This window comes from Anoxybacillus mongoliensis, assembly GCF_014201515.1.
GTDB lineage: Bacteria > Bacillota > Bacilli > Bacillales > Anoxybacillaceae > Anoxybacillus > Anoxybacillus mongoliensis.
Map to the genome: position 1 here is coordinate 1 of NZ_JACHEQ010000019.1, position 47762 is coordinate 47762.

A 47762-nucleotide genomic window follows, 5' to 3' on the forward strand; every position below is an offset into this window, starting at 1 on the left:
TTATTTTCGTCGGTTCATCAAGGGAAACAAATATCAGAATGGAATAAAATGGTTGAAAGACAACTGTCTTTCAACCATTTTGTCAACAGTCTGAGAGGCGCGTTATTATAACGCAGCCTCTTCATTCATGTTCGCCACCACATCTACTGGCGATGGACGACGTGTCACTTCAATTTTTTTCACATGGTGACCGTCCAATTGCACGACTTTAAAGACGTAATCACCAAATTCAATTTGCTCTCCAGGACGAATGTTATAACGCTCCGTTAACATCCATCCTCCAATCGTATCAACGTCTGTATCATCAATTTCTAAACCGAATAAATCGTTAATTTCACTAATGAGCACTTTTCCATCAACGATTGCACGGTTGTCATCGATCATTTGAATGAGCGGAGCTTCATCTATGTCGAATTCATCTCGAATTTCTCCAACAATTTCTTCTAAAATATCTTCGACTGTCACTAAACCAGACGTTCCGCCATATTCATCAACTAAAATGGCCATATGAATGCGTTCTTTTTGCATTTTTACAAGCAAATCTTGAATAGGGATCGTTTCAATCACTTGAATAATTGGACGAATATAGTCGCGCAACTGTTTTCGCTCTTGGCAGTTCACAACAAGATCGGTAAATAACTCTTTTACATTCACTAATCCAAGAATGTGATCTTTATCACCATCAATGACAGGATAACGTGTATACTTTTCTTCACGAATTATTTGTAACACGTGATCCATGGAATCGTTGACATCTAACGCAATAATTTCTTTGCGCGGAACCATAATTTCTTTTGCCACACGATCGTCAAAGCGAAAAATGTTATTCACATATTTATATTCTGCATGGTTAATCTCTCCATTTTTATAACTGGCTGATAAAAGAAGACGCAATTCCTCCTCAGAATGAGCCAGCTCCTGTTCGTTAGATAGCTCAAAACCAAACAAACGAACCGCCAAACGCGCAGATTGGTTTAATAACCAAATAAACGGGTACATGACACGATAAAATAGCATGAGCGGACGCGCTGTCCATAGCGTAATCGCTTCCGCTTTTTGAATCGCAATCGTCTTCGGAGCCAATTCACCAATAACAACATGAATGAACGTAATCGTTGCAAATGCGACAATAAATGAAGCCCCGTGCGCGAATGATGGAGATACATGAAACTGCTCAAAAAGTGGACGAAGCGCTCGCTCCACTGTCGGCTCCCCAAGCCAACCAAGCCCGAGTGATGTCATCGTTATCCCCAATTGATTTGCAGATAAATACTCATCTAAATGAGTGATGACATGTTTTGCCGCTACTGCTTTTTTGTTCCCTTCCTCGATTAATTGATCAATGCGCGAGGAGCGCACTTTTACAATCGCAAATTCTGAAGCAACAAAAAAACCAGTTAACGCAATAAGAAAAACAATCATCCATAAACTAAATATGTCCAACGAACGTCCGCACGCATGAATGCGTGCGGATGCCACCTCCTATTTATTAATCTTCATTGTTTCCTTGTACAAAAATAAGCACATACTTAATCAATTCTAACACCGAAATAAGTGCTGCAGCAACATATGTTAATGCCGCGGCATTTAACACTTTATTTACTCCACGTTCTTCCTCATTGCGAATGATGCCTTCTGCGATCATAAAATCTTTGGCACGTGAACTAGCATTAAACTCAACCGGCAATGTAATAACTTGGAATGCAACAGCAAACGAGAATAAAATAATCCCTAAACCAATTAAAGAAAACTGTTGTAATAAAAAGCCGCCAAGAAGAAGGAACGGCGCAATACCAGATGTAAAATTCACGAGCGGAAACATACGATGTCGCAAAACGAGCGCACCATACGCTTGTTGATGTTGCACCGCGTGACCGACTTCATGAGCCGCCACCGATACCGCAGCAATGGAACGACCATAGTACACAGGCTCCGATAAACGAACCGCACGTGCAATCGGATCGTAATGATCTGTCAATGTACCCGGAACAAGCTCAACTGGCACATCGTATAGCCCGTTGCGATCTAAAATGAGACGCGCCACTTCCGCTCCTGTTAAACCAGATGAAGCGGGAACATCTGACCATTTGCTGAAGTTTCCTTTTACTTTAAATTGCGCCCAAATCGATACCACGAAGGCAATCAAAATAAGAAAATCCATTGGATGAAAAAACATACAATCATCCCTCCGTTACTTTATATTTTAATGGAAAATGACTGAAAATAAAAGAGAATGTCTTCACATACATTATATACGACTATTGTGTCCAAAAAGTTTCACAAAATCGAAAAAACCTCGCAAATTGCGAGGTTGAATAAAATTCCTTTTTTAGTGTGTATGGTGAACTGCACAACGGTTCGGACCGATTTCAAGTTCTTGTTGTTGTTCTGGTGTAGCATCTTTTACACCGCGGTTAATAGCGATAATGTCTTCAAAGTTTGGCGGTGTTTCAGAAGATGCAGATTGCGCCACATGCTCAACAAACTCTTCTTCTGTTTTTCCCTGCATAATTTCATTCATTTGACGAATGTTTCCTAACGTATTTCCAATATATCCTTGCTCGTTCACTTCTTGATCGAAGTTTGCATAGTGTGCAGGAAGCACAATAACATCGTCCGCAATTTGTGCAACTTTGTTATACACTGTGTCGTATAAATCTTTTGCCCATTCACGCGCTTTTCCACCAAGGTCTGGTCGACCGAGACCGCTGACAAAAATCGTATCGCCAGAGAACAACAATTTGTTGTTTACGAAAAATGATACACTACCTGGTGTATGACCTGGTGTTTTAATCGCCAATACTTCTAAACTTACTTTTTCAAACTCAATGCGATCATAGTTTTCTAGCGGTTCAAACTCAAATACGGCACCTTCACTCTTCATCAAGTAATACGTCGCACCTGTTTGTTTCGCTAATTCATATCCACCAGAAATATGGTCAGCATGCAAATGTGAATCAACGATATGTGTAATCGCTACGTTTTCTTTTTGAGCGACTTCTTTATACACATCAATAAATCGAGATGGGTCGACGATTAACGCTTCTTTTCCTGATACGACCATGTAAGAAAGACATCCTTTACCGACGCGAATAAATTGATATACTTTTATATCGTTATCTTGATATACAACAACAGGGTATAAATACTCGCTCCACGCTTTCATGCCACCTTTTAAATAAAACACTTCTAATCCTTTTTCGGCAAGCATGTCAGCGACCATCATCGAAGACCCTTCTTTTGCACAAACGACAACAATTTTTTTGTCTTTTGGCAAACGCTCTAACACAGATTCAACGCCATCGATTAATTCAAAATAAGGAATGTTTAAATATTCAATGTGTTCTCCTTCAATTTTCCAATCAGCAAAATCAGATTCGTTACGAACATCAAATAAGAAAAACGGTTCTTTATTGACAATCATCTCATTGATTTGTTGTGCTGTTAACGCATATACTGCCATTTCGCATCCACCTCTCCTTTATACCTTATAGGGTATTTTTATAGATAAAAAAATTATTGTTGTAACAATTGCATAATGCGTTGCGGATCAAACCCAATCACCCAACGCCCATTAATTTCTGTTTGTGGCACACCCATTTGTCCTGTTGAGCGAACAACGTATTCAACAGCCTCAGGATGTTGGTGTAAATTCACTTCTTTAAATGGGATGCCACGTTCAGCTAAAAAGTTTTTTAATAATGTGCAATATGGACATGTTGTCGTCGTATATACGGTTACTTGTTTCATCGGTTCATTCCTCCTTTATGTTCCTGTGTTTATATACCCCTATAAGTATTATAACATAAAGGATGAACTTTTCAACAGTTTTTACAAAATATCCAACCAAATTTTTATCGCTGTTGCTACAATTAGTGCGGCTAATATAAACTGTAATACTTTTGTATTTACCTTTTTACCAACATTCGCTCCAATAGGAGAAGCAATTAAGCTTGCAACAACCATAATAAACGCGGTCCAAAAATCAAATTGACCTGTTGTAATTTTCCCTATAGTTGCCCCAATGGATGAAATAAACGTAATCGCTAATGATGTAGCGATCGTCATACGCGTTGGGATTTTTAATACAACAAGCATAATTGGTACAAGAATAAATGCCCCTGCGGCACCAACAATACCAGCACTCACTCCGACAACGAATGCTAACGCTGCTGCAAGCCATTTATTAAATGTGACTTGATCGAGTGGAATGTCATCAATTCCTTTTTTAGGAACAAACATCATGATCGCAGCAATCGTCGCTAGCACCGCATAAACGATGTTAATGCCACCTTCGCTCATTAATTTTGAACCATAACCACCAATGAAACTACCGATTAAAATGCTCGTTCCCATGTAAATAATTAACGTTTTATTTAAATATCCACCTTTACGGTACGCCCAAACGCCTCCGATTGTCGCAAACAATACTTGAATAGCGCTAATCCCTGATACTTCATGGGCGCTAAACGCAGCGTAACCAAGCAATGGTGGGATATAAAGCAACATCGGATATTTAATAATCGATCCGCCAATTCCAACCATTCCAGAAATAAACGAACCGATAAATCCAATTAAAAAAATTGTAATAATAAAACCGATGGCCATGCTCATTCACTCCTTATATGAAGCATCGGGACATATGCCCGATGCTTGTTACGCTTTACGAATCCAAAATTTTAGTACGTCTCCTTCTTCAACCATATCGATCATTTCATGACCAGCTGATTTTGCCCATGCAGATAAGTCGTTTTTAGCTCCTTTATCAGTTACATGAACTTCTAAAACTTGACCAGATTGTAATGTATCCATTCCCTTTTTCGTACGAACGATTGGCAATGGACATGCAAGTCCCTTTGCATCAACAAGAAGATCTGCTTTCATGTTCTTCCTCCTTAGAATGTTAACGTGATGTCGGCATCTTTTGCGAAATCGAGGAATGTCACTGCTCCACCAACATCAATACCATCGACAAAATGTTCTTTTGTTAATCCCATAACATCCATTGTCATTTGACAAGCGATAAACTTCACACCCATTTCTTGCGCCATGCTTACAAGTTCAGGGATGGATGGGACGTTTGCTTGGGCAAATCCTTGTTGAATTTGCTCTTTTCCTTCTGGAAGTGGCAATTGTTGATATGCTTCTTTATGAATTAAATTTAATCCTTCGAATGTAAAGAAAATCGCTACCTCTGCTTCTGTTGCTGCTGCTGCTGTTGCAATGTTAAATACCTTATATGCGTCAAATAAACCACCATTTGCTGCAATAATAGCTACACGTTTTTTCATTGTTCATTTCCTCCTTTAGTAATTGTTCCTTGCCATTGTGTCATACCTGGAATGACGTTAAATACACGTGTAAATCCTTTTTCAGCGAGTTGTTGCGCAGCTAAATCGCTGCGATTACCTGTTCGGCAAATGACATAAATTGTTTCATCTTTATTTAATTCATTTAATCGCTCTTCTAATTGTCCGAGCGGGATATGATATGCTCCTGGAATATGACCAAATACATACTCGGCTTCCTCACGAACGTCTAAAATAAATACTTGTTCATTGTTTTCTACTTTCTTTTGTAACTCCTCTAAAGAAACAACGTGAGGATATTTTGTTTCTTCCTTGACTTCCGTAGGATTTGCTTTACGAAGATAATGTTTGAGTACATCACCTTCCTCAATCGTGCCGATATATTGATGCCCTGTATTTTTTGCCCAACCTTGAATATCAGCAAGTGAACCTTTATCTGTCGCTTGCACTTCAAGCACTTGGCCGGGCTGTAGTTGTTCCATCGCCTTTTTCGTGCGCACGATCGGCATCGGACACGTGAGCCCCTTTGCATCAACAACTAGATCGACGTGAATCGTCATTCCATTCCCCCCTATCGTTCAATTTCGCCTGTCCATTCAAGCATACCGCCTGTCATATTTACAACGCGGTATCCGTAACTTTCTAACAACTGACAAGCCATGCCGCTTCGATTTCCTGAACGGCAAACAAGAATATGTTCTTCGTTTTTATCAATTTCATTCATCCGCTCAAGCAGTTCGCCAAGCGGGATGTGACGAGCACCTGGGATTTTGCCTTGAGCTACTTCCTCATATTCGCGCACATCGATAATGCTTAGTGCACGACCTTCTTTTAATTGTTGCTCCACTTCTTGTGGTAATATTTGTTTCATCTTTCTCACCTCTCTATACTCATAAGGGTATATCAGACTGTAAAAAAATAATTTATTACCATTACCTCTATGAGTATATTACAAAACCCCCACCCGTTTGTCAACTGTTTTTTCTCCAAAAAAAAAACCTTGCATGACACAAGGATTTAAACGAGTGTTTTATGCTCTTCTTTTCGGAAAAAGTTTCTCATCGCCTGTAACACATCTGATTTTTGTTTTAAAATGTAATAGCGAAATTTTTCATCCTTAATATGTTTGTATGCTGACATGAGCGTCGAGTGACGATTGTACTGATACAACTATACACCCTATACACGTTTTTAAGGTGTAGCTCTGTGAAAAAGAGCCACACCATTAGAGTGGATACCAGTCTACATTGCCAGCTTCGATAATAATAATGTTCACTCCATCAGTTACTATTTTGGCTCTTTCAGACGATTGGTTTTTGGAAATAAGAACAACTTCTAATATTTCATCAGCATCAAAATCCTTAACACAATCTGTTTCAAAGCATGTCACATCTTCAAAAACAATGAATCCATCAATCATTTCAGGATCTTTGCTTTCATCATAATCAGATTTCTGCCATTTACATAACTCAGTTTCAAGAAATACTCTTTTTGTAATGGAATCATATTCCACATTATTAATTAAACTCCCATGTAAATTATATCTTTTAAGAAAATCAGATATTCTCATCATTTCTCCGTTACAGAAAACTTATAAGATTTTATAATACTTTATAAAGTCTACGTTTCCTTCCTTGTTCATCGCGCCCGATTTCGCGAAAAGCTACTCTCGTTTCCTTGGCGCTCCGAAGGCTTCACTTCCCCACTAACGTATGAGTACATGTGTCGCTTTACTTGGCATAGTTTTTCAAGTTGATGCTCGCGTTGAGATCACAATCGACTTCTACCTCACAAACTTCACAGTGATACGTCCGTTCCGACAAAGAAAGGTGGTCTTTTTGTTTTCAGGATAGACAGGGAAAGCAAAAACTATTCAGCTTACTTGATTTATGTACTGAATAGTCACCATCACTTTTTCCTATTTTTGGCAAATAAAAATATACCATACAACATCAAAAAACCTATTATCATAAAAACGAATTGCATTACTGAATAATCTCGCTGTTGAGCATAAGAATTAAATTTCCCCATTTTCTCATTTATCTGCTTATTAATCTCTTCTTGGCTTGGCGGTTCTTCAAAATCTTTTCTTATGGTCTCTACCGCCCTATTGATATAAGACTGAATCTCATCCTCTGATGGCTTCTCTCCACTGACATCTGCAAAAATAGGTGCCCTTTTTCCTAATATCGTGTCATTTATATAAATATCGTAGTAAAGACTTTGATCGTTCTCTACGAAGTCTCTTAACTTTTTGTTACTTACGTCTATATTTTCATCTAAATATATTGTCTTTACAAAATGAGGATCAATAATCGGCTCTTTCCCTTTTTGTTGTTGAATTTGGACATAATATACTTTTAGGGATTTACTTGTCTCTTCAATTTTGTAATTTAATAAAATGTGACGAACAATCCAATTTTCTTCGTCATTAGCAAAGACAACTTTGGGTATTAAATTTATTGTTATTATTGAGATAAGTATAGTTAATAAAAAGATAAATCGAATTTCTTTAATACGAATCCCCTCCAAACTATTTCATAGTGCAACTGAAATAAATTTAACTTAAGAAATACAACATTGTAAAGATACAGAACAGAACTCATTAATTAAAATATCGCTTTCGGATTTTTTATATTTTTGATCATAAAATCCACAAATTTCTCAACCCACTTCTCAGCGATTTTACCTGTTGACGCAGCTGCTGCAAATACGGTGGCCATTGAATCATAATACTCTTTCTTAACTTTATAATTTTGTGTTAATTCCATTTTTAATGTTATCTTTAGATTTTCGAATCCTTTTTTAGTTTTCAAACCAAGAAAATCTGAGAAATCAATGTCTTGCATCAATGAATGAGTAGAACTTGACATTAAATAATAACCATCAGGTTGAAGTGAATTCGGTTTCAAAGCATCTAACAGCACAAAGTATTTTGATTCAAATCCTGTATTCCCATATTGTATAGTATCTGCATAATTCCTTTCATACAATGCGGTATTATTGAGTTTTGCTTTAAGTAAATTACTTACATCCAACTGTAGTGTATCCCCTGAGGGGGTTGTGAACTTAATAGTTTTTCCATTTTGTGTAACCCTCATTGACTGATCGAATTTAATTTCCATCTTAAGATCAAGGAACTGTTCAAGTTTAGCATTCAAAGGACCTAATGTGATATAATGTACGGCATCAGCAACATTCTTTATATCTATTTCCTGGTTGATAATTTGCAACCTAGGATTTTTATAGGTGTTCTTTTGAGATTTTATAAGTTCCACCTTGTTGTTCAAAGCATTGTAAGTATTTTTCCCAGCAATCCCATCTGCCTGAAGACCTACTGATTTTTGAAAGTCCTTAACATATTTCTCGGTCTCAAAACCATATACACCATCAACACTAACACTATAGCCTACATATTTCAACATTAACTGCAAATCTTTTACAGCTTGTCCATAACTTCCTTCTCTAAGTGTCTGACCTGTCCACTGGTCATTGGTGTTCGATGAGTTTGATTGTGATGCTGTTGTTTCTGTTCTAACATACTTTTGTAGTGCTTGATACGTTTCCTTTCCTGCAATCCCGTCTGCCGTAATTCCCGCTTTCTTCTGAAATTCCTTCACAGCTTTTTCTGTATTGGCTCCGTATACCCCGTCAATTCCCCCAGGATTGAAACCTACTTTATAAAGCCATGACTGCAATGTTTTCACATAATCGTTCTTGTCCCCTCTTTTTAACGTTTGTCCGCTCCATAGATTATTTGTGAAGTTAGATGGATAAGTGACTCTACCAACACTATCTACAGCGTACATTTTTGAGCCTCCTCGTCATTTTTTGCTTATCATCATATCAAATAACAATCAAAAAAAATGTCGAAACATGTCGCAATAAATAAAAAATCCCCTGCCACTTGGCAGGGGTTAAACGATAGTAGCTGGATAGCCTTTCTTTTTCAGTTCTTCTACAAGCTGTTCCGCGTTTTTTCGGTCGGAAAAAGCCCCGACTTGCACGCGGTAGAGTTTTTCTGGCGTATTTGACGTTGTTGATGGCTGCACCTTCTTTTTTAATCCGAACGCTTTTACTATTCCTTCTACATGACCATATGCGATTTGTTGCAAGAATTTCTCAGATTTCAATTTTGCCGCATCGTTCGCATTGTCAATGAACAGGTTTTCTGTGAGCAATGCCGGCATCTTCGTTTCGCGCAATACGGCGTAGTTAGCGCGCTTTTTACTGCGATCAGTCATGTTACCGATTGCTTTCATGATTTCACTATGAATGACGTTCTGGTATGCTACCGTTGCATTGCTGACGTTTCCATTGAATATATATGATTCAAATCCTGTACCGCCTCCAGAATTGATGTGAACCGATAAAAAGAAATTAGCTCCTGCCCGATTTGCAATTGCTGCACGTTCTGACAACTCAATGAAACGATCATCTGTCCGTGTGTAGATAATTTCTACACCATCGTAGTCCTTAAGTATGTCACCGATCTGTTTGACGATGTTCAGAGTCAAATTTTTTTCAAGTAGATCATTCCCTACAGCCCCACTATCCTTTCCACCATGACCTGCGTCAAGCACGATTTTTACCATCCCATACCCACACCCTTTTCCATATTCAGTCTCCTGTTAACAATATATACATTATACAGAACAAGTGAGACGACCTTTTCACTACTTATCGACATTTTTCTCACCTTTCCCTTTCAGCACCTCAACCGCCTGCGTTAACCGTTCTGGCACTGGCACTCCCATTCTTCCCGCATTCTCAAAAATACTCAACAATTCATTTGCCATATAAAAAACGATAGTCGCATCTCGAAACATGTTTTTCGTTCCAAGCGCGCTATCGACCAAATGGGCGAGTGCCACCATGACAAAAATCATAACTTTTTTAATAATGCCTTTGAATCCAATCTTGCTGGATAGAGTTTTCTCTGTGTATCCAGCTGCTAATCCACTCACATAATCAATGACAACCATCCAAAATAGGGCAAGTAACAACCCGGTTGATTCCCCAAATAAATACCCGACCACAGCCCCAACCGCAGCCGCGCCGGTTTTGTAAATGATATCGAATCGTTCCATGTGCATCCTCCTATACAAACATAAAATCATACGTCACTTTCATCGTGTTCGTACTCGTCTTTGTCACAGGTGTCGGAAGAAGGTTTCGAGCGCCTAATGAGCCAAGTTCAGCCATGTAAAATGAAAATTCATCACGTAAAAAATACTCCCCATCTTTCACAGCTATTCCAGGATATCTGTCTGGGGAGCTAGGCTGTAGGATATTATAAGACACTCTGTTCATTTGTAAATCATAAATAAACATACCATTGGACATACCATTGCTTGTGCGAACCGCAATTTCGTTTTTCGGCTGATTGTATGCCATTCCGTATGCAACGACGCTTGTATCAAAAATATTTTTTGCCTCGATGATATTGAAATTACTGTCGTATTTTGCCCAACGCAAAGGGTTCTGTCCATTAACCTGCGTGGAGGAAGCGCCTAATACATAGAAATGTGCCCCTACTCTCTCTATACCGTATAATTTTCCAAAACCTGAAAGTGTAATCGTACTCCTTGTTCCGTCCGATTTTTTTACTCGATATATCGTATTGTTTGCACCACTATTTCCCATGACATAATAAATAAAATCAGCGTCAGATGTCATATCGTAAGCGACTTCATTCGAATACGAGAAATGTGAGTCCCACACACGACCGAGAGTAAAAGTTGCTGTTTTTCCATTCGTCCCTGGTGTGACTAGTATCTCAGCAATTTTCCTTGCCCCACTTCCAAACGATTCATACGTCCAAAAACTTGTTCCGTCATAACAGAGACCACCTCTATAATCGTTGTTGTTCTGTATTCCGTTATTCCCTTTCAATGCTACGTACCATTCATAGTTTTTTTGGTAAAATCGTTGTGCTGATATCCCCGACGTTCCTACATCTGAATACCACACTACCGACGAGAATGTCCCATTCGCCGCTTGCGATGAAAAATCAAAAACAAAATGTGCAATCCCCCGATCCGTGTAGCTTTCCGCTGCATTAATCGTCCCGCGTTTTGTATCCGTACCAACATACTCATTTTTGAAGGCATAGCCGACGATATCCCCCATCACCACACGCTCATTTTGCGGATTTTCTGGTCTTGAATCTGTCGTGAGGGCGATGGTATCAAATGGTAAAAATCTGCTCGTGATTGGTCGCATATTTGATTCGGAATACGTTTTGCTGCTAGTCGACCATGCTCCAATTTTTGAGTATTCAACCATCAAAATATACTCAAGATAATCTTTCATATTAATCGAAATGAAGTTTTCCGCCGTGATTTCTTCGACTTTTTTCCCGAATCGTTTCTCATCGAAAAGTTCTACTTTTGTAAAACCGCGAATCGGAATGGAACTGACTTTATGTTTCAACATCTCAATAACTTCACCAGTCACGAAATTTTCTTTTCTCGCGAGCGAGTGATATGCTCGTTCGATATCAAATTCCAACGCTTCCACCTCATTTCAATGTAATCTGCACGGTGTCTGACAAAGCTGGAAAAGTTCGGATTTGTTCATGCGTCCGCCATTGTGTAATAGACTCCGTGATATTCGCAGATACAGGAGTAACCACTTGTGTGCTAACGATTTGACCGTTAACAACCGATTGGAAACGGCTGATATGTGGTTGAATGGCTTTTTTCCATTCGATTTCTTCTGTCGCATTGGCACGTGGCAAGCGATCGGAAATACCACCAAGCAAGTTCGCTGCATACACAAACACTTGTAGCCCACGTGGGTCAATAGTCAGTGTTCCGGTGCTCGTTTTCATCTGAACATCCAAAAATGCCGAGCCGGGAGGCATTTGTAATATTAGAAACGGAACGCCGATTGTCACAAATCCAGCTTGGCATGTTTGCTTGATTGTATTAAATGTCGGTTTCCCGCCGTACATAAATGATATTTCAACGGTCATCGTCGTCGATGCTTGTCCGATTAACGATAGACCAACTTGTGCGTTTGCGGAACTAAAGTTCGTAATAACAAGTGAAAGAGCTGTTTGCACAGATGTACCGATAGAAAGAGTCTGTTCATTCGTTCCGACAATGAAAGAAGGCTGGGACAGAGACACATCGGATGAAGTGAGCTGATCTTGTTCTTGCATATGAATGCCTGGGATCATATACGACAATTCCACTTCATTTCGATATGGCTCATCTGGAAAACGCCTCATACGAACAATCCGCGTCTGAACGTTAATTCCAAGCTCATCATCAAAAACATTCACGTAGTCCCCAACAGAAAACTCATATTGTGAATTTCCTGTCAATGCAGATAAGTCGATGACTTTGCACTGATACGAAATAACAGGCTGCGACAATACTTTCAGTTTTTCTTGTGCCGCACGCATGAGGTCTCCAGCAAGCAAGAACCGCTCATCTTCCCACACATACTCTTTGCGATATTTTTGTTTTGCCTCAATCAGTGTGATTCCTAAGCTCGTATACCAAGAGTAGTCCTCGACATACGGTTTATTGTCATTCACACTCTCGATGGACAGCCCGTTCTTTCCATATGGGTACAAGACTGTTGCTTCCGGCGCGCGTATTGTCCGTTTAATCTCTTTCAAATTTTTGCGATACCGAAAGCCATAGCCGCGATTCGTTCCAACCTGTTTGACCAACTTAATTTCTTTTTTTACTGTATCAAATTGAATTTCGTGGCCTGTAATTTTCGCCCATTGCCGAATCGTCCAAAGCGCTGACTTTCGCTTTTCGCTCATCGAGTGTTGCGTTTCTTGTGACGACAACGCCTCTACACGCCCAACTACCCAACCCGTGCGAGCAACGATCTGTTCAAGCCCAGCTTTCGGCGTCTTGCGGTCAATGGTAATCTCAATTAGAAACGTATCGAGCAATTTCACGAAATACGATGGACAGACAACATCAAAAATCGGCTTGCCATTTGCATCGCGTCCATCGTTCATTTCAGAAATAAAAAAGCGCTTGCCCATGTAGATGATTTCCATGTCGTTCATCATCACTCGTGCAAGACGATCATCACGAGGAAGTGAGAACGTGAGTACTTCTGCATCATTCAATGTTTCTTCGTGTTCGATGTTATACGCATTTTTCAGTACACCAAGTGGCTTGCCAGCAAGGTCATATAGCACCATCTGGTGTTCGATTTTTCTTGAAAAACTCAACGCTCTCACCTCCTACAAGAATCGTTCGCGCCATTCTACCGACACGCTTAGCGTATTCTGTGCCTCGACGGTCATTATATTTGTGCCCGGTTGCAAAGACAAAAACGTGCCCGTCGTTTTGTCTAAAATATTCGTATCGTTCAATAAAACGGTCATTTCGTCACAATCAATCGTTAGTACATCGCTTGCTTGGAGGGCATTTGAAATAGTTAGTTTGTCGCCCCCGAGCGTCAAAGACAAGGAACTTGTATTAGCATTCGATATTTTTATTATCGGAAACACGTCATATGTTCCGTTATTGGCGAGAGTGATTTGTTTGTCACTTGAAGTGATTTGCTTAGACACGCTCATCTTATTGACGCTATATGCGAATGGCTCCGCTTGAAACGCCACCTTCACAAGCGATATCCCTTGCAAATGCTCAACGTCCACTTGTCCTGCCACCTTCGCCATATAATACACATCCGGCGACGTGTCAAAAATAAGTTGCTTTCGTTCTCGCGTATAGAGCCATTGTGCCACTTCACGTAGTTTAGCGATTCGTTCAGAGCGCACACAACGAACACCGAGCGTGCATTCGATTCGCTTATCTTCCAACCATCCCGGAAAGAGTATATTCCCATCGCGTCCGGGCACAGACTCGTAGGTATCTTTCATATTTGACACAAGTGGCATTTTTAAATCTGTGACAAGAATGTCCATTTCCCTTGTATGTTTTCCGTTGAAAGAAAACCCCTTGGACATTATCTCATCCCCCTTGCTTTCCGGGATGATTGCGAGAGCGAGTATAACTCGCGCGAAATACTATATATATCCTCGTCGTTTCTAACAACCATGTTTTCGATGATGATTGTCGGTCCTCCGCTCGAAGCGCCTGACATAACGTTACCGACCACATTCGTTTCAACAACATGCTGAATCGCTGCTGGCTTTATGTTCGGTAGCGCGATGTTTCCGATTTGTTGACCGGCTTTTGCTACCCGTTTTGCCATATCAACAACACTGTTTTCGGCTAGTTTTGCATCGTCAGTAATACCAATTGCTAAACCTTGTGACAAATATCCTCCGTACTCTGCGAACAAACGGCTCGGACTGCGAATGCCGAAAAAGTTTTTGATTTTGTCTGTTAGTCCAGAGAGCATAGATCTAACCTTGTCCCATAGCCAATCCGCCATGTTGCTCATACCATTCCAGATGCCGCGAAGCAAGTCTTTCCCAATTTCTACAAAACTACTTGCCCAGCCTCTTGCCGTATTTTTGATTCCTTCCCATATGCTGATTAACGTGTCTCTTATACCGCCAAAGATGTTGAAAATAGCACTTCTTAAACTGTTGAATGTGTTTTGTACAGCAGAAGATAAACTGCTAACGATACTACTAACGCTCGTTTTGACACCATTCCACACATTCGATAAAAATGACGCGATTGCATTAAAAATAGTCGTTGCTGTTGTCTGCAATCCATCCCAAACGGCGATAACAGTTGTCTTAATGGCGTTCCAAACAGTCGTAAAAATCGTCTTGTATATGTTTAGTACAGTCGTAAAATACGCTTTTATCCCCTCAAAAATGGCTGTGGCCGCCGTTTTTAGTCCTTCCCAAACCGTTGTGATTACCGTTTTAATACCTTCCCATACGGTTGTAAAAATCGTTTTGTAAATGTTAAAAACCGTTGTAAAATACGTTTTCAGTCCATCCCAAACAGCCACACCTACTGCTTCTATTCCTTCCCATGTTGCCAACAAAAACTCTTTAATTTCATCCCAATTCTTATATAGCACGACACCGATAGCTACTAATCCAGCAATTGCTCCGATTGCAAGTCCTACTGGACCAGTAATAACAGCTATCGCACTTGAAAAGACTCCTGCCATTCCACCAGCGCTAGCCAGTACGCTTGCCAACGCCCCAAACCCTTGCACGGCGGTTCCTACAATCGACAATACCACACCGATTGTTGCGACAACTCCGAGTAACACAGCTGAAATAGCCGCTCCGATTGCTATGAATTGCTTCATTCCTTCTGGAAGGTTATTAAAAGCATTAAATAAGCCTTGTAATGCCTCTGCAACTACCCGAATAGCTGGCGCTAATGCGTCCCCGATAGAAATTTGTGCCGTTTCGATAGCGCCACCTAATTCCTCAAGCGCACCTTTTAAATTGTTTTTCATTTTTTCCGCCGCTTCTTTCGATGCCCCACTTGAGTTTTGAAGGGATTTCGTTAAGGAGTCTAATTTTTGGGGTCCAGCTTCAATGACCGTGAGCATGCCGCTTGCGGCTTCCGTTCCGAAAATAGTAGAAAGCGCCGCAAGTTTTTGTGCATTACTCATATTTTTTGTTTTCTCAGAAAGCTGTCCAATAATATCGCCGAAAGGTAACATTCTTCCTTGTGAATCCGTCACTTGGATGCCTAATGCAGCTAAAGCTTCTCGTGCCTCCTTTGGCGGATCCGATAATCGAATTAAAGCACCACGCAATGTTGTACCAGCCTGCTCGCCACGGATACCGTTATTGGCCATAATTTCTGTTGCCGCCGCAAGTTCCTCAAGGGAAATTCCTAATGTTTTTGCGATTGGGGCAGCATACTTGAACGTATACTGCATATCTTGCACACCAGCTGCTGAATCATTTGCCGCTTGCGCTAGAACATCCGCTACTCTCGATGCCTCTCCTGCTTCGAGACCAAATGCATTGAGTGCTGATGATACTGTGTCAGCAACAAGCGCCATGTCCTCGCCGGATGCTTCTGCTGCTGCTATGATACCAGGCATAGAAGCGAGAATTTGATTCGTGTTGTACCCCATCGCGCCCATGATTTCCATACCTTGTGCAACCTCAGTCGCTGATTTCGATGTCGATGAACCAAGATCAAGAGCAGCCTGTTTGAGTTTCTCTAATTCATTCGGCGTCGCCCCTGCAATCGCTCCAACTCGAGAAAGCTGTGACTCGAAATCCATCGATTTTTTGACAGAAACACCTAATGCACCACTAATTGCTGCGCTTGCTACACCGAATGAGGCAGCAATTTGCGCTCCCGATGATTGAAGATTATTTCCGACATCTTGCAAGCGTTGACCTGTTTCGTTCAGTTTTGTTTGTAGTTGTCCCCAAGCTGTTGCTTGTTGTTGAATCGTTTGGTTTAGTTGTCGTAGTTGCGCTTCGGTTTCTTTCATTTCCGCTGCCGCTTTGTTGTAGGCAATTAAGAGGCCATTTGTTTCCTTCGCATCTGCTCCTTTTGCCTTTACGCTTTCATCATATAGTCGCTTTAATTCTGATACTTTCGTTTTCTGTAATTCGAGCGTTTGCGCCAAACTATTTGCTTTCGTACGCAATTGTTCAGACGTTGAACCAAAATTTTCGATACCTGCTGTTGCAGCACGAAATTCGGAATCAATCACTTTCAACTGCTGATCAATTTTTTGCAAACTTTGCGTTACCGCTTGCTCCAGCTTGGTAAAGCCGTCCGTTTGCTTTTCAATCTCTTTATTTGTCTGCTGCAACTGCGCCTCGGTCTTTTTCATTTCTGCGACAGCTTTGTTATAGGCAATAAGAAGCTTCTCAGTTTCAGCTGCGTCTTTTCCTTTCGTCTGCGCGCTTTCTTCATATCGACGCTTCAACTCAGCGACTTTCGCCTCGTGTAACTGTAGCTTTTGTGTGAGTGAATCCGCTTTGATTTGCAATCCTTCTAAGCTATTCTCGAAATCCTTTACACCGCCAGTAGCCGCTTTAAATTCAGCATCAACGAGCCTTATTTTACGATTGACTGCTTCAATGCTCGTCGTGAAGTTCGCACTATCCAAACCAAGAGACACTCGCAATGTACCAACTTCCGCCATCGTTTCACCACCTTTACAACAGCTTTTCAATCATCAATCGTTCTTTCCGTGTCTCTTTTTCCTCCGCATAGTCCAAAAGCTCAAAATAAAAACCGATGTCCATCTCATCGACGAGATACATCGGTACGCCGTTCTTAATGTGTGTTAAGTAAAACTCTTTCACCGCGTCATACGGGTCCATTTCAGACCCCGTTACACGTTTGGGTCATTCGTTTTCGCCACTCCAATGACTTTGTTCATACAATCTGAAATCGTTGGAATGAGGCGCTCCGCCGCAATGCCGTCGTAAAATTCATCGACCGTGAATTGTCCGTTAAACAATTCAACAATAAAAGCGATGATAGAGTCCAACGCCTCCACATCAATATTGTTAAAGTCATATTTTTTTCGCAACTCTAACGCTCGGCGAAACATACGTGCTTTGACGAACGGGACAGTGAAAGTTTTTTCTTGACCATCGATTAATAATGTAACCTGCATGTTTATCCCTCCATGTTATGAAATTGAAAAGAAAAAGAGAAAGGGCTTCCCCTTTCTCTTTACGGCGTTGTTGTTTCTTGATAGACAGCACTAAACCAGTTTTGGATGACCGCTGGGTCGACACCTTGGTCTTTCGTATTCACCGATGCTTTCCATGCTTCATCGAATTCTCGTTTTACAAATTTCCCCTTCAACGTTGGCGTCTGAAATTCAACTTTATCGCCTTTTGTTTTGTATTGTTCTTCCGGCAATTCGAATTTCCCTTTATACAACCACACATATTTCTGTCCACCATTCGAAAGAGGAAGAATAAATCCAAGCGCAACATATGGCGCTGTATCGCCACTTTTTTGAATCACAACACCATCATCATTAATCGTTGCGCCTAACAAAAACGCCTGCATCTCTGTTGAAATGTCATCCACTCCGATTTCTACTTCAATTTCACCAAGAGACGATGCAACTTCAGCTGGCCCGTCATCCGCATACAACGTTTCAGTGTTTACCTTCGGGCTTATTTTCGCTTCAATCGCTTTCGCCAATCGCTTTGGCGTATCGTACTGAACGCCGGTGAAATCGTCCTTAATCAACTTGGCGACATACGGATGTTTTAAACCGATTACTGCCATCTTATTCCCTCCTAATCAACCCTAATCAACATAAGAAAATCGAATTGCTTTATGGTACGTTTTTGTTTCTTGCTCGAATAAATCCACTTCTGATGTGCGTCGAAATCCTGCTGCTATCATTCTTTCTTTGACTTGCTGTGCTAGATCCGTGTAGTCCGTTTTGCTCCAAATGTCAATTTGAAAAAAATGTGACGTTTGTTGCTCCTCATCGTCTGCATTTAGCGCGGAAAACTGATTATATTCAAAAAAGGTGATATACGTTTTTTCTTTTCCCTCATATGTTTGGAACGCGACTGGAACACCGAGAGGATTTAGTGTGTCAATGATCATCTTGTTTAGACTCATAACCTCAACTCCCGCCGAATGACATCAACCATTTCATCCTGCACACGATCGATGTTTTCCTCGAAGGCTGGCTGCAAAAAAGGATGAGGGTCTGCTTTCGGGTATTTTCGTCCTTTTTTCTCTCCTGCTTTTCGACCAAATTCGACAAACAACCCGTAAAAACGATCGCGATCCGGTCCGATATCTACTGTTCCATCTTCTTTCATATCAGAAATCACAATGTTTTCGGCAAGTTTCCCCGTATCTCGTGGTGCTTTCTGTGAGGCTGCTTGCTGCACAACTTTAGCTCCTGCCATAAGTGCTTCTTGTTTGACTTGCTCGGCTTCATTCCCCAACGTTTCCAACTTTTTTAGCAACTCCTGCATTCCTTCTAATTTAAAGCCCATCACATCACTTCCTTTGCCACAATTGTCATCGTGACATTGCGCTCATCGTCGTTTATGACAGACACAATTTCAAATGTTCGGTCTTTATATTGAATACGCATATCTGATGTAATCCCTGCTGTGTAGCGCACGACAAAACGAACTGTATTTTCGTTTTGTGTTGTTGCCGCTTCGTGATACTCTCGCCCGCGCAACGTTTTAATCGCTGCCCATAAATGATGCCTGTCTTGCCATTCTTGAGATGAGAATCCATTTTCGTTTTGTTCCCCCACTTGCGCTTGAATTGTTATTCGATGTTTGAATTGGTTAGTCAGTCGCCGCGACATTCGCCATTGCCTCCTGCACAAAAAGTGGCGTCAACGCATTAAAGGCTTTACCCATTTCTTCTTCGCTCACACGATATTCGTAAAAAATAGAAGCGACGATGAGCACTAAATGATCTGCTTCCGTTCCCGTCGCATTTTTTACATACTTTTTGGCTGTTTCTAAATAGAAAGAGAGCATGGCGTCTTCCATGCTCCCATCGATCCGCAAATGTTCTTTTAACATGTCAACAGAGACTGCCATGCCTCTTCACCCGCTTACGCATTTAACTCGAGCTTAAAGACAGACGGCTCAAACGGACCGTATACAAGTTGTCCGTCATTTAAGTGCCAAATTTTAAAACCAACATGGTTTGTATCAGCGTATTTTTCAATTAATTTCGTTACTTCCATTGTGCCGATAACATCTTGAATGTAGAACGTTGAAAAATCACCAAAATACAAACGTTGAATATTCGGTGTACCTGCATCCACGAAATCTGTCACATCGACCGGAAAACCGAGTAAGCGATAGCCGAAGCCACCTTCTAGTCCGATATCTTGGCGCAAAAGTGGGAAGCCATCCGCTGTTTTAATCGTTTCAATTGCCGTCAATGCCGCACGGTTAATCATCCAACGCGCGTTTTTAAGCATGGACGTTGGCAAACTGTTTTTAAGTTGCACAAACTTGTCGTAAATGTCTGTTGCTGTCGGTGTAAAAGCGACCGCTTTGCGAATTAGCGCACCTGGATTGTCTGCACTATTGAAGAAAAACTCCGCTTCTTCACGCACGTAAGCTTTCTTTAATTCGTCCACAACGATTCGTTCCACATTCATCTCGCTCATTGCAAGAAGCTTCTTTGTCACAAGCACAAGCGCATCCGTTTCCGTTGGATTCAAATAGTACTCATCAAATTCAATATCCGTCTCTGGGATTGGTTGGTTCAATGCACGCTCTGTTTTCACACGGTTTGCTTTCGCTTTTTTAATTAAAATCGGAAAGCCTTGTGTCCCTTTTGTTGGTACAACCTTCCCATATTTTCGTAACAAGTTTTCTTCTTGGGCATAGGCAATAATTTCTTTCGCCAACGACTCTGGAACAAGTACATTCCCACCGTGCGTCTGAACCCCCATTGCTCGCGCTTCACTTTCACTAATTTGCCCTACAAGATACCGGCAAAAAGCATTGCGTGTTTTCATTTCATTTGTTTTTACTTGGACACGGGAGGAAAGAGATTGATTAATCATATTTGTTAAACCAGCACGCTGTTCTTGTGTTAAGATGGAGCGCTTTTCTCCTTCGCCCCCGTCTTGTTCTTCATCGTCTTCGTTCTCGTCAGCTTCTTCCCCTTCACCAGCTCCGTTGCCATTATTATCGTCTGTTTCATCAAACTCTGCGAGAGCCTCGTTTACCGCATCTAAATCAGCTGTCAATTCATCGACTTCTGCCTGTACTTCTTCCATTGAACGAGTTTCAGAACCTTTTTCTAATAGCTCTTTAAGCTGCTTTAGTCGTTTTTCCAATTGTGCTTTACGACGTAATAAATACTTTTTCATCGCTTCAACGCCTCCTCAATTTGTTTGATTAGTTTTTGTCTTTCATAATGAAGTTCGCGCTGTTCTGTGAACCGATCGCGGACATATGCTTCTGTATCCTCATAAGCTGGAAGACTGACAATGCTAATTTCATAAAGTTTTACTTCTTGGATGGTTCGTTGGGCTGGGTCTACGTCCCAGTTCCACGAATCACGAACGACTTGGAAGCCAAATGAACATTGATTGATATCACCACGTTGCATAGAAATCATTAAATCTTTTGCCCAACTCGTATCTGGTGGCGTGACAAGAAATTTCAATCCTTTCTCATCTTCTTCAAGCGTAAGCGTACCGCTTTTCGTACGCCCTAAAACATAATCCCAATTATGATTAAAGAGCGCACGGACATCTGCTTTTTCCATTAATGATTTGGCGAATGCTCCTTTCGCAATCGTTTCTTGAAACATATCACCAATCATCGTTGGAGAATCAAAAATGCTCGCATAGCCTTCAATGACTTGCGAGCTTCCTTCGGTACCAGCACGTATTTCAATGTTTGACAGCGTAAAAATTCGCTTCTCTTTCTCGTTCATGGCGTCTCACCTCCTTTAATCACCTTTTTTAGCGTCGCCTCCAGATTATCGAGACCGATTAAATCTTTAGAAATGTATAGTTTTTTCGCTTCATCTTGTTCTAAACGATCGAATCCAAGCATTTCGCGCGCATCGTTCGGTGTCGCAATAGACGTTCGCACTAAGTTGTAAGCAATATCCGTTTTCGTTTTCATTGTCACATAATCTAATGGATTAATCTTGAAGCGAATCCGGCGCCCGCCTTGAGGGAAAAATAACTTTGACAAGTGCTGCTCTAGGTTTTTTATAATCGGACGTAGTACGGTCGTATAAAGCATCATCATGAATTGCTCCATATCCGTCTTTTGCAACTCGAGTAAATGTTCCAAGTCCACACCGAAAAATTTTCCTAAGTCTTTTTTGTATACTGAAAGATATTTAAGGATTTTCTCGTCATCTACCGGGCTTTGTAACGCTTCAATCTCAAAACCTTTGCTAAGTGGGATTAACTGAATTTTATTTCCTTGCCCAGTCTGTTCTAACTTGTCAAGAATGGCCATAATCATTGCATTTTGCGCTTGGTTATTCGGTGCAATATGCGTATCCAATTTCAGCAAATACGCAAGCAAGCCGCCTTTTCGATACTTGTCTGTTAAACTGTTTTCCGCATTCATGACACCTTCAAGCGTTTGACGTGCTAAATCTAACAATCCTACACCGTCTAAATGATTTGTCCCAATATTTTTGACGTGAACAATCATTTCCGCAGGGATTTGAACACCACCAACACTGTAAATTTTGCTTCCGTCCTCTAACAATTCGGAGTAGACACCGTTTAATACGTGCCATTCATTTTCGTTTTTGAAAATGTAGACTTTTCCACGTATTAAAAGCGTGTTGACGATAAGCTTTTTCATTTCAAATTCAGTCAAATATTGATTCGGATTGCGCAAAATTCGCAACGTATATGGGTCATTAACGTCATTTCCTGCCTCGTCCTCAATAAAAAAATCAGTGAGCGCAATTTGGTCACTGATTAGTTTCATCAAATTATAAATATCAGAGGATTGAAGGATGTTTTCGTCGGTCACATAACCGCCGTAGTTCCAGTAAAAGTTGCTGAAAACATTGAACTTAGAACGTTTAAACCACCCAGCAAGCCGCTGCCATACTCCCAATCATCATCACCTCCTTTACCGCTTATAAAGCACTTCGATCATTGCCATATATTCTTCTTCGCTAACGTCCATCATCATATTCATCGTTTCCTTATGGGCTGTCAGCATGGCCACAAAGCCATCAATTTTGTACTGACTTTGCTTTTTCGACGGTGCTTTGAGCCCTTGTGTATTGATAAAAGCAACGACGTTTTCCGTACAATAAATCAATAATGGATTATCGGTTTCGACGCGCCCCTCATACATTAAAATTTCTAAATCATCGAAAGGTGCATTGAGTGTAGAAGGATACTGTCGCACTTCTACACAATCAAACCCTTCCATCTCTAGTTTTTCAACTAACTTGACCGCATGCGCTGGGTCATAGTTAATTTGTTTAATATCATACATTTGCGATTGTTCCTTAATGTACTCAAATACCGTATCGTAATCGATCGTTTTTCCCTCGCACAATGTCACAAAACCACGTTCCACTAAGTGACGATAAGGGATGTTCTCCATCTTTTCCCGAGCTTCTAGCCCTTCAGATGGAATGAAATACATTTGTTTTACTTTCAATTTTGCTTTTCCGCTTTCGTCCACAACAGGGAAGTTTAAACTCACACACGTTAAGTCGGTTGTTTTCGATAAGTCCAAACCGACCACGCACGTCATGCCTGTTAAATCACCTAAGTCGTTGACTAAACATCTTTCAACAATATCTCTTTCAAAATAAGTACCACTGGAACGAACAAAAATGTTTAAATGCTTTGCTAAAAATTCGTCTTTTCGTTCCGCCGACACTTGCGCCTCTTTAAACTGATTCATCAAATAGTCTTTTTTCACCGAAATCCCGTAGTTTGGATTCACCTTCGCCCAAACTGTAGGATCATCCCATCGATCACCCTTATCTGGCTCGTAAATGAGTACAAACCAAGAATCATCGTCAATCTCACCATTCAAAATCTTTTTACAGTAATCATAAATTTGCAATCCAACAGACGTTGTACCTTTGCCAGCTGTCGAAACGATCATCATTAACGGCTGTCGTCTTGCCCCCATACCAGACTTTAAAACATCGTACATATCCGCATTTCCTTGCGCATGTACCTCATCTAAAAGAACAAAATGAGGATTTTTCCCATCAAGTCCTTTCGTTTCCCTAGACAGTGGCTGCAAAGTATTTTTAAACTTCTTGCCATTGACCGTAAAAGAGTAAACGATCGCATTTACGCCGCCTTTTGGTCCCTTGTAAATTTGTGTTCGCTGATTCAAGTCGGGGCTATTTTCAATCGTAATCGCTATTTTTTTCGCAGATATGTTCGCCTGTTCTTTATCTACCGCAGCAGTATAACATTCAGCACCAAACTCACCGTCTGCATATAACGCATAGGTTGCTGCACCGGCTGCAATCGTTGTTTTTTCATTTTTCCGCGGAACTTGAATATAGCTTGTACGAATCACTCGCACATCTTGACCGTTATCGTCTTTCTTTTTCCATCCGTAAATGTTTGTGAACGCAAACCGTTGCCAATCTTTTAACTCATAATGCCGCCCAGCAACTTCCCCTTCTGCATAAATGCAAAACGTTTCCATGAAATCCATTGCCCGATTGGCAGCATCTAAATCAAGCCAAATATCTTTTCGCTTTTTCCAACGTTCATAACGCTCAACAGCTTTCTGAACAGTTTGCGGATACTTCTTTCTGTTTCGTTTCACCTTCTTTGCAAACTGGTCTGCATAATTCAAACCACGCTCAATCATAAAACATCAGTCCCATTTATTCGCAAATGCTTGAAAAGCGTCTGTTGTGGCGTTTGCCACTTCTCCAGTAATCTGTTTTTGTGTTTTTGGTGTCAAACCTAACTGTTCCAACAACTTGCTCATTTTCGTATTCCAATCGGCCGTTTGCTGAGCAAGTGGATGTTTCATTTCATTTGTCGCACCAGCCTTGTTTGTATGCGATTTTGTCGCAGGAAATCCTTCCTCTTGCCACTTTTCATACACTTGCGAATAAACCATATAGGCATCTAAGTACAGCTCTAGCAACGGTTCAAGTGACTTGTTATAGGTACCATTTTCTTTGAGTAAACCAACAATCCGCTCCCGTTCCTTTTTTCGTTTTTTGGTTAGTGACGCTTTTATTTTCTTATCCAAATTTCACACCCCCTTTAAAAATTTCATTTTGGCGTACGTTTACGGCCGGCCGCGGTCTTTTTCCCACAACCTACCAAAAATCATGGGTAGGGGGGCTAAGTGTAATAAATATACATTATATCAACAAAAGAAATACGGTCGTTCTTCCCACTTCCGACTCCCTTCCTCAACTTTCTTATGACACGACTCACAAAGTAAAATGAGATTGTTAGGATCGAGTTTAAGAGAAGGATTTTCACTTATCGGTACAATATGATGAATGTGCGCCTGCCGCCCAAATACAAATCGACCACATTCTTTGCAGCAACCTCCATCACGTTCATAAATGTACTCACGCATTCGCTGCCACTCCGGCGACCGGTAGAACGGTTTGTTTTTCGACTGGTGCTTTCGCTTTGGCTTATGTTCATCGCAATACAAACCACGAACAATGCGACGATTACAGCCGTTATAGTTGCAATACCGCATCATTTATCAGCTACTTTGCTTTTAACCGCTGTTTTTTGTGCCTGTTTCTTCTCTGCCATCTCTTCTTTTCGCTCCATTACGACTCGCTTGCTTTCTGAATCCCACTTTTGAATATGCGTAGCCGTTTCTCGAATGATTTGCATGTGTATCATCTCCTTTCACAAAATAAAAAAGCACCTGTCATGGTGCTTATTCAATAATTAAAATCGTAAGCTGATGTTGGTTTTTCTAATAGTTTTGACAGACATTCCTCAAGGGTTTTACCTTCAACCATCTGTTCTATCTGCGCTCTACAATCTCCCGAAGGTGTTCCAAAGCATGCTCTCCAATTACCAGTAAATTTCATTAACACAAAATGCCCATCGTAAAACATATTTGCATGGTCTTTAACCATTTCTAGTAACTTGATTTCTTTTTCAGTCATGCGCATTCTCCTCCTTCCACCTACTCCGTTCGACAAAAGGAGGCATATTCCTACAACATTCATTCGTCAAATATCGACAAAAAAATAATAATCGCCACCCCAAATGTAGTGGCGTCCCGCTTCAACCAAAGTCTTTCACGTTATCATCATAACACCTCTAAACGAAAACGCTGTGCCATGATTGTGCCAAAATTGTGCCACGATTGTGCCATCACCTTATCACCAATACCGGCTTCCCCGCTTCCTGTTCTTCATAAACATCAGCTTGGCCATTTCGTGCATTTCGTCTTTCGGTTTACCGCGAATGATGTTTGACACATCCACCGTTGTGAGCTTTCGGTTCCCGATTCGGTATCCCTTTTTGTTTAGTTCCTGTACTACCTTCGTGACGCTTTCGAGCTGGACGTACAAATAAACCGCTTCTTCTTGCATCGTCGCCGGCCGATAGCTCTCTATTTTTCTGATGTATTCCTGCAGGTATTTGATTCGTTCTCTTGCTTCATCGACCAACATTCCGATTTCCCCTTTCTCTGTCATGACTTCACTTCAATTTACAGACTGATGCACTCGCCTAATGACGAAATCCCTTGATATTTCTAGCTTCATCCCATTTTTCAAAACGAGTGCACACCACGTTTTTTTATGTTGTGCTTATAGCCAAAAAAAGAAAAATCATATCTTGTATTTCATCATCGCCTTGTCCATAGCGTCTTGGTTGACACCGATATACTTTAAGGTGATATGTGGACTCGAATGGTTAAACAGTTCTTGAAGCATGGCAACGTCTTTCGTTTGTTGGTAAAAGTGATATCCGAACGTCTTTCTAAGCGTATGCGTGCCCACTTCATCCAGCGACACGTACTCAGCTGCCTCACGCAAAATACGATACGCTGTTGAACGATCAATAGGGCGGTTACCGCCTTGCCGACTTCGGAAAGCATATTCGCCATCCTTCAGCGTTTTTGCGTACTCAATCAACTCTTTCCGTATTGCAGGCGGAATACGAATCCGCTTTTCCTTCCTTGTTTTCTTTTCCCGCAACTTCAAATGCGTTTGAAGCAAATCTTCCTTCTTCAGCTGCAATATGTCCGATATACGCAAGCCTGTGTTAATTCCGATAACGAACAAAATATAATTGCGCTTGCTTCTTTGTAACAAATACCTTTTCATCGCCGCGATCTTTTCTGGATCCCTAATCGGTTGAACAAAGTTCATGGCTCGTCCCTCCTTCTTTTTCGATACACTTCTATTTCAAGGGCAAAAGCTAATTTGTAAAATGCTCTGGACTTCAAACGATAATAATTTCTGTGGCTCATCCCTAGCTCGTTGTAAACAGCATAATCAAACACTTCTTCTCCAGTCATGTATCGCTGAATAATGATTGCTCGCTCCCAGTAATCTAAACGGTTCACAGCCTCAACGATGCGCTGAATGTACTCCGCACGCTCCCGCTCGTAATCTGCGTTGCGAATGGCCATTTCTTCGGTTGAGGAGTGGAACTGATTTGTTTTTGCAGGAACGAGCGAGTAATGTTGAGTCACCTTTGGTAGCTGGTCTAGTTTCAATGTCAGCAAGAAAATGCGATATTTTTCGAGCGCCGCTTCAACCGCTTTTTTCGTCGCTTTTCTGTCGATTTCAGGTAGCATAAAGTCCATCTTCTCAACCTCCGAAATAGTGATTATCGTTGGCGAAATGCTCCACCCTTGCTGCGTCTATAAACAGGACGACCAACGCCCATTAGTTCTTTAATATCTCGCTCCGTCAGCCGCTCTTTCCCTCGTTTCTTTTTACGCGCTTTCTTGCGTTTATTTTGGCGTTGCTGAACTTTATTGACTTTCATCCATTTCTTTAATTCTTGCTGGATTGTTCGCATTGTTCCTCTCCCTTTCATTTTTCTAATCAAACAAAAAGGACACCAATCATACAGAAATAGCCTTACTCTGTACAATCGGTGTCCTCACGCTCTCGGTCTTGGACATATTTGGTTTTAATTCCATTATATCAAGCTGGCTGATGATGTAAAAGCTTATCAATGTATGCAATTCCTTTTGCCGTAATATACGTTTGCGGCTTATTAATAACTTGGTCTCCCATTTGAATCGGCTTTTCCTTAACAACAAAGTAACCTCTGTCAATGTACTTTTGATAAGGTGTATTATCGTTCATCAGTAAGCCCATTTGCCGTAGCTTCTTGAAAAAGTTATTGCGGCCATATCCGAGAATTTTCGCAACCTCTCCAACCTTCTGATAATTTTCACCACTAAGAAACCGATCGTGTTGCTCAATTTTCGGTTGTGCCAAAGCAAGTTTTTGTTCCAGCGCTTGCTTTTCTCGTTGCTCTTCAATCCATCGCTCTGCTCGCTTGATTGGATCTTCAATCATATATGACGGCGCATTTAGTACAAGCAACTGTTCTTTCATTCGCTTAAATTCTTGAATGAATTTCACCTTCATCTTCATCGCTTCTGGAGTCACATAGCTCATAGCCACCAAAGCGAATGCATCTTCTGTTAGCAAGTATTTACGATAAAACTGCTTGTTTTGAGGATGCTGGTAATGGGTCTGCGCAAAGTTGCTCAACCCCCATTCTCTCTCGCCAGCTTGATTAAGTTTCTCGATCTGTACTTCGATATCTCGTAAAACGTCTGCATGTCGTTTTCCGAAACAATCCGCTACCGTTAAGCTATCCGTAACAGCGCGACCATTATCAATGAAAACTAATTGATTCATTTCTTGTCACCTCACTCAATCTTCAAAGAAATCGAAACCAACCATATCGTTGAATTCTTGTGTGAATCGCTTTGCGTCCCAAACAGCTTGAATCACTTCTTTTAGCGCATTTTCGTACCTCTCGATCTTTGCTTGTTGTTTTTCAGCGATGTTCATGTATAAAATCAGACCGCCGACAATTTTGTTTGCGATGTCTGGATCAATTTCAGGTGTCGAGTAATATTCGTTGATTAGCACCTTGTCGTAATACTGTCTTAACACTTTTAAATCATGTTCCACTTTGTTTCACCTCATGCTACAAATCTTCTTTTGATGGAGAAATCCATACTCTACTATACTTTTCAGTCAGTTGATATTTCGTCATTTTATGCAATTGAAACGTTCCATCACAATATTCATAAATAATGTTTCCATCGAAGTCTTCCCCATGCACGTACAGAAGTTCCTGCTCTGCTTCATTCTCAAAAAGACAGTTGTATACTTTTCGCAATCTCACTTTTCCCACCCCATTTTTTCTCCACAGTAAGGGCAATGAAGCATTCCAAATCCATTCGCTAATTGTTCCCACACCTCATTAGAAGATACATAAAATAAAATGAATTCTGCATAACATTTACTACACACATTAACAGGAAGTTGAATATTGAAACTAACTTCAACCTTATCTCCATGTTTTCCCATTGTCACCACTCCTAAAACGGCAAGTCATCTTCACGTGGCCATTTGCTGTATGCACCCCAGTTTTGTGGATCGTTGCGCCATCGCTCGGCTTCAATTTCTTCGTATTTGTTGTATAGAAAGCTAAAAAACTGACGCAAAGATTCGCTCTTTGGGGATCCAAATGCACTTTCGGAAAAACTGATGTAATCCTTTAGCTCCAATACATCGTCTTCGGAAATCGATGGCAATGTAAGCAACTTGATCACCCCAAGAACTCATAAATGTTTGTTTGCCCCTCTGGAACGACAAATAATGCCTGTTTCCGTTGTATGTGCAATTCTCCAGACGATACTTCTTGAATCGCCCTGTCCGTCTTACAAATTGGACATTGCACAAGATGTTGTTCTTCAAAGTCTTGCGAAACTGCAAACACCACTTCACAACTCCTGCATTCATACACATGAACTGCTATTTTCACTTAAAACAACTCGCTTTCCTCGAATTTGATTCTCGCGGTTTTTCCCTTCGCTGTTTCAACGATCGTAAAACCGTGCTCGACGGCTTCCGCTACTTTTGCTTTCCCCTGCACGCCGTCAATGACGATCACAAGCACTTTTCCAGGTACGACGGGATGCGAAATGGTCATGTTATCTATATCAATCTGCAATTCTTGTGCTCTTTTACTCACCGGAATCCCTCCATGTTGTATAATGAAGTTAGGCTGTCGGGAGGAATCCCGGCTTTTTTGTTTTATCCAATCACTTTCCATCCGCGTCGAAGTCTGCTTTGTAGCTCATACTTGCGCAACGGTTCATATACATAAACCGCATCGTCATTTTCTTTACGATATAACAAATACCACTTCGCTTTACGCTTACGACGTTTCATTCAGCATTCACGTCCGAATTTAGCTTTTCAACCGCAATTAAGTGCGAATATTTGAATTTCAGCACCTCGCAATATACGATGGCATCGATCATTTCCTGCTGCAAGTGTTCCAGCCAGCCGACCAATGTGTAGTCACTTGGGTTGACGGTTGTTCCGTATTTTTCAATTCCCTTTTCGGTTTGTGTTTCGAGCAATTTTTGTACGTTGCGAAGTATTTGATTCTTGTTTAGTTCTTCCATCCAATGCTTTGCATCCATCTCAATACCCACTTTCCTGGCGGTGATGATTGACTGCGTTTTTACGCATATATGCTTCTTCAACCTCATTCCAAGTGAAGCCGAGCGTTTCCATCAATCCGACGTAGAGATTGAACGTCCATTCCCATTGCTCTTTAATGTTCGCTAGTCTTGCTTGGTCGTATAACGCTAAAAATTGTGCATCGAGCGACGTTTTTGTGATTGGGATAATTTCAACTGACGATTTAACATTAATCTCGTTGCCAATCGACAAGAGAAAATGCAATACATCTGCACCTTCTTCAAGGATTTTCTCTTTCGATGAGGGTCCTTTGTTACTCCAAAACTTAAAGCATCGAGTTTCGTTTGCCAGCTCCCCGATCTCTACAAGTAAGGCGAGCAATTTAGAGTAAATTCTTCTGTCGCCCTGTTGCCGAGGATGTTGTTTTTCGATCCGCTCATCCAGTTTCCGCTGCATCTCAAAAAGCTTGGATAAATCCATTATTTCGCTCCCCTTTTCTTTCTGGTGTGCGGCCAACGCCAGTCGATGATTCGTCGATTGTCTTCGTCGTAATATTTTTTGCGATGACGGTTCCGGTACGCCTCTAACTCTTCTTGTGTTAAGTAACTGACAACAACTGGACCATGTAGCGACTTACGACTCATCGTAAATCCTCCAATCGTTTTTGTATTTCTTTTAGCGCCATTTGTTTATAGCAGGCAGGGCAATCTTCAAAGTGAAGGATGATGAGTAATTGCTTCATCGTTGCTTTTGACCAGTTCATTACATTCACCCTCCGTTCGCTCGTATTCCCGTTGAATTTCTTCTAACGTCAATTTCGATAGCGCTCGCCCATCTGTTGCAACAAAAACGCCCTTTCGCCGTAGACGCTGAATCAATACATGTTTGAGCAAAAGCAACTGCTTCACCTCCGCAAAAAGCGATCAAGTTTTGACGGCGAATATGGCTTGCCGTTGATTTCAAGCGACACAAGTCGTTCTCTAGTAATCTCGTATCGCTCTAATACATCACGTAACGCTGTTTCGGATTGAATACTTCCGGTGAAACCAACGATTCGCCCAACGTCATTTCGATACTCTAAGCGAATCCAAATCGGGTACGGCATGACGATCACCTAGTCATTGCGATATTTTTTCAGTCGTTCTTCTAGCTCACGCCGTTTGCGTTCGAGCGCTTCTTGATCCGTCTCGGCTTTTTGTTCATATTGCGAATAATCGGTGTTAAGCCAGTCTGGAATGATTTCCGTTCGAACAGCTTTTTTCCCATTCGTGCTAGAACCATTACGCTTCTTGGATTGCTGCTCTTTAAATGCTTTTTGCGCTGCATGCACTTGTTCAACGGTTTGATAGCCCTTTTCAAACCAGTCTCGCAAAATGGTTTCAACGTATTTCCACGTCTTGACGCCATTTTCTACTGCAATTTTCATCGCTTCTAAAACTAGCGCTTCGGATGTGTCGTCGATCCATGTTGAGATTTTTTCGCTTATGTAGCTTCCGATTGCACCAAAGCCGTTTTGTTCAAAAAAGGCGAACGGATTCTCTTCGCGCACGCGCGCGTCTTCTTCTACTTCTTCTTTTTTCTCTGTAGTAATCTCTGTAGTATTCTCTGGTATTGGTCTGTTCAAATTGAGCGCTTCGTCTGTCCAATTTGAACATATGGACTGTTCATTTTGACCAGATGGACTGTCGATTTCATCAGTCGTCTGTTCATTTTGAGCAGTCGAGATGTCATTTTGAACAGTCGCACTTACTTCATAAACTGGGTTTTCAAGTTCAGCCAATTTGTCATAATCGATCCGATACCATTTCGTTTTGTCGATCTTGGAGCGATTGAAATTCCCTGCAATGATGAGTCCTTGCTTTTCCAACTTCGTAATAATGCGACGAATCGTGCTTTCTGACCAGAATGGGAATTGTTCTTGCCACTCCTCATATGTGTTGTATACCCACTTATGCCCTTCGTGAATGTGATTGCTACGCTCAAGCCAGTAGTGCAACTGCTGCAAAACAATGCTTTCATTTAAGCCGATCGTAGCCGCTAATGATGGTAAAATCACTAACGGCTCTTCATCCAAAAGAAGTCTTGTTGCCATGTATATCTCCTTCCTCCCTTGATTTTCGTATTATGTTCTGGCATAATGAGCCTAGAAGTCTGAAATAAAAACCTGTATATCACCCTTTCCTAGCTGATCGGCTATTTCAAATGCGATTTGGCGGCACTCGGACACAGTGAGCGCGTGAATGAGTGCCGTATGGATCGTTTCGAAATAGCCGTTCTTCTTTTCTGCGAATTCTACTTCGAATAGCATATTTGCGATCATGAAGCATACAATGTAGTGGTTGCTTCATATCCTCCTTCCTAGCAAAGCACAGCGTTCTTTTTCTCAAGCTGGCGCAACTTCGAATATACGGATACTTCGCTTCGTTCCAAGCGAGCTGCAAGCTCTGAGACATCGAAAATATCTTTATGTTGCCATAAATAAAACTCTTCTTCTTCGGTCCATTTACCTCTTTTTACGCGAGGGCTTTCTTTAGCTAACAACATCGACAGCTGTTGCATTTGCTTGCCGATCGGACAACTTATGATGCATACGCTTTGTGTACCGTGATGCCGTTCTTTGCATCCTGTACACTTGTCTAGCAATTGCAAGATTTGCAAACGAATTTGTTTTTTCTCTTCCCGCGTCATACCATCACCCCAACATCCGCGATACAAAGTCGATTTGAATGCCTCGTTTTTTCATGTCGTCGACAATTTCGAACAGCTGTGCGCGACGTAATTTCTTTTGTTCGATTGCTTGCAGTTCGTCTAATAAAAAACGGAACTCCAACATTTCAATTTTTGCTGTTTCGTAGTCGCGGTTTTGAAGCGATTCTTGTATGTACTCGATGCACCGCGATGCTTTCTGCAATAAATCCGCTTCTTGCAAAAAGAGCGTATCTTGCATAACCTCTTCCTCCTCAAAATGGATTTCTAGACGTCGTGGCGATGACCGTACATGTATTGTGGCGCGGCTCCCCTTCTGGATCTTCGCCCGCTCTCGCTCGGTCTAGTGTGCATACGCACCGATTGAAGTACAAGCATATTCGGGTCGGGGGAGAAACCCGCTTGTACTCCAATCGGCAAGCATGAGCTTGCCCTTCCTTTCGCAAATCGTTTATGCTAGAATATGATTAGATCAAAGGTTGATTATTTATTGAGCGATGGCTAGTGTTGGCGCACTGGCCATTTTTCTTTTGTACCACTCTTGTTTTGCTGTAAGTTCTAACGCTAGTAGCAACGCTGGATCATTACGCAATTCTGCGCATAACTTTTTTACCTCGCTTGCTTTCATTAAACGGCTTGCTGTTAGACAAAAACTCATTGTTCTTCCCTCCTTAAATTAACTCTTTTACAGATGGACATTTATATTGCTCCACGTACTCTGTAACTTGGGCAATCAGAGAGTTTTTTGTATCCTCCTTTTCCGTCTCGCCATTCTTCACGCAACCACTCCAATTCGGCTGCCAAAAACGTTTTTAAGCTATCAATCGCATGATCCAACTTCTTTTCCTCCCCTATTTTCGAATAAATCCTTTCGTCTGCAATTTCGTACGGTGTTTTTGCCACATTTTGAGCCACGAAAATCCGTAATCGACACATATAACTGCAACGTATTGCGTGAGCGCTACAATTGCATCAATCGCTTGTAAAATCGCTTCTTCCAAGTGCTGTTTGTCGTACTCCCTAATCGCTCGAGGATGGTTCGCTACACATACATTTTCGATCGCTTGTAGCGCTTCGGTTAGTTCCTCTTTTGTTTTCATCGCCACGCTTGCTCGATGAAGATCGACCACCTCACCGTCCAGCTTGACTGGCCCCCATCCTGTGTACTCCGCTGCTGCCTCCAACGCTACCCATGGATTGTTGTGCTTTTCAGCAAAGTATTTCGAGATATTTGGTTGCACTCGATACCGCCCATTTTCTTGCTGCGAAACTGCTTCGCGAGATTCATAGATTTCAAACGAAAGTTGTTGTTGTGTCATCCCTGTCGCCTGCCGCGCCGCTTTCACCGCATCGGCCGCTCTACCACGTTTCATGGTTGGTTCTCCCCCTTCTACCATTTATCGCTAAACATTCGTGTTATGTTAGATTTAAGAACTCGATTCTTTCACGTAGCAGTCCATCACCGCTTTTGCGATTTGTTTCAAGACTGGATTGCCTTTTTCCCATTCTTTCTGAAACCATTCTTTTCGTTCGTCAGCACTCATAAGTACTAACGGGGAGTGAATAATAACAGTTGTGTTGCCGTATTTGAATTCCTTCATGCCCGCATTCCCCCTTTGTTCATGTGTATGCGTGGGGAAAGTAGTGCTTGATGACATTTCATTCACCTCCTGTGGATTGATTGTGGATTAGATTGTCAAAGAGCAACAACAAAAGAACACAAATTGTGCTGTTTTAACTAAAAAAAATTGACTCAACAGAAACGCCATAATAACGAGCAATTTTTAATTTGATCTCATCTTTAGGAATTCTTTGTCCGTTTTCATACATTTGCAAAGCACTAACGCTTATACCAAGAGATTTAGCAACTTCTTCTCTGGAGCGATTGCCACGAAGATTTACTAAAGTCTCAGCAATTTTTTCTTTATTCATTGTTGTATCACCTCTAGGAACTGCACATTTTGTGTTCTTACTTAAAATAATAAACAACACATTATGTGTTGTCAACACTTTTTGTGTTCTTTTCATTATTGTGTTTCATTTAACACATTATGTGTTAAAATTTAAGAGTAGGTGAGCATATATGACTTTTGGAAAAAGATTGCGTTTTTTGAGAAAAAGAAGAAACTTAACTCAGAAGGACTTAGCCGATCGTTTTAATGTTGGCGAAAGCACAATAGGTATGTATGAACGTGACGAACGTGAACCATCGTTCGAGTTTGTTAAACAACTCGCCGATTTTTTCAACGTCACCACCGACTACCTACTCGGTCGCACGGATGATCCGAATCCGCCAGGGAGCGACAATGAGGAATTAGGCACGCTGGCGAGAATTAATCAGCTCATCAAAGAATATGGCATCGAGCAAATGGGCTTTTTTGACATCGAGAAATGGAAGCAACTTTCTGAAGAAGAGATCGAGGAAATCGTTAAACATTTTGAATGGGTTGTGCATAAGGCGAGGGAAAAGAACAGAAGCAACCAAGAATAACCACCTAAGACGTTCAATGACGTACTTTAGGTGGTTTTTTATTATTGATTGATTATTGATTAGTCACAGTATTACACAACAAAATGGAAATATTTTGAGAGTCTAGGAGTGAATTTTCATGAGTTTTTTTAAAAAACTGTTAGGTATAACCGATATGACCGAGGAAGAAAAAGCTGCTTTACAAAAGAAACAGCAGGAAAAGGAAAGGAAAATCGCAGAAAAAGAAAGAAGGGCTAATGAAAAAAAACAAAAAGAATTAGCTCTTCAAGAAAAATATATTGGGACAGGTTTTGGTAAAAGCTTCAGTTTTGCTATTTATAAACCGACAATCCAGTACTTTGAAGACTTTGTATTAAGACATGACGAAAACGTATTGCATTCAATCCCTGCTGAATACGACAAAACCAAAAAACGTGAAATCAAAGGGTTATTAATTGCCACTGATCAACGATTAGTATTTGTGAGCAGTGGTGTTGGTTACGGTCAATTTTTTGAGGAATTTGACTATAAAAAAATAAATGGTATTGCACATGCCAACGATGGTTTGTTGGAAAAAGAGATTTATATCGACATGGGAAGAAGTCGAAAAAAATTTGATGATATCACACCAGATGAGCGATTTAAAAATTTTGTTTCAATTGTTATGGATCAAATCCATACAGCTAGGAACACTTCACGTACTATAACAAAGAAAACATCATCTACACATTCTACAGAAAAATACGAGTTGTTAGAAAAAATTTCTAAATTAAAAGAACAAGGGATACTTACTGAAGAAGAATTTCAAAGAGAAAAAGAGAAAATTTTGAACTCTTAAGAAAGGATCAGAGGTCATGAAAAAGTTTATAATTTGGTTTTTACTAATCTTTCTTGTCCTATATTTAATTGTTGCTGTTATTACTACTCCTGTTTCATGGATTGGTTTGCTTTTGACCTTATTTGGTCTTTATCAAGTACGTCAACAGAAAAAAGGAAAATTGACATTTTCCAAGCCAGGACGGATTGTAGGGGCTGGGATAGCTCTAACTTTTATCTTAGTAGTTTTATTTGCTGAACCTGCCGAAAAAACTGACGTTACAGAAAAAGAGGCAAAAGTTACGAATGAAGCTGAAAGTAAAAAACAAATTGAAGGGAAAGAAGCTAAGGAAGAGGCCGAAAAAATTGCAGCAGAACAAAAGGTTAAGGAAGAAACTGCTGCAAGACTTGGTTTGGTCATGGCTACAATTTCAAAAGTTATTGACGGCGATACAGCTGAGCTTTCCGATGGCAGAAAAGTTCGTTTAATAGGCGTAAACACTCCTGAATCAACTACTCGGCACGAGGAGTACGGAAAGGAAGCGAGCAATTATACAAAATCCAAACTGGAAGGAAAAAAAGTTTGGTTACAAAAAGATATTTCTGAAACGGATCGATATGGAAGATTATTAAGAATTGTTTGGCTCCAGATCCCTAATAACGATATGGATGAATCGGAAATAAGAACAAAAATGTTCAATGCTGATCTTGTTTTGAATGGATATGCTGAGCCATATACATACCCACCTGATGTGAAATATAGTGATTATTTCGTCAAATTTGCCAGAGAAGCACGCGAACAAAACAAAGGATTATGGGCATTTGGAGAATACGGTACAACGAAAGGAGATTTAGATCCAAAACAATCTAGCAGTACTGTTTCTTCATCGTCATCAGCCAAAAAAAGCAATTCAAATAGTAGTTCAAACGGCAGTTCAAGCAACAATACACGCAGCAATAGCAGCAGTTCAAATAATAGTAGCTCACCTGCATCCAGTGGAGGAACTGAGTATTTTGCAAACTGTACAGAACTGAGAAAAGCCTATCCAAACGGAGTTCCATCCAATCATCCAGCTTATCAGCCGAAAATGGATAGAGATAAAGATGGTTATGCATGCGAAAGGTAAGAGTTATTCTTCAGCCCTAACATTAGGGCTTTTTTCTTTTTCTTGCCAAAAGAAACATTTGTTCGTATAATCTCCTCTAGGGAGGGGATTTTATGCAATTATGTCATTACTACACAACCGCACTTGAGGACTGGGTAACGAATTTTTATAAAAGACTCGGTATCTTCCATCCTTCACACATTGATATTGAATACATAGCGCGACGGATGAATATTTTCTTGCGTGAGAAGCCGTTTCCGTCCACACATCAAGTTTTTGGGCGATTCCGCTGCATCGTTGTCGATTCCCGATTGCCGGAAGAAGAGAAGCGCGAAGCTTTCTTTCATGAGCTTTGCCATATTCTCCGCCATGTCGGCGTGCAGAGCATGATGCCAGAGGCGTTCCGAGAACTGCAAGAACGTGATGCGAAGCTTTTCACGAAATACGCAGCCATTCCATATCATATGCTTGATTTCATCGACTGGAATGAACGATGCATAATCGAGCAAATGGCTCACATGTTTAAGGTAACACCAAAGTTATGCGAAGAACGTTTAACACAAATTCAAAATCGCATATTCGTGTATCAATAACATTAGGTATTTGTATATGTGTACGGTTGGTTTTACAATAGTGTAGAGGTGATTTTTATGTACAGACCAACCAACCTCGATGTCTTTATTTATCTTCGTAAAAGCCGCAAAGATATTGAGGAAGAGAAAAAGGCAGCCGAATCGGGCGCATCATATGACACACTACAACGCCATCGTGATACGCTGCTTGCCGTGGTGCGAAAAGAAGAACATAACATCATCGACATCTTTGAGGAAGTTGTTTCTGGCGAGTCAATTGCAGAACGTCCGGAAATTCAAAAATTGCTACGGGAAGTCGAATCGGGCGTTGCTGATGCCGTGCTTGTGATGGACATCGACCGTCTTGGCCGCGGGGATATGCTTGACCAAGGCATTTTGGATCGAGCGTTTCGCTATTCCGGCACAAAAATCATTACACCAACAGAGGTGTATGACCCGGAAAGCGAAACGTGGGAACTTGTTTTCGGCATTAAATCTCTTGTCGCACGCGAGGAACTCAAAACAATCACGAAACGTATGCAACATGGTCGCCGTGCTTCCGCAGCTGAAGGAAAATCTATTTCAAAAAAGCCGCCATACGGCTATCTTCGCGACGAAAATCTCAAGCTGTATCCTGATCCAGAAACGGCATGGGTAGTTGTGAAAATATTCGAGATGATGAGAGATGGTCATGGACGGCAGGCAATTGCTGCGGAGTTGGACAAACTTGGTGTGAAGCCACCTGATGAAAAGCGAGCTTTTTGGTCACCATCAAGTATTACGGCAATCGTGAAAAATGAGGTATACATGGGGCACATCATCTGGGGCAAGGTGAAGTACGTCAAACAAAATGGGAAGTATAAACGTAAAAAAATGCCACAAGAGCGCTGGCACGTGAAGGAAAATGCTCATGAGCCGCTCGTATCAAAAGAATTGTGGGAAGCAGCGAATAAAGCCCATACAGCCCGTTGGCGCCCTTCTACCGTGCAAAATAAATCGTTATCCAATCCCCTGGCCGGGCTGCTGAAGTGCGAAATTTGTGGCTATACAATGTGGTATCAGCCACGCAAAGATAGACCTAATGCACTCATTCGTTGTGCAAACCCTAAATGTAAAGGAGTACAGAAAGGCGCTCTTCTTCCTCTTGTAGAAGAACGCATATTGCAATCACTCGCGGAATTCGTTGATCAGTTTGAAGTTCAAGAGCAGATGTTCGAGAAAAAGGAAAGACAATCTGTTATTCCACTCAGACAAAAAGCACTTGAGAAAAAAGAGAAAGAGCTAAAAGAATTGAACATACAGAAGAACAACCTTCACGATTTCTTAGAACGAGGAATATACACAATCGAAGTGTTCCTGGAACGGCAGCAAAATATCGTAGCACGCATGAAACAAACACAAGAGGAGATCGAGCAGTTGAAACAGGAAATTGAAAAAGAACAGCTTAAAGAGAAAAGCATGAATGAATATGTTCCAGCTGTTAAAAAAGTGTTAGAAGCATACCGACAGGCGAATGACGTAGAAAAGAAAAATCGCCTTCTCAAGTCGGTGCTTGAGAAAGCGACTTACTTGCGTAAACCGGAATGGACGAAAAAAGATCAATTCATAATACAAATTTATCCTAAAATCTAGCGCGAGGCAACCGCCTCCTTTTTTTGTGACGAGAAGAAATGCTTCAACGCCTGGAACACATCAGATTTTTGCTTTAAAATATAGTAACTAAAACGTTCGTCTTTAATATTTTGATACGCCCTAATAAGTGTAGAGGGTGTACGGTTGTACTGATTCACTTCCCCGTATCCAAACATATTCGATACTTTCATTAATTCTTGCACAAGTTTCACACACCGAGCGTTATCGGACGTTAAGTTGTCGCCATCGGAAAAATGAAACGGATAAATATTATATTTTGTCGGTGAGTATTTTGTTTCGATCACTTCAAGCGCCTTTCGATACGCAGACGAACATATCGTTCCACCGCTTTCGCCTTTTGTAAAAAATTCTTCCTCTGTTACAATTTTCGCTTCAGTATGATGCGCAATAAAAACAATATCGACCGTTTCGTATTTCGTCCGTAAAAATCGGGTCATCCAAAAGAAGAAGCTTCTAGCCATATATTTTTCCCATACGCCCATTGATCCGCTCGTATCCATCATTGCGATAACAACCGCTTTCGAATCGGGCTTAATCACTTCATTCCATGTTTTAAATTTTAAATCTTCAGGATAAATTGGATAAAAACTTGGATTACCACTTAATGCATTTCGCTTAAACGCAGCCATCATTGTTTTTTTCTTGTCGATGTTCCCCATCAACCCCGTTCGACGAATATCGTTAAATTCGATATGTTGAACAACGTGATCTGCGTGTTGCTTTTTCTTTAAATCTGGAAGCTCCAATTGACTAAAGAGAGCCTCTTCAAGCTCCATTAAAGACACTTCTGCCTCATAATAATCTTGCCCTGCAAGATCACCTGCCCCTTGCCCTTTTCCCGGTCCTTTTTGACCGTCACCAGAACCGTCGCGCGCAATGACATCACCAACTTGACTGTCTCCATCGCCTTGGCCGACATGTTTATTTTTGTCATAATTATAACGAATTTTATATTCATCTAACGAACGAATCGGTATTTTAATGACGTCACGACCGTTGGACATAATGATGCTTTCTTCTGTAATTAAATCACCGAGGTTATTTTTAATTGCTTCCTTTACCTTTTCCTCGTGCCGCTTTTGATCATCTTGGCCTTTTCGATGGAGGGACCAATCTTCCTTTGACACAATGAAGTTTCTACTCATTCTTTCCCCTCCTACAATATAAAATAATGATGCACATTTTCCTTTTTCATCGCATACACTATGTTGGCTTGCAAAAATAATGAATGAATGGTTGGTTACTTTATCCTATGCAACGTCCGAAAAAAATTGACAAATGATTTCGAAAATTGTTCTGACCTTTTTTGCTGGACAAGCCTGTTTTCTACGATGATAAAACAAAGCATGCCAAGTGCGGCATGCTTTATCGGTTTAACAAACTTCCGACATAACGAAGCAATTCATTTGCTGATGTAGAGTTATAACCATGTTCATCAATTAATCGAGCAACCACTTCATTAATTTTCTTCAGTTGTTGTTCATCAGGTGTTTTTGTGGACGTCGTAATTTTGACGATATCTTTTAAATCTGCAAACAATTTTTTCTGGATCGCTTCACGCAACCGTTCGTGCGAATTATAATCAAAACGTTGACCTTTCCGGGCATATGCTGAAATACGAATTAAAATTTCTTCACGAAACGCTTTTTTCGCATTTTCAGAAATGCCAATTTGCTCTTCAATCGAACGCATCAATTTTTCATCTGGATTCATTTCTTCTCCTGTGAGCGGATCACGAATTTTCGCCTTGTTGCAATACGCTTCCACATTATCTAAATAATTATCCATCAACGTTTTCGCTGACTCTTCATACGAGTAAACGAACGCTTTTTGTACTTCGCGCTTGGCGATTTCATCGTATTCTTTCCGTGCAATCGAAATGAAATTTAAATAACGTTCCCGATCTTCTTTAGAAATAGATGGGTGATGCTCTAATCCTTCTTTCAATGCTCGCAATACATCTAACGCATTAATAGACGGCACTTCTTTTCGAATAATACAAGACGAAATGCGATTAATGACATAACGTGGATCAATACCGCTCATTCCTTCGTCTGGATGTTCTTTTTTCAATTCCTCTACATCAACTTCATTAAATCCTTCGACTAGCTCCCCATCATACAAGCGCATTTTTTTCACAAGGTCGATATCGCCACGTTTCGGCTCTTTCAAACGCGTTAAAATCGTAAACATTGCGGCTACCCGTAACGTATGTGGGGCAATATGCACATCTGCTACGTCGCTCTCACGAATCATTTTTTCGTAAATACGCTCTTCTTCTGACACTTTTAAATTGTATGGTATTGGCATGACGATAATTCGCGAATGAAGCGCCTCGTTCTTTTTATTCGCAATAAATGAACGATACTCTGTTTCATTCGTATGAGCAACAATCAACTCATCAGCGCTAATAAGCGCAAAACGTCCTGCCTTAAAGTTTCCTTCTTGCGTCAAAGAGAGCAAATGCCATAAAAACTTTTCATCGCATTTTAACATTTCTTGAAATTCCATAATACCGCGATTCGCTTTGTTTAGCTCTCCATCAAAACGATATGCGCGCGGATCCGATTCGGACCCATATTGAGCAATCGTCGAAAAATCAATGCTGCCTGTTAAATCAGCAATATCTTGCGACTTCGGATCGGATGGGCTGAACGTTCCGATTCCGACACGCTTATCTTCGGAGAAAAAGATGCGTTCGACCATCACATCTTCAATGCGCCCGCCGTATTCTTTTTCAAGTCGCATCATGTTTAATGGGGATAAGTTCCCTTCAATACGAATGCCATACTCTTTATAAAACTCATCGCGCAAATGGTGTGGAATTAAATGAAGCGGATCTTCATGCATGGGACATCCTTTAATTGCATATACCGCACCACGATCGGTATACGAGTACGCTTCAAGTCCTCGTTTTAACATTGTCACAAGCGTTGATTTTCCCCCGCTTACCGGTCCCATTAACAACAAAATACGCTTTCGAACATCTAATCGTTTGGCAGCTGGGTGAAAATATTCTTCTACAAGCCGCTCTAGCGCTTCTTCGAGTCCAAATAACTGACCGCTAAAAAAGTTGTATTTTTTCTTTCCGTCTACTTCTTCTATGCCCGCATCTTTAATCATATTGTAAACGCGAGAGTGAGCGGACTGAGCCACCCATGGCTTTTCTTTTACGATTTCTAAGTACTCCGCAAATGTTCCTTCCCACTTTAATTTTTGCTCTTCTTCTCTATATTTTTGTATTTTTTTTAAAATGTCCATACACGGACCTCCTCCACCTTTGATGTCTAGCGTCATGATTATTACCATATGTATGCAAGGATGTCCGTAATCATTCGTAAAAGTATGACTTTCATATCGCTATACAATTAAGCTATAATGAAAACGTGGTCATTTTCTTGTCACTTCATAAAGGAGGAGATTTTATATGAAAACGCTTCTCGTACTTGGTGTTATTTTCGCCTTCTTAGCTGCCATTTTTACAGCGGGATACAACGATAAGCCGGAAGTAAAAAATTAAGCGACTTTCATTCGAAAGTCGCTTAAAATACATTTGGGAAGTTTTGTTGTCTCAACGCTTCGTACACGAGAATGGCTGCTGTATTCGATAAATTGAGCGAACGAACGTATTCGTTCATCGGAATACGCAAACAACGTTCCATATTGTTTTCGATTAAATCTTTTGGCAATCCGCTCGTTTCACGGCCGAAAACGAAAAAGTAATCTTTCGTTGAATCGCTATAGTCAAACGATGTGTAGTATGTTTGCCCAAACTTCGTAATAAAGAAAAATTCACCTTCTTTATATTTGTCGAAAAGCTCTTGTAATGAATCGTAATAATGTACATCGACGTATTCCCAATAATCTAATCCAGCACGCTTTAACATTTTGTCATCAGTTGAAAATCCGAGTGGACGAATTAAATGTAACGATGTGCCTGTTGCCGCGCAAGTACGCGCAATATTGCCTGTATTCGCTGGAATTTCTGGTTGATATAAAACGACATGTAAAGCCACATTCTTCACTCCTATACACGGTCAATAATATGAAAAAACTTATATTGGATATTTGGTGTATATGCCGTTGAATCCTCATATGACCAATACCGCATACGGCTATTGGACGTATGGGCATTGACAAGCGGCATCCCTTGTTTATCTTTCGCCACGACGATCGTCGTATGATCGAATCGTCCGTCCCCTTGAAAATCATAACAAATGACATCACCAAGAGACAACTGTTCCGGTGATTTTTTTTCAACGGCTTGAATGCCTGTTTTTGACCCGCTTAAATACCAACGTAATGCATTTGCGACCGTCCACGTATAGCTCCAGTCGCTTTTTCTCATCCACCATCCTTTTGTTTTGTTTGGGTAGCCCATCATGGGAATTCCGCCTGCGTGTAAACATTGTGAAATGAAATTTGTACAATCAACAGGGAATTTATGAAACGCTGGATTATAATCGTTCCACCATATTTCAGCATATCGTACTGCGGCTAATCGATCATACGTATAGCGAACACGTTCACCATCATCTCGTTCTTGCTTTTTTTCGACTTGTTCCGTCTCCATGTTAGGCAAAAGCAAGCGATCGCTCACAAGCTCACGTCGCTCAAATATTGCTTCACGCATCTCTTGTTTCTCTTCAACATACATCCAGCCATGTTGCCAAATAAAAAAACGAAAATGAACGATATAACTCACGAACGTTTTTGAAACGATATGTTTCCGCCCAACGATTGTTCCCTTTCCTTCACATTTCACAAGTTTGGCATTTCGCTTAGCTAATAACTGCTTTTTTCGTTCAATTTCTTCATCCGTCACATCGCTTATAAAAAAATGCCGAATACGTTCATCGAGAAGATCGTGTAGTCGCTCTCTCATCCCGTTCACCACTTTTTTCGTTTTTTACTACGTTATGTCACAAACAGTAGAAAAACAACTACACGTTTTCAAGCATCGCTAACGCTTTGTCAATTTCCCGAATGACGTCTCCATCTTGTTCATTCTCTTTGGCTTGTTGTAACATTGGTATCACTTTACGATTTCCGATTTTTCCAAGCGCCCACGCCGCTGTTCCGCGAATGACTGGACGTGAATCTTCTCGAAGTAACATCAATAAATCATCGATGGCACTTTCATCTTTATAGTGAGCTAATGCAATAATCGCATTTCGCTGAATCGGTTTTTTGCCACGCCATGCTCCCGACAAATGCCCAAACGTTTCTTTGAATTGGCGATTCGTCATATGAAGAAGCGGTTTTAATAAAGGTTTCACCACTTCTGGATCAGGCTCCATCTCTAGATGAAGATGAAAGTCCTTTCCTTTATTTTTCGGACAAACAAGCTGACACGTATCACACCCATACAATCGGTTTCCTATTTTATCACGAAACTCATCTGGTATGAACATTTTCGTTTGTGTTAAAAAGGCTATACAACGCTTCGCATTCAACTGTCCCCCTTGCACAAGGGCACCCGTTGGACAAGCATCGATACAGCGCGTGCACGTCCCACATTCGTCTTCAATTGGCGTATCTGGAGGAAATGGGATATTCGTAATCATTTCACCTAAATAAACATACGAACCAAATTCATGTGTAATAATTGAGCAGTTTTTTCCACTCCATCCGATCCCTGCCCTTTCCGCTACCGCCCGATCCGCCAATTCCCCTGTATCAACCATTGATTTCACTTTTGCATCTGGTACGCGTTCTAAAATAAATTGTTCTAATTTTTGCAAACGATCGCGTAAAACAACATGATAATCTTTCCCCCAAGATGCTCGACAAAAAATACCCCGTCGTTCTGTTTTCGTGCTTCGTGGTGCGTTTTTTAATTTTGACGGATATGCAAGGGCGATAGCGATAATAGAACGTGCTTCTGGAAGCAATAAAGATGGGGTCGTCCGCTTGTCAATATCAGGTTCTTCAAATCCCGATTGATACCCGAGTTGTTGCTGCTGACGCAACCTTTCTTTTAACTCAAAAAACGGATCAGCATGAGCAAAACCAATTTTATCAATGCCGATCGTCCGGCTATATTGAATGATTTCTTCCTTTAGTGCTTCAACGTCCATCTCCCCTCCCTCCTTTCTTTCCTTGCTGTTTATGTTACAATGTAAAGAAAAAGGAGTGAACGATATGTTAACCATTTGTGACACAGTAAAACAGCGCGTATCTCATTTTAAAATCGGCGTCCTTACATACGAACAAATCGTTGTCGGTCCATCCCCTAACATGTTGAAAGGGAAGCTTCGCCAATTTCAAGAGCTGCTATATTTTGATATGGAACAAACTCCGCTAGCTGAATGGCCAGAAGTGAAAGAATGGCGATCTGTCTTTAAACAAGTTGGCACCGACCCGAGCCGATATCGTCCTTCGTCCGAAAGTTTACTTCGCCGTGTACAAAAACAAAACTTTATCCCATCCATTCATTCGGCGGCTGATATCAACAACTTTTTTTCCTTATATTATAAACTACCGATCGGCATTTATGATCGTGATCAGCTAACAGGAGATATCATTGTCACGATCGGTACGCAAGCAGATGAGTATGTCGGCATCAATGATCGCACGACAAACTTTGAACGAAAACTCGTCACAAAAGACGCTCAAGGTCCGTTCGGCAGCCCAATCGTTGATTCGAAGCGAACAATGGTTACAGAGCAAACGACTCATGCCGTTCAAGTCATATACTTCTTACCTTCATTTACAGAAACACAATGTGGGCAAATGTTGCAAGCGATGAAAGAGATGTTTATCCAAGTTCATGGCGGTTCGGCACATACACAACTCATCATATAACATATACGGGGCAAGTAAAATAAAAAAACGCAATGCCCCGTTCATCTTCGAAACGAAACACTGCGTTGTCCCCGTATGTATGGAGCGGGTGATGGGAATCGAACCCACGACATCAGCTTGGAAGGCTGAGGTTTTACCACTAAACTACACCCGCATGCTTAAATTAACGATACCTGTCATCATTCGCCACGCTCGACCATGCCTCTTCCTCTACTCGCCTACTCGATGATGTTTGATGCGTCGAGGCAACTCGCCGCTTATTCGATGATGCGTCGCTCGTGGCTGAGGTTTTACCACTAAACTACACCCGCATACTTAAATTAACGATACCTGTCATCATTCGCCACGCTCGACCATGCCTCTTCCTCTACTCGCCTACTCGATGATGATTGGTGCGTCGAGGCAACTCGCCGCTTATTCGACGATGCACGGCTCGTGGCTGAGGTTTTACCACTAAACTACACCCGCATGCTTAAATTAACGATACCTGTCATCATTCGCCACGCTCGACCATGCATCTTCCTCTACTCGCCTACTCGATGATGTTTGATGCGTCGAGGCAACTCGCCGCTTATTCGACGATGCACGGCTCGTGGCTGAGGTTTTACCACTAAACTACACCCGCATACTTAAATTAACGATACCTGTCATCATTCGCCACGCTCGACCATGCCTCTTCCTCTGCTCGCCTACTCGATGATGATTGGTGCGTCGAGGCAACTCGCCGCTTATTCGACGATGCACGGCTCGTGGCTGAGGTTTTACCACTAAACTACACCCGCACGTGCAGAAAAAGTAGAAATTTGTCGAATGAAGCGTAAAAATAAAAAACAGGAATCCCTGCTTCGTAATTACGTTTTACATTATATCGACTCCCCTCAGACAAGTCAATACCTTGTTCACAACTTTTTCAAAAATACATCACTCATCTCTTTATAACCGATTTTTCCTATAAAATCGATGAACGCATGTATGATAATAATAAACATCTTGCATGAGGAAAGTGAGGAAAGAATTTGACATAACACCTTAAGGTTTCATATAATAAAAAACGAAACTAAAAGGTTATATATTTTAGGAGGATCATTTATGAGCCAAATGGTACAAGATATTCAACAAACAATCATCATTGAAGCGCCAATTCAAAAAGTATGGAATATGGTGTCTACATCTGAAGGAATAGCTTCATGGTGTTTTTGTCAATAATAAATTGAGCCAGAGCGATCACTTCAAAAGTGAGCCACTTTTAGAATCAGAGTTCCCATAAATGGGAGAGGGTGGGTGTT

General features: G+C 41.0%; 71 protein-coding genes, 1 tRNA gene and 2 pseudogenes. 7 read left to right on the forward strand and 67 right to left on the reverse strand.

Annotated elements, in window-relative coordinates; all coding sequences use genetic code 11:
- Positions 1–105: 105 nt before the first annotated feature.
- The 61 genes and pseudogenes from HNR43_RS13015 to HNR43_RS13315 form a co-directional block, all read right to left on the reverse strand.
- A complete protein-coding gene (locus tag HNR43_RS13015; protein ID WP_183244560.1) occupies positions 106–1443 on the reverse strand; it encodes a hemolysin family protein in 1338 nt (445 codons plus the stop codon).
- A 46-nt stretch (positions 1444–1489) separates the two neighbouring features.
- Entirely contained in the window at positions 1490–2176 is a 687-nt protein-coding gene (locus tag HNR43_RS13020; protein ID WP_183244444.1) for a zinc metallopeptidase, read from the reverse strand.
- Between the two features lie 153 nt (positions 2177–2329).
- Positions 2330–3463 (reverse strand): MBL fold metallo-hydrolase, encoded by a 1134-nt coding sequence (locus HNR43_RS13025; RefSeq protein ID WP_183244446.1) that lies wholly within the window; start codon positions 3461–3463, stop codon positions 2330–2332.
- A 53-nt stretch (positions 3464–3516) separates the two neighbouring features.
- Complete coding sequence (locus HNR43_RS13030) at positions 3517–3750, reverse strand: glutaredoxin family protein (protein ID WP_183244448.1); 234 nt, start codon at positions 3748–3750, stop codon at positions 3517–3519.
- 81 nt (positions 3751–3831) lie between these two features.
- On the reverse strand, positions 3832–4608 hold the full coding sequence (locus HNR43_RS13035; RefSeq protein ID WP_183244450.1) for a sulfite exporter TauE/SafE family protein: 777 nt from the start codon (positions 4606–4608) through the stop codon (positions 3832–3834).
- 48 nt (positions 4609–4656) lie between these two features.
- On the reverse strand, positions 4657–4884 hold the full coding sequence (locus HNR43_RS13040) for a sulfurtransferase TusA family protein (protein ID WP_183244452.1): 228 nt from the start codon (positions 4882–4884) through the stop codon (positions 4657–4659).
- Positions 4885–4895: 11 nt separating this feature from the next.
- Complete coding sequence (locus HNR43_RS13045) at positions 4896–5291, reverse strand: DsrE/DsrF/DrsH-like family protein (RefSeq protein ID WP_183244454.1); 396 nt, start codon at positions 5289–5291, stop codon at positions 4896–4898.
- Entirely contained in the window at positions 5288–5869 is a 582-nt protein-coding gene (locus tag HNR43_RS13050) for a sulfurtransferase TusA family protein (protein WP_183244457.1), read from the reverse strand. Before HNR43_RS13050 ends, HNR43_RS13045 begins: the two co-directional genes overlap by 4 nt.
- Before the next feature lie 11 nt (positions 5870–5880).
- Positions 5881–6180, reverse strand: coding sequence for a rhodanese-like domain-containing protein (locus HNR43_RS13055; RefSeq protein WP_183244459.1), 300 nt, complete (start codon positions 6178–6180; stop codon positions 5881–5883).
- Between the two features lie 146 nt (positions 6181–6326).
- Positions 6327–6473 (reverse strand): annotated as a pseudogene (locus HNR43_RS13060) (sporulation protein YhbH); the annotation flags it as partial.
- Positions 6474–6534: 61 nt separating this feature from the next.
- Complete coding sequence (locus HNR43_RS14210) at positions 6535–6879, reverse strand: hypothetical protein (protein ID WP_246346329.1); 345 nt, start codon at positions 6877–6879, stop codon at positions 6535–6537.
- A gap of 338 nt (positions 6880–7217) precedes the next feature.
- Positions 7218–7841 (reverse strand): hypothetical protein, encoded by a 624-nt coding sequence (locus HNR43_RS13075; RefSeq protein WP_183244461.1) that lies wholly within the window; start codon positions 7839–7841, stop codon positions 7218–7220.
- A 77-nt stretch (positions 7842–7918) separates the two neighbouring features.
- A complete protein-coding gene (locus HNR43_RS13080) occupies positions 7919–9118 on the reverse strand; it encodes a peptidoglycan-binding domain-containing protein (RefSeq protein ID WP_183244463.1) in 1200 nt (399 codons plus the stop codon).
- 108 nt (positions 9119–9226) lie between these two features.
- On the reverse strand, positions 9227–9904 hold the full coding sequence (locus tag HNR43_RS13085; RefSeq protein ID WP_183244465.1) for an N-acetylmuramoyl-L-alanine amidase: 678 nt from the start codon (positions 9902–9904) through the stop codon (positions 9227–9229).
- 81 nt (positions 9905–9985) lie between these two features.
- A complete protein-coding gene (locus HNR43_RS13090) occupies positions 9986–10399 on the reverse strand; it encodes a phage holin family protein (RefSeq protein WP_183244467.1) in 414 nt (137 codons plus the stop codon).
- A 10-nt stretch (positions 10400–10409) separates the two neighbouring features.
- Positions 10410–11822, reverse strand: a complete 1413-nt coding sequence (locus HNR43_RS13095; RefSeq protein WP_183244469.1) for a hypothetical protein — start codon at positions 11820–11822, stop codon at positions 10410–10412.
- Between the two features lie 10 nt (positions 11823–11832).
- The gene (locus tag HNR43_RS13100; protein ID WP_221248312.1) at positions 11833–13518 is read right to left on the reverse strand and encodes a phage tail protein; all 1686 of its coding nucleotides are present in this window, start codon (positions 13516–13518) and stop codon (positions 11833–11835) included.
- Positions 13519–13530: 12 nt separating this feature from the next.
- Positions 13531–14262: a distal tail protein Dit gene (locus tag HNR43_RS13105; RefSeq protein ID WP_183244471.1), complete on the reverse strand. Its 732-nt coding sequence runs from the start codon at positions 14260–14262 to the stop codon at positions 13531–13533.
- The gene (locus HNR43_RS13110) at positions 14262–17354 is read right to left on the reverse strand and encodes a phage tail tape measure protein (RefSeq protein ID WP_183244473.1); all 3093 of its coding nucleotides are present in this window, start codon (positions 17352–17354) and stop codon (positions 14262–14264) included. The genes HNR43_RS13105 and HNR43_RS13110 overlap by 1 nt, the downstream gene beginning before the upstream one ends.
- Positions 17355–17367: 13 nt before the next feature.
- Positions 17368–17535 carry a hypothetical protein gene (locus tag HNR43_RS13115; protein WP_183244573.1) on the reverse strand — a complete coding sequence of 56 codons (168 nt, stop codon included), beginning with the start codon at positions 17533–17535 and terminating at the stop codon, positions 17368–17370.
- An 11-nt stretch (positions 17536–17546) separates the two neighbouring features.
- Positions 17547–17834 carry a phage tail assembly chaperone G gene (gene gpG / locus HNR43_RS13120; protein ID WP_183244475.1) on the reverse strand — a complete coding sequence of 96 codons (288 nt, stop codon included), beginning with the start codon at positions 17832–17834 and terminating at the stop codon, positions 17547–17549.
- A gap of 59 nt (positions 17835–17893) precedes the next feature.
- Positions 17894–18463 carry a major tail protein gene (locus tag HNR43_RS13125; protein WP_049624406.1) on the reverse strand — a complete coding sequence of 190 codons (570 nt, stop codon included), beginning with the start codon at positions 18461–18463 and terminating at the stop codon, positions 17894–17896.
- A 21-nt stretch (positions 18464–18484) separates the two neighbouring features.
- On the reverse strand, positions 18485–18808 hold the full coding sequence (gp17, locus tag HNR43_RS13130; protein ID WP_183244477.1) for a tail completion protein gp17: 324 nt from the start codon (positions 18806–18808) through the stop codon (positions 18485–18487).
- On the reverse strand, positions 18805–19194 hold the full coding sequence (locus HNR43_RS13135; RefSeq protein ID WP_183244479.1) for an HK97-gp10 family putative phage morphogenesis protein: 390 nt from the start codon (positions 19192–19194) through the stop codon (positions 18805–18807). Before HNR43_RS13135 ends, gp17 begins: the two co-directional genes overlap by 4 nt.
- Positions 19194–19520 (reverse strand): phage head closure protein, encoded by a 327-nt coding sequence (locus HNR43_RS13140; RefSeq protein ID WP_183244482.1) that lies wholly within the window; start codon positions 19518–19520, stop codon positions 19194–19196. The genes HNR43_RS13135 and HNR43_RS13140 overlap by 1 nt, the downstream gene beginning before the upstream one ends.
- A complete protein-coding gene (locus HNR43_RS13145) occupies positions 19501–19761 on the reverse strand; it encodes a head-tail connector protein (RefSeq protein WP_183244484.1) in 261 nt (86 codons plus the stop codon). The genes HNR43_RS13140 and HNR43_RS13145 overlap by 20 nt, the downstream gene beginning before the upstream one ends.
- Positions 19762–19775: 14 nt before the next feature.
- Positions 19776–21053 carry a phage major capsid protein gene (locus tag HNR43_RS13150; protein ID WP_183244486.1) on the reverse strand — a complete coding sequence of 426 codons (1278 nt, stop codon included), beginning with the start codon at positions 21051–21053 and terminating at the stop codon, positions 19776–19778.
- Positions 21050–21625, reverse strand: coding sequence for an HK97 family phage prohead protease (locus tag HNR43_RS13155; RefSeq protein ID WP_183244488.1), 576 nt, complete (start codon positions 21623–21625; stop codon positions 21050–21052). The genes HNR43_RS13150 and HNR43_RS13155 overlap by 4 nt, the downstream gene beginning before the upstream one ends.
- Positions 21622–22782, reverse strand: coding sequence for a phage portal protein (locus HNR43_RS13160; protein WP_246346331.1), 1161 nt, complete (start codon positions 22780–22782; stop codon positions 21622–21624). The genes HNR43_RS13155 and HNR43_RS13160 overlap by 4 nt, the downstream gene beginning before the upstream one ends.
- Positions 22783–22797: 15 nt before the next feature.
- Positions 22798–24525 carry a terminase large subunit gene (locus HNR43_RS13165; protein WP_183244490.1) on the reverse strand — a complete coding sequence of 576 codons (1728 nt, stop codon included), beginning with the start codon at positions 24523–24525 and terminating at the stop codon, positions 22798–22800.
- A gap of 6 nt (positions 24526–24531) precedes the next feature.
- A complete protein-coding gene (locus tag HNR43_RS13170; RefSeq protein WP_183185144.1) occupies positions 24532–24918 on the reverse strand; it encodes a phage terminase small subunit P27 family in 387 nt (128 codons plus the stop codon).
- 120 nt (positions 24919–25038) lie between these two features.
- Positions 25039–25386, reverse strand: coding sequence for an HNH endonuclease (locus tag HNR43_RS13175; protein WP_183244568.1), 348 nt, complete (start codon positions 25384–25386; stop codon positions 25039–25041).
- The gene (locus HNR43_RS13180) at positions 25386–25529 is read right to left on the reverse strand and encodes a hypothetical protein (protein WP_183244492.1); all 144 of its coding nucleotides are present in this window, start codon (positions 25527–25529) and stop codon (positions 25386–25388) included. The genes HNR43_RS13175 and HNR43_RS13180 overlap by 1 nt, the downstream gene beginning before the upstream one ends.
- Positions 25530–25579: 50 nt before the next feature.
- Positions 25580–25810, reverse strand: a complete 231-nt coding sequence (locus HNR43_RS13185) for a hypothetical protein (RefSeq protein WP_183244494.1) — start codon at positions 25808–25810, stop codon at positions 25580–25582.
- Between the two features lie 219 nt (positions 25811–26029).
- Complete coding sequence (locus HNR43_RS13190) at positions 26030–26323, reverse strand: hypothetical protein (RefSeq protein ID WP_183244496.1); 294 nt, start codon at positions 26321–26323, stop codon at positions 26030–26032.
- 159 nt (positions 26324–26482) lie between these two features.
- Entirely contained in the window at positions 26483–27025 is a 543-nt protein-coding gene (locus HNR43_RS13195; RefSeq protein ID WP_183244498.1) for a site-specific integrase, read from the reverse strand.
- Positions 27022–27465: an ArpU family phage packaging/lysis transcriptional regulator gene (locus HNR43_RS13200; protein ID WP_183244500.1), complete on the reverse strand. Its 444-nt coding sequence runs from the start codon at positions 27463–27465 to the stop codon at positions 27022–27024. The genes HNR43_RS13195 and HNR43_RS13200 overlap by 4 nt, the downstream gene beginning before the upstream one ends.
- A gap of 23 nt (positions 27466–27488) precedes the next feature.
- Complete coding sequence (locus HNR43_RS13205; protein WP_183244502.1) at positions 27489–27683, reverse strand: hypothetical protein; 195 nt, start codon at positions 27681–27683, stop codon at positions 27489–27491.
- A gap of 128 nt (positions 27684–27811) precedes the next feature.
- A complete protein-coding gene (locus tag HNR43_RS13210; RefSeq protein WP_183244504.1) occupies positions 27812–28540 on the reverse strand; it encodes a Rha family transcriptional regulator in 729 nt (242 codons plus the stop codon).
- Positions 28541–28555: 15 nt separating this feature from the next.
- On the reverse strand, positions 28556–28819 hold the full coding sequence (locus HNR43_RS13215; RefSeq protein ID WP_183244506.1) for a hypothetical protein: 264 nt from the start codon (positions 28817–28819) through the stop codon (positions 28556–28558).
- A gap of 16 nt (positions 28820–28835) precedes the next feature.
- Positions 28836–29036 (reverse strand): hypothetical protein, encoded by a 201-nt coding sequence (locus HNR43_RS13220; protein ID WP_183244508.1) that lies wholly within the window; start codon positions 29034–29036, stop codon positions 28836–28838.
- Positions 29033–29221 (reverse strand): hypothetical protein, encoded by a 189-nt coding sequence (locus HNR43_RS13225; RefSeq protein ID WP_183244510.1) that lies wholly within the window; start codon positions 29219–29221, stop codon positions 29033–29035. The genes HNR43_RS13220 and HNR43_RS13225 overlap by 4 nt, the downstream gene beginning before the upstream one ends.
- A gap of 11 nt (positions 29222–29232) precedes the next feature.
- A complete protein-coding gene (locus HNR43_RS13230; protein WP_343055803.1) occupies positions 29233–29466 on the reverse strand; it encodes a hypothetical protein in 234 nt (77 codons plus the stop codon).
- Positions 29463–29636: a hypothetical protein gene (locus tag HNR43_RS13235; protein WP_246346332.1), complete on the reverse strand. Its 174-nt coding sequence runs from the start codon at positions 29634–29636 to the stop codon at positions 29463–29465. The genes HNR43_RS13230 and HNR43_RS13235 overlap by 4 nt, the downstream gene beginning before the upstream one ends.
- Before the next feature lie 42 nt (positions 29637–29678).
- Positions 29679–29888 carry an XtrA/YqaO family protein gene (locus HNR43_RS13240; RefSeq protein ID WP_183244514.1) on the reverse strand — a complete coding sequence of 70 codons (210 nt, stop codon included), beginning with the start codon at positions 29886–29888 and terminating at the stop codon, positions 29679–29681.
- A 62-nt stretch (positions 29889–29950) separates the two neighbouring features.
- Positions 29951–30088 carry a hypothetical protein gene (locus HNR43_RS13245; RefSeq protein ID WP_183244516.1) on the reverse strand — a complete coding sequence of 46 codons (138 nt, stop codon included), beginning with the start codon at positions 30086–30088 and terminating at the stop codon, positions 29951–29953.
- Entirely contained in the window at positions 30085–30345 is a 261-nt protein-coding gene (locus tag HNR43_RS13250; RefSeq protein ID WP_183244518.1) for a hypothetical protein, read from the reverse strand. Before HNR43_RS13250 ends, HNR43_RS13245 begins: the two co-directional genes overlap by 4 nt.
- Before the next feature lies 1 nt (position 30346).
- Positions 30347–30826, reverse strand: coding sequence for a dUTP diphosphatase (locus HNR43_RS13255; RefSeq protein WP_183244520.1), 480 nt, complete (start codon positions 30824–30826; stop codon positions 30347–30349).
- Positions 30826–30990, reverse strand: coding sequence for a hypothetical protein (locus HNR43_RS13260; protein WP_183244522.1), 165 nt, complete (start codon positions 30988–30990; stop codon positions 30826–30828). Before HNR43_RS13260 ends, HNR43_RS13255 begins: the two co-directional genes overlap by 1 nt.
- Positions 30987–31109: a hypothetical protein gene (locus HNR43_RS14320; RefSeq protein WP_281380411.1), complete on the reverse strand. Its 123-nt coding sequence runs from the start codon at positions 31107–31109 to the stop codon at positions 30987–30989. The genes HNR43_RS13260 and HNR43_RS14320 overlap by 4 nt, the downstream gene beginning before the upstream one ends.
- Positions 31057–31254: a Fur-regulated basic protein FbpA gene (locus HNR43_RS13265; protein WP_343055804.1), complete on the reverse strand. Its 198-nt coding sequence runs from the start codon at positions 31252–31254 to the stop codon at positions 31057–31059. Before HNR43_RS13265 ends, HNR43_RS14320 begins: the two co-directional genes overlap by 53 nt.
- Positions 31251–31451, reverse strand: a complete 201-nt coding sequence (locus HNR43_RS13270) for a hypothetical protein (protein WP_019417148.1) — start codon at positions 31449–31451, stop codon at positions 31251–31253. The genes HNR43_RS13265 and HNR43_RS13270 overlap by 4 nt, the downstream gene beginning before the upstream one ends.
- A gap of 9 nt (positions 31452–31460) precedes the next feature.
- Positions 31461–32438 (reverse strand): DnaD domain-containing protein, encoded by a 978-nt coding sequence (locus tag HNR43_RS13275; RefSeq protein ID WP_183244526.1) that lies wholly within the window; start codon positions 32436–32438, stop codon positions 31461–31463.
- A 106-nt stretch (positions 32439–32544) separates the two neighbouring features.
- Positions 32545–32694, reverse strand: coding sequence for a hypothetical protein (locus tag HNR43_RS13280; RefSeq protein ID WP_183244528.1), 150 nt, complete (start codon positions 32692–32694; stop codon positions 32545–32547).
- A 10-nt stretch (positions 32695–32704) separates the two neighbouring features.
- Positions 32705–33034, reverse strand: a complete 330-nt coding sequence (locus HNR43_RS13285; protein ID WP_183244530.1) for a zinc-finger domain-containing protein — start codon at positions 33032–33034, stop codon at positions 32705–32707.
- Between the two features lie 4 nt (positions 33035–33038).
- Positions 33039–33293, reverse strand: coding sequence for a hypothetical protein (locus tag HNR43_RS13290; protein WP_183244532.1), 255 nt, complete (start codon positions 33291–33293; stop codon positions 33039–33041).
- A 246-nt stretch (positions 33294–33539) separates the two neighbouring features.
- Positions 33540–33710 carry a hypothetical protein gene (locus tag HNR43_RS13295; protein WP_183244534.1) on the reverse strand — a complete coding sequence of 57 codons (171 nt, stop codon included), beginning with the start codon at positions 33708–33710 and terminating at the stop codon, positions 33540–33542.
- A 41-nt stretch (positions 33711–33751) separates the two neighbouring features.
- Positions 33752–33889, reverse strand: coding sequence for a hypothetical protein (locus HNR43_RS13300; RefSeq protein ID WP_183244575.1), 138 nt, complete (start codon positions 33887–33889; stop codon positions 33752–33754).
- Between the two features lie 14 nt (positions 33890–33903).
- Positions 33904–34425, reverse strand: coding sequence for a helix-turn-helix domain-containing protein (locus tag HNR43_RS13305; RefSeq protein ID WP_183185186.1), 522 nt, complete (start codon positions 34423–34425; stop codon positions 33904–33906).
- Positions 34426–34479: 54 nt separating this feature from the next.
- Positions 34480–34653, reverse strand: a complete 174-nt coding sequence (locus HNR43_RS13310) for a hypothetical protein (RefSeq protein ID WP_183244536.1) — start codon at positions 34651–34653, stop codon at positions 34480–34482.
- A gap of 133 nt (positions 34654–34786) precedes the next feature.
- The gene (locus HNR43_RS13315; RefSeq protein ID WP_009362117.1) at positions 34787–34984 is read right to left on the reverse strand and encodes a helix-turn-helix transcriptional regulator; all 198 of its coding nucleotides are present in this window, start codon (positions 34982–34984) and stop codon (positions 34787–34789) included.
- 151 nt (positions 34985–35135) lie between these two features.
- On the opposite strand from HNR43_RS13315, the gene HNR43_RS13320 reads away from it, so the two are divergent.
- The 5 genes from HNR43_RS13320 to HNR43_RS13340 all read left to right on the forward strand — a co-directional run bounded on the left by HNR43_RS13320 (position 35136) and on the right by HNR43_RS13340 (position 39648).
- Complete coding sequence (locus HNR43_RS13320) at positions 35136–35543, forward strand: helix-turn-helix transcriptional regulator (protein WP_183244538.1); 408 nt, start codon at positions 35136–35138, stop codon at positions 35541–35543.
- 118 nt (positions 35544–35661) lie between these two features.
- Positions 35662–36360 (forward strand): PH domain-containing protein, encoded by a 699-nt coding sequence (locus tag HNR43_RS13325; RefSeq protein WP_183244540.1) that lies wholly within the window; start codon positions 35662–35664, stop codon positions 36358–36360.
- Positions 36361–36376: 16 nt separating this feature from the next.
- Positions 36377–37465, forward strand: a complete 1089-nt coding sequence (locus tag HNR43_RS13330) for a thermonuclease family protein (RefSeq protein WP_183244542.1) — start codon at positions 36377–36379, stop codon at positions 37463–37465.
- 92 nt (positions 37466–37557) lie between these two features.
- Positions 37558–38037: an ImmA/IrrE family metallo-endopeptidase gene (locus tag HNR43_RS13335; protein ID WP_183244544.1), complete on the forward strand. Its 480-nt coding sequence runs from the start codon at positions 37558–37560 to the stop codon at positions 38035–38037.
- 57 nt (positions 38038–38094) lie between these two features.
- Positions 38095–39648, forward strand: coding sequence for a recombinase family protein (locus HNR43_RS13340; RefSeq protein WP_183244546.1), 1554 nt, complete (start codon positions 38095–38097; stop codon positions 39646–39648).
- Here the strand turns inward: HNR43_RS13340 and yhbH are convergent.
- From yhbH to queG, 5 genes are all read right to left on the reverse strand, one after another.
- On the reverse strand, positions 39645–40814 hold the full coding sequence (gene yhbH / locus HNR43_RS13345; RefSeq protein ID WP_183244548.1) for a sporulation protein YhbH: 1170 nt from the start codon (positions 40812–40814) through the stop codon (positions 39645–39647). The two genes, HNR43_RS13340 and yhbH, sit on opposite strands and share 4 nt — an antisense overlap.
- Positions 40815–41034: 220 nt before the next feature.
- Entirely contained in the window at positions 41035–42930 is a 1896-nt protein-coding gene (locus tag HNR43_RS13350) for a PrkA family serine protein kinase (protein WP_183244550.1), read from the reverse strand.
- 281 nt (positions 42931–43211) lie between these two features.
- On the reverse strand, positions 43212–43685 hold the full coding sequence (gene trmL / locus HNR43_RS13355) for a tRNA (uridine(34)/cytosine(34)/5-carboxymethylaminomethyluridine(34)-2'-O)-methyltransferase TrmL (RefSeq protein WP_425486541.1): 474 nt from the start codon (positions 43683–43685) through the stop codon (positions 43212–43214).
- 11 nt (positions 43686–43696) lie between these two features.
- Positions 43697–44554, reverse strand: coding sequence for an amidase domain-containing protein (locus tag HNR43_RS13360; protein ID WP_183244554.1), 858 nt, complete (start codon positions 44552–44554; stop codon positions 43697–43699).
- A 58-nt stretch (positions 44555–44612) separates the two neighbouring features.
- Positions 44613–45749, reverse strand: coding sequence for a tRNA epoxyqueuosine(34) reductase QueG (gene queG / locus HNR43_RS13365; RefSeq protein ID WP_183244556.1), 1137 nt, complete (start codon positions 45747–45749; stop codon positions 44613–44615).
- Positions 45750–45813: 64 nt separating this feature from the next.
- On the opposite strand from queG, the gene HNR43_RS13370 reads away from it, so the two are divergent.
- Positions 45814–46476, forward strand: a complete 663-nt coding sequence (locus HNR43_RS13370) for a B3/B4 domain-containing protein (RefSeq protein ID WP_183244558.1) — start codon at positions 45814–45816, stop codon at positions 46474–46476.
- 80 nt (positions 46477–46556) lie between these two features.
- On the opposite strand, the gene HNR43_RS13375 is transcribed toward HNR43_RS13370, so the two are convergent.
- A tRNA-Gly gene (locus tag HNR43_RS13375) sits at positions 46557–46630 on the reverse strand.
- A 935-nt stretch (positions 46631–47565) separates the two neighbouring features.
- On the opposite strand from HNR43_RS13375, the pseudogene HNR43_RS13380 reads away from it, so the two are divergent.
- Positions 47566–47667, forward strand: a pseudogene (locus HNR43_RS13380) (SRPBCC family protein); the annotation flags it as partial.
- Between the last annotated feature and the right edge of the window lie 95 nt (positions 47668–47762).

What these genes read in the sequence shown, in the direction of transcription:
- HNR43_RS13020 (WP_183244444.1), bottom strand. Translation starts at nt 2,176, where the DNA reads ATGTTTTTTCATCCAATGGATTTTCTTATTTTGATTGCCTTCGTGGTA.
- HNR43_RS13025 (WP_183244446.1), bottom strand. Translation starts at nt 3,463, where the DNA reads ATGGCAGTATATGCGTTAACAGCACAACAAATCAATGAGATGATTGTC.
- HNR43_RS13030 (WP_183244448.1), bottom strand. Translation starts at nt 3,750, where the DNA reads ATGAAACAAGTAACCGTATATACGACGACAACATGTCCATATTGCACA.
- HNR43_RS13035 (WP_183244450.1), bottom strand. Translation starts at nt 4,608, where the DNA reads ATGGCCATCGGTTTTATTATTACAATTTTTTTAATTGGATTTATCGGT.
- HNR43_RS13040 (WP_183244452.1), bottom strand. Translation starts at nt 4,884, where the DNA reads ATGAAAGCAGATCTTCTTGTTGATGCAAAGGGACTTGCATGTCCATTG.
- HNR43_RS13045 (WP_183244454.1), bottom strand. Translation starts at nt 5,291, where the DNA reads ATGAAAAAACGTGTAGCTATTATTGCAGCAAATGGTGGTTTATTTGAC.
- HNR43_RS13050 (WP_183244457.1), bottom strand. Translation starts at nt 5,869, where the DNA reads ATGACGATTCACGTCGATCTAGTTGTTGATGCAAAGGGGCTCACGTGT.
- HNR43_RS13055 (WP_183244459.1), bottom strand. Translation starts at nt 6,180, where the DNA reads ATGAAACAAATATTACCACAAGAAGTGGAGCAACAATTAAAAGAAGGT.
- HNR43_RS14210 (WP_246346329.1), bottom strand. Translation starts at nt 6,879, where the DNA reads ATGAGAATATCTGATTTTCTTAAAAGATATAATTTACATGGGAGTTTA.
- HNR43_RS13080 (WP_183244463.1), bottom strand. Translation starts at nt 9,118, where the DNA reads ATGTACGCTGTAGATAGTGTTGGTAGAGTCACTTATCCATCTAACTTC.
- HNR43_RS13085 (WP_183244465.1), bottom strand. Translation starts at nt 9,904, where the DNA reads ATGGTAAAAATCGTGCTTGACGCAGGTCATGGTGGAAAGGATAGTGGG.
- HNR43_RS13090 (WP_183244467.1), bottom strand. Translation starts at nt 10,399, where the DNA reads ATGGAACGATTCGATATCATTTACAAAACCGGCGCGGCTGCGGTTGGG.
- HNR43_RS13105 (WP_183244471.1), bottom strand. Translation starts at nt 14,262, where the DNA reads ATGTCCAAGGGGTTTTCTTTCAACGGAAAACATACAAGGGAAATGGAC.
- HNR43_RS13110 (WP_183244473.1), bottom strand. Translation starts at nt 17,354, where the DNA reads ATGGCGGAAGTTGGTACATTGCGAGTGTCTCTTGGTTTGGATAGTGCG.
- HNR43_RS13115 (WP_183244573.1), bottom strand. Translation starts at nt 17,535, where the DNA reads ATGGACCCGTATGACGCGGTGAAAGAGTTTTACTTAACACACATTAAG.
- gpG (WP_183244475.1), bottom strand. Translation starts at nt 17,834, where the DNA reads ATGCAGGTTACATTATTAATCGATGGTCAAGAAAAAACTTTCACTGTC.
- HNR43_RS13125 (WP_049624406.1), bottom strand. Translation starts at nt 18,463, where the DNA reads ATGGCAGTAATCGGTTTAAAACATCCGTATGTCGCCAAGTTGATTAAG.
- gp17 (WP_183244477.1), bottom strand. Translation starts at nt 18,808, where the DNA reads ATGAGTCTAAACAAGATGATCATTGACACACTAAATCCTCTCGGTGTT.
- HNR43_RS13135 (WP_183244479.1), bottom strand. Translation starts at nt 19,194, where the DNA reads ATGGGCTTTAAATTAGAAGGAATGCAGGAGTTGCTAAAAAAGTTGGAA.
- HNR43_RS13140 (WP_183244482.1), bottom strand. Translation starts at nt 19,520, where the DNA reads ATGTCGCGGCGACTGACTAACCAATTCAAACATCGAATAACAATTCAA.
- HNR43_RS13145 (WP_183244484.1), bottom strand. Translation starts at nt 19,761, where the DNA reads ATGGCAGTCTCTGTTGACATGTTAAAAGAACATTTGCGGATCGATGGG.
- HNR43_RS13150 (WP_183244486.1), bottom strand. Translation starts at nt 21,053, where the DNA reads ATGAAAAAGTATTTATTACGTCGTAAAGCACAATTGGAAAAACGACTA.
- HNR43_RS13155 (WP_183244488.1), bottom strand. Translation starts at nt 21,625, where the DNA reads ATGAACGAGAAAGAGAAGCGAATTTTTACGCTGTCAAACATTGAAATA.
- HNR43_RS13165 (WP_183244490.1), bottom strand. Translation starts at nt 24,525, where the DNA reads ATGATTGAGCGTGGTTTGAATTATGCAGACCAGTTTGCAAAGAAGGTG.
- HNR43_RS13175 (WP_183244568.1), bottom strand. Translation starts at nt 25,386, where the DNA reads ATGCGGTATTGCAACTATAACGGCTGTAATCGTCGCATTGTTCGTGGT.
- HNR43_RS13180 (WP_183244492.1), bottom strand. Translation starts at nt 25,529, where the DNA reads ATGCAAATCATTCGAGAAACGGCTACGCATATTCAAAAGTGGGATTCA.
- HNR43_RS13185 (WP_183244494.1), bottom strand. Translation starts at nt 25,810, where the DNA reads ATGACTGAAAAAGAAATCAAGTTACTAGAAATGGTTAAAGACCATGCA.
- HNR43_RS13190 (WP_183244496.1), bottom strand. Translation starts at nt 26,323, where the DNA reads ATGTTGGTCGATGAAGCAAGAGAACGAATCAAATACCTGCAGGAATAC.
- HNR43_RS13195 (WP_183244498.1), bottom strand. Translation starts at nt 27,025, where the DNA reads ATGAACTTTGTTCAACCGATTAGGGATCCAGAAAAGATCGCGGCGATG.
- HNR43_RS13200 (WP_183244500.1), bottom strand. Translation starts at nt 27,465, where the DNA reads ATGGACTTTATGCTACCTGAAATCGACAGAAAAGCGACGAAAAAAGCG.
- HNR43_RS13205 (WP_183244502.1), bottom strand. Translation starts at nt 27,683, where the DNA reads ATGCGAACAATCCAGCAAGAATTAAAGAAATGGATGAAAGTCAATAAA.
- HNR43_RS13210 (WP_183244504.1), bottom strand. Translation starts at nt 28,540, where the DNA reads ATGAATCAATTAGTTTTCATTGATAATGGTCGCGCTGTTACGGATAGC.
- HNR43_RS13225 (WP_183244510.1), bottom strand. Translation starts at nt 29,221, where the DNA reads ATGGGAAAACATGGAGATAAGGTTGAAGTTAGTTTCAATATTCAACTT.
- HNR43_RS13245 (WP_183244516.1), bottom strand. Translation starts at nt 30,088, where the DNA reads ATGAAACGTCGTAAGCGTAAAGCGAAGTGGTATTTGTTATATCGTAAA.
- HNR43_RS13250 (WP_183244518.1), bottom strand. Translation starts at nt 30,345, where the DNA reads ATGGATGCAAAGCATTGGATGGAAGAACTAAACAAGAATCAAATACTT.
- HNR43_RS13255 (WP_183244520.1), bottom strand. Translation starts at nt 30,826, where the DNA reads ATGGATTTATCCAAGCTTTTTGAGATGCAGCGGAAACTGGATGAGCGG.
- HNR43_RS13260 (WP_183244522.1), bottom strand. Translation starts at nt 30,990, where the DNA reads ATGAGTCGTAAGTCGCTACATGGTCCAGTTGTTGTCAGTTACTTAACA.
- HNR43_RS14320 (WP_281380411.1), bottom strand. Translation starts at nt 31,109, where the DNA reads ATGAACTGGTCAAAAGCAACGATGAAGCAATTACTCATCATCCTTCAC.
- HNR43_RS13270 (WP_019417148.1), bottom strand. Translation starts at nt 31,451, where the DNA reads ATGCCGTACCCGATTTGGATTCGCTTAGAGTATCGAAATGACGTTGGG.
- HNR43_RS13275 (WP_183244526.1), bottom strand. Translation starts at nt 32,438, where the DNA reads ATGGCAACAAGACTTCTTTTGGATGAAGAGCCGTTAGTGATTTTACCA.
- HNR43_RS13280 (WP_183244528.1), bottom strand. Translation starts at nt 32,694, where the DNA reads ATGAAGCAACCACTACATTGTATGCTTCATGATCGCAAATATGCTATT.
- HNR43_RS13285 (WP_183244530.1), bottom strand. Translation starts at nt 33,034, where the DNA reads ATGACGCGGGAAGAGAAAAAACAAATTCGTTTGCAAATCTTGCAATTG.
- HNR43_RS13290 (WP_183244532.1), bottom strand. Translation starts at nt 33,293, where the DNA reads ATGCAAGATACGCTCTTTTTGCAAGAAGCGGATTTATTGCAGAAAGCA.
- HNR43_RS13295 (WP_183244534.1), bottom strand. Translation starts at nt 33,710, where the DNA reads ATGAGTTTTTGTCTAACAGCAAGCCGTTTAATGAAAGCAAGCGAGGTA.
- HNR43_RS13305 (WP_183185186.1), bottom strand. Translation starts at nt 34,425, where the DNA reads ATGAAACGTGGTAGAGCGGCCGATGCGGTGAAAGCGGCGCGGCAGGCG.
- HNR43_RS13310 (WP_183244536.1), bottom strand. Translation starts at nt 34,653, where the DNA reads ATGAAGGAATTCAAATACGGCAACACAACTGTTATTATTCACTCCCCG.
- HNR43_RS13315 (WP_009362117.1), bottom strand. Translation starts at nt 34,984, where the DNA reads ATGAATAAAGAAAAAATTGCTGAGACTTTAGTAAATCTTCGTGGCAAT.
- HNR43_RS13320 (WP_183244538.1), top strand. Translation starts at nt 35,136, where the DNA reads ATGACTTTTGGAAAAAGATTGCGTTTTTTGAGAAAAAGAAGAAACTTA.
- HNR43_RS13325 (WP_183244540.1), top strand. Translation starts at nt 35,662, where the DNA reads ATGAGTTTTTTTAAAAAACTGTTAGGTATAACCGATATGACCGAGGAA.
- HNR43_RS13330 (WP_183244542.1), top strand. Translation starts at nt 36,377, where the DNA reads ATGAAAAAGTTTATAATTTGGTTTTTACTAATCTTTCTTGTCCTATAT.
- HNR43_RS13335 (WP_183244544.1), top strand. Translation starts at nt 37,558, where the DNA reads ATGCAATTATGTCATTACTACACAACCGCACTTGAGGACTGGGTAACG.
- HNR43_RS13340 (WP_183244546.1), top strand. Translation starts at nt 38,095, where the DNA reads ATGTACAGACCAACCAACCTCGATGTCTTTATTTATCTTCGTAAAAGC.
- yhbH (WP_183244548.1), bottom strand. Translation starts at nt 40,814, where the DNA reads ATGAGTAGAAACTTCATTGTGTCAAAGGAAGATTGGTCCCTCCATCGA.
- HNR43_RS13350 (WP_183244550.1), bottom strand. Translation starts at nt 42,930, where the DNA reads ATGGACATTTTAAAAAAAATACAAAAATATAGAGAAGAAGAGCAAAAA.
- HNR43_RS13360 (WP_183244554.1), bottom strand. Translation starts at nt 44,554, where the DNA reads ATGAGAGAGCGACTACACGATCTTCTCGATGAACGTATTCGGCATTTT.
- queG (WP_183244556.1), bottom strand. Translation starts at nt 45,749, where the DNA reads ATGGACGTTGAAGCACTAAAGGAAGAAATCATTCAATATAGCCGGACG.
- HNR43_RS13370 (WP_183244558.1), top strand. Translation starts at nt 45,814, where the DNA reads ATGTTAACCATTTGTGACACAGTAAAACAGCGCGTATCTCATTTTAAA.